The sequence below is a fragment of the Steroidobacter cummioxidans genome (genome assembly GCF_003104955.1).
The window spans coordinates 1-42731 of sequence record NZ_LSRW01000027.1 but is presented as its reverse complement, the minus strand read 5'-3'; the positions used below and the strand labels follow the sequence as shown (position 1 = coordinate 42731).

Here is a 42731-nt window from a genome sequence, read left to right as displayed (position 1 = left end):
GGCTCGGAGATGTGTATAAGAGACAGGTGCTCAAGTGCTTTCGCCTGACGAAGAAGGATCGCCCGGCCCCGGATCCATTCTCGATTCAAGAGGCCGAAGCGCTGATCGCCGCGATCCACCGTGATTGGGGCGAGGCGCAGGGCAACTACGATGAGTTTCGTTTCTTCACGGGCCTGCGTCCCTCGGAGCAATTCGCACTGCTGGTCCAGGATTGTGATCTCCAGCAGGGCAAGCTCAAGGTCACCAAGGCTCGCGTGATGAACCGCGACAAGGACCGCACCAAGACCGGCGTCGATCGAATCGTCGAGCTATGCCCGCGAGCGATCGAAGTGCTCAATCGGCAACTCGCGCTGAGGGAGCGCATGAAGCAGGCAGGTCGAATCAGACACGATCATCTGTTCTTCCGCGCGAATGGCAAACCCTTCGGACTGATCAGGCATCCCTACGACCGCTGGCGCTGGTCGCTGAGCATGACGGTCAAGGGCCGCTACCGCGAGCCGTACAACGCCCGCCACTCGTTCGTGAGCTGGAACCTGATGCTCGGCAAGAATCTGCTGTGGGTCGCCAAGCAGCACGGGCACAGCGTGCAGACGATGCTCGATACGTACGCCACCTGGATCGATGGCTCCCAGCCGGAGGACATCGAGGCGATCCGCCGAGCGATGGAGGCGAGGCCGTCAGTGCTGACGGGGCCGTCCGAGCCAGGATTGGAATTCGATCCCCCGGCATCCCTTCCGCCCTCCCAGCGTTTTGGCACTGGATTGGCACTGGAACCACGCTACGAATGCGTAACTCGCGGAATGCTAAGGGAAATGTATGGTGGAAAGGGAGGGACTCGAACCCTCGACCCCGGCATTATGAGTGCCGTGCTCTAACCGGCTGAGCTACCTTTCCAAGCCGTTTTCCGACAGTGGGACCGCGCGAATTGGCGGTTCCCTAGAAGCGGGGGCGGCGATTCTCCAGGGGGGCGTCCGGGGTGTCAAGACGAGCGCTCGGGAATTGCACGTTCCGGGGCGAAAATGCGGGCTTTGGCTGATAAATCACCGCGAACCGGCCGACGAATGGCCGCGGTCGGCACGGCGCGCTCGTCAATCGAGATGGCTTTTCCGCAAAGCCCGGTTTGCTAAAGTCGCGCGTCCAAAGGGAGGGGCCATGACCAGCAGTCAGCGATTTTCAGTACGGGGCAAAGTTGTCTTGATCACCGGCGCGTCGAGCGGCTTCGGCGCTCACTTCGCGCAGGTGCTTGCGAGTGAGGGGGCTAAGGTCGGGTTGGCCGCGCGTCGGGTTGAGGTGTTGGAGTCGATTGCGGCGGAGATTCGCAAATCGGGCGGCGTGGCTGCCACGACCAAGCTCGATGTGGCGAACAGCGAATCGGTGCGACAGGCGGTGCAGGCGATCGAGCAGGAGTTGGGGCCCATCGATGTGCTCGTCAACAACTCCGGCGTGTCGATCAGCAAGCCGTTGCTGGAGCAGACCGAGGAGGATTTCGATGCTGTGCTGAACGTGAATCTGCGCGGCGCATTCCTCGTCGCCACCGAAGCTGCGCGTCGCATGAAGGCCAGCGGCAAGGGCGGCAGCATCATCAACATCGAATCCATTTTGAGTTTCAGGCAGGCGGGCCAGATTGCGCCGTACGCGGCATCCAAGGCGGGGCTCACGCAGCTCACCCGATCGATGGCGTTGGAGCTCGCGCGGTACAAGATTCGCGTGAACGGCATCGCGCCTGGTTATTTCGCGACGGAAATCAACAAAGAGTTTTTCGACACCGAAGGCGGCTTGACGATGATCAAGCGCATGCCGATGCGCCGGCTCGGCGAGCTCGAAGAATTGACAGGGCCGCTGCTGCTGCTGGCGTCGGATGCGTCGAGCTATATGAATGGCGCGACCATCGTGGTCGACGGCGGCCATCTCACCACCCAGCTCTGAGAATGTTGCTGCGGGAAGTGGCGAGCCACAATTCGCCACATTCCTTCGCCGCATCGCCATAGCGCACCACGGATTGCGTCCGCATCCGGGCTTTGAATAGCACTCACGGGCAAACGTCACCCGCCTCCCACGAGGGGAGCAACGACGGGGGTTCGATGAGGAGTGCGACTATGTTCAAGAAGGTATTGGTGACTGCGGTGGCTGTGGCGTTGACTGCGGGTGCGGCGCACGCCGGCGAAAAGAACAAATTCACGAAGGAAGAAGGCGTCGGCATGTTCAGCGGCGCGGCGGCGGGTGCCATCGTCGGTGGCCCGATCGGCGCGGCGGTGGGCTTCATGTTCGGCGGCATTCTTGGCGATAGCGTCGGCACGACGAATCGGGCGCAGCTGCACGCCAAACAGATGGAAGAGCAATCCCGGAAGCTCGAGCAGGAGCTGGTCGATACGCGCATTGCGCTGGCGAAAGCGAGCGAGCGGACCGGTGGTGACCAAATGCTCGATGCGCTGGCCGAGCGTCTGCATGCCGATGTGTTGTTCCGTACGAATGACGCGAACATGGAAGTGGATGTGGTGAGCAAGCTGGAGGAGCTCGGCAAGTTGCTGGCGCTGCATGGTCAGCTGGAGGTGCAGCTGCATGGTTTCGCCGATCCGCGCGGCTCGTCCAAGAAAAATCTTGAACTGTCGCTGGAGCGCGCGAATGCGGTGCGCGAGGCGCTAATTCGCGGTGGTGCAGCGCCAGAGCAGATTCGGTTGTCTGCTCATGGCTCGGATCTCACCACGGCGCCGAAAGGAGATCTGGAGGCCTATGCGTGGGAGCGTCGGGTGAGTCTGTCCATCCGGCCCACGGCCACCCCAGCGGTGGCGCGTAACGAGTGAGTTCGCTCGTACAAACGGCCGGCGGATGGCCGCCGGCCGTTTCTTAACGGCTTCTGCAGTAGCCATGACCTCCGTCACCTTCTACAGTCCGGATACCTCAAATGTGCTTAGCGAGCATCGTGATGTCCGAAATAGCCAGTTCGTTGATCGTGGATTTCGGCGCGACCGCTCCGGAGACCACGCACTCCAAGCCGCCGCCCGATCGCTTGCTCGCGGGCAATCCCGAGCAGGTCGCCCGTAATTATTTCAGCGATAGCACCGGCCGTTTTTTCGCCGGTGTCTGGGAGAGCACGCCCGGCAAGTGGCGCGTGCGTTATTCGGAAAACGAGTTTTGTTACATCACTCGCGGCCGCGTGCGAATCGAGCATGAATCGGGCCGCGGCTGGACGTTTTCTGCCGGCGCTTCCTTCGTCATTCCTGCGGGTTTCAGCGGTGTTTGGGAAGTGCTCGAACCGACTGCGAAGCTCTATGTGATTTACGAGCCGGCGTAGTGCAGGGTCGGGTCTGATTGCGCCAATGTAGGGCGGTCTGCCCCATCGGTGAGCAGCGCATCTAACTCTCAAAATTGATCCCTTCGTATACAGGCCCGCGCCATTGCTGGGTGAGCGGCGCGGCAGGGGCTGTCGCGTGCCTGTAGAAATGCCCTGGCATGCTTGGTGCATTATGACTTTGTGTACATGACTGTGGTGTTTTTGCCGCAGAAAAACGGGAAATCTGGCCGATCTCAGTAAACTCATACTACATGCCGGACTCGGCATGTTTCTTTCTCACCACAAAGGGGAGACCCATGCGACACTTCAGGATTCTGGCGGCACTCGGAATGCTGGGAGCAGCGACGGCGGCCAACGCCGGTGTGTCATCGACCTGGACATTGGCGAGCGATTACGACTTCCGCGGCATCACCCAATCCGCTCAGGATCCCGCGATCCAGGGCAGCATCGACTATGCCGCGAATAGCGGCTGGTACGTCGGCGCTTGGGGCAGCAACGTGGATTTCGGCCCCGGTGTGGGTGTGGATCTTGAAGTCGACGTCTACACGGGCTTTTCTGGCCAGAGTGAAGGCGGCTTGGGCTACGACGTGGGCCTGGTGTACTACACGTATCCCGACGAGAGCGATTACAACTATTTCGAAGCCTACGGCAGCATCAGCAAGGACTGGTTCAAGGGCAAGCTGTGGTACTCGAATGATTTCGGCGGTAAAAGCACCAGCGGGTCTACGCCGGCGTTCTACGCCGAGGCCAACGGTGCGTTCCCTCTGCCGAAGAACTTCACCCTGCAGGCGCACGCCGGTTATAGCTTCGGCGACTATTGGAGCAACTCGAATAGCGAATATTTCGATTACTCGCTCGGCGTCGGTTACACCGCCGGCAATTTCAGCCTGGGGCTGAAGTGGGTCGATGGCAGCGATCTGAAATCGTCCGATGGGACGCCGGGCGATGTGTTCAGCTCCGAGTCGCGCGTGGTCTTCACGGTCGCCACTACGTTCCCGTGGAGCAACAACTAAGCGGCAGCGAACGGCTGGCCTTGGGTTGAATGAAGAGAGCCCCGCAGCGAACCTGCGGGGCTTTTTTATGCGCTCACTGAGCGGCTGGGCGCTGCGGGCAATTGTTTGATGACGGTCGCAACCGCGTTCGGTGTCGAGAGCAGCACCAGTTCCTGCGCTCGCTGATCGGCGCTGGCCATGGCTGCAAACACCTGATCCATCGCCACTGGTCGCGACAGCAGATAGCCCTGCAGAGAAAGATTCTTGCAGCCGAGGAAGCGCTCGAACTGCTCGGCTCGTTCCAGGCCTTCGGCGGTGACCTGCAGGCCAAGGCCGTTACACATGTCGATCATGGCGCGCACGATGGAGCGTGAGCGAGTGTTCGTGTCGATACTTTCGATGAGGCTGCGATCGAGCTTGACGCGGGTCAGCGGCAGGCGCTCGAGCGAGGACAGAGACGAGTAGCCCGTGCCAAAGTCGTCGAGGGCGATGGCGACGCCGAGCGCGCGCAAGCGGTGCAGTTGTTCGATCGTGGCGGGGCCGGTTTGCAGCACCGACTCGGTCAGTTCGATTTCGATACAACGAGGCGGCACATCGAATTCAGTGAGCAGTTCGCGCACACGATCGACGAATCGATAATCCAGCAGCTGCCGCGGCGAAACGTTGATCGCCACGCGCGCTTGGGGCCACGGGCCGCGATACCACTCGGCCGCCGCGCGAATCGCGGTACGTAACACCCAATCGCTGATTTCCATGATCAGCCCGGACTCTTCGGCGACGCTCAAGAATTCGCCTGGCGGCACATAACGACCGTCGGGCGTGCGCCAGCGGATCAGTGCTTCGACCAGCTGCGTTTGAAGGTCTTCGATGCTCACTTCGGGCTGGAAGAACAGCTCGAACTCGTTGCGCTCGATCGCGCGGCGCAGGTCCTGCTCGATGCGGAATTTGTTGGAGGCGCCGGCCAGCAACTCCGGTGTGAACATGCTGGCTCGGCCACGGCCCAGAGCTTTCGTATGAAACAGTGCCGTGTCCGCTGCGATCAACAAGGATTCGGCGTCCTGCTCGTGATCTGGATAGATGCTGGCGCCGACGCTCACGCCGATGATCAGCTCCCGCCCGTCCACATCGAGGGGCGTATGGAACGCGCGAATGATCTGCTCGCTCGCGTCGCGGATCTGCTCGAGGTCCTTGGCGTCTTCACAGATGACGGTGAACTCGTCACCGCCCAGGCGGGCCGCAAATCCCAGCGGCTGTGAGGCGGACTGCAGTCGTTGTGCGATTCCGCGCAACACGCGATCGCCGAACGAGTGGCCGATGCTGTCGTTGATGTTCTTGAAGTTGTCCACGTCGAGGAACAGCACGCCGACGCGACGATTGGTCTGCGAGGCGCGTTCGAGGCTCGCGTTCAACAGCTTGAACAGATGACGCCGATTCGGCAGGCCGGTCAGCGGATCGACTTCCGCCAGTTCCTGCAGCTGACGCGTACGCTCGGCCACTTTCTCTTCGAGCTGATGATGCGCGTCGAGCGCGGCGGCCTGCGCTTTGCTCAATCGCTCGGCCATGTTGTTGAAAGCAACGGCGAGCGAGTCGAGCTCCTTGATGCCACCTCGCGGCACGCGGGCGCACGGCTCGCCGGCGGCGAGCTTCACTGAGGCCCGGATCATGCGGCGGACCGGTAGCACGACGCTGCGCACGGTGGCGATTGAAATCCACAACAACAACGCCAGCACGGCGACGCTGATCCACGCGACGACGCTGCGATCTGTTTCTTGCTGTTGTTGCTCGACCTGCCATGCGGGCGCTGGCGCCTCGGTAGGGAGGTTTGCGGCCGATGGCTGAGTGGGCTGCAGCGTGTCGGACTGCGCAATACTCGTTTCCTGGCTCGGCGGCTGCGCGTTGCTGGCTGTCGGCTTAGGAGCGGGCTTCACGGCGACGTCTTTTGGCATCCGCGCCACCAGCTGCACCGTTTGCGCGACGAAACCATTGCCGGTCGTCACCAGGTCCTCGTGCGTCTTCAGCAGCGCGCCGCGCAGCTTGGTCAGCTTCGCGAAATCTTGCTCCATGGCCGCGAGCCACTCGTTGCTTTCGGCGCGACTCAGGCTCTTTGCATTTTCCTGCAGAGACTGTCCGAAGTCGGCTTCCGCTTTGCTGACGGGATCGAGGATTTCGGAGGTCACGCTGAAGGAGCGAACGGCGGCTGCGAAACTGTCGCGAAGCCCGCTCAGGCTGCTATTGAGTTGCAGCAGCGACTGGCGTGCGACGACGCGACCGAAGATCTTGAATGCGCCGTCGAGCGATGCGTTCAAGCGTCCATTCATGTGCTCCAGGGTCTCTGAATATTCGCGCATCAGCCGGCGCCGGTCCTGCGACAGCTGAATCCAACGGTCTGCGTTGCGCTTGTGCTGTTGAATCGCGGCAGGGATGGACTTGTAAGAGCGATCGCCGAGTGCTTCAGCGCGTGCCATGAAGCGCGTCGTCACGCGGTCCAGTTCTTTGCCGAGCTGCTGATAGCGTGCGCGAGCCTCGACCGAGCTGGATTGCACGGCCGAGTAGACGGATTCGTCGAAGCGCTCCAGGGCGTGGATCAGATCGTCGCCGGAGAGGGTCTCGACCGGGTCTGCTGCTTCGACAACGGGCGCCGCAGGCGTTACGACGACTTTGATGAGAGGCGCTGGCGGCGGTGCTGCCTCGACCGTCGGGCCGGTGATGATCGAAGTACTGCGCTCCACGATGAAGTTCGCAGCGGCGGCAAGGACTGCGACGCTGACGAACGCGACCATCAGCCGCGTCGAAATGCTCCATGACGAGAATACGCCGGACGCAGCGGCTCTCGTGCGCGCAGTGGCGAGCCACTGGCGCCCTTCACGGATCAATCGACTGTAACCCACGTTAACTTTTTAGCGGCGGAGCTGATTTACTTCGGCAGAACCGTAGTCTGCGAAGCACTGCCCCGACTATCTATGGGGCATTTTCCAAACTGAGGGATGCATCTCATCCTTGAGAGACCGCTGCATCCAGCAGTCGCGCCGCTTCGAAGTGCGCGTAGGGCCGAGCCTACGCGATCGTCTTCAACACTTCCCCGAGGCGCGTCACGAGTTCGTCGATCTGTGTCGTTGAGATGATCAACGGTGGCGACAGTGCGATCGTGTCGCCCGTAGTGCGGATCAGGATGCCTTTCTCGAAGCACTTCACCAGCGCTTCGTAGCCACGCGCACCGGCTGCTCCGGCGCGAGGCTGCAGGTCGATGCCTGCGACCAGGCCGAGATTGCGGATGTCGATGACATTCGGCGATGAGCGCAGCGAGTGAATCGCGTCTTCCCACGCCTTCGCCAATTCAGCGCCGCGAGTGAGCAGGCCTTCGCGCTCGTAGATTTCCTGAGTGGCCAGGCCCGCTGCGCAGGCGGCCGGATGCGCCGAATAGGTGTAGCCGTGGAACAGCTCGATGCCGTCCGGGCCCTGCATGAACGCATCGTAGATCTGCTTGCGCACGAACACCGCGCCCATCGGAATCGCGCCGTTCGTCAGTCCTTTGGCGGTCGTCATTATGTCGGGCATCACATCGAAGTACTGCGCGCCGAACGCAGTGCCCAGTCGACCGAAGCCGGTGATGACCTCGTCGAAGATCAGCAGAATGCCGTGCTTGTCGCAGATGGCCCGAAGCTTTTGCAGATAGCCCTTGGGCGGCAGGATGACGCCTGCAGAGCCCGCCATCGGTTCGACGATCACGGCGGCGATCGTCGACGCATCGTGCAGCGATACCAGTCGCTCCAAGTCATCCGCCAGATGTGCGCCCCACTCAGGCAAGCCGCGCGTGAACGCGTTGTGCTCGATGTCGAGCGTGTGGCGCAGATGGTCGACGCCGGGCAGCAGCGCGCCGAAGTACTTGCGATTGTTCGACAAGCCGCCGACCGAGATGCCGCCGAAGCCGACGCCGTGATAACCCTTTTCGCGACCGATCAGTCGCTGCCGTGACGCCTCGCCTTTGACGCGGTGATACGCGATCGCGATCTTCAGCGCAGTGTCTACCGACTCCGAGCCGGAGTTGGTGAAGAACACATGATTCAGATCGCCCGGCGTGAGCTGGATCAGTCGATTCGCCAGCTCGAAGCCGGCGGGGTGGCCCATCTGAAAGGTGGGCGCATAGTCCAGCGTCGCGAGCTGCTCGGCGACCGCGGCGGTGATCTCTTTGCGACCGTGTCCCGCATTTACGCACCACAGGCCTGCGCAGCCGTCGAGTATTTTGCGGCCGTCGGGCGTCCAGTAGTGCATGCCTTCCGCGCGAGCCAGCAGGCGCGGTTGATCCTTGAACTGCCGGTTGGCGGTGAAGGGCATCCAGAAGGCTTCGAGAGCTTCGCGCGTGAGGGCCGGGGACATGGGCACCGCCTGAATCGGGTGGGAGGACAGAGCGGGGAGATGATAAGAAAAATCAACACGCTGCTCAAATCGGCCTGATGGAACGCCCGAAAAAAGCTGGCAGCCGGCCAGATTCGTCTATTATTCTAAACAGATTCCCATAGGCGAGGCCGGCAATGAGCATCGATGTAGGCGGTCATCTGAAGGCGGTCCGCATGATGTACGGGCTCTCCCAGCGCGAGCTGGCCAAGCGCGCCGGCGTCACCAACGGCACGATTTCGCTGATCGAGCAGAATCGGGTCAGTCCTTCGGTGAGCTCGTTGAAGAAAGTGCTGGACGGCGTGCCGATGTCGCTGGCCGACTTCTTCACCTTGGATTTGCAGGAATCTCCCCAAGTTTTCTACGCCCGCGACGAGCTCGCCGACATCGGCGACCGCGACGTGTCGCTGCGGCTGGTGGGAGCGAAGCGAGCCAATCGCGCAATGACTATCATGCACGAGCGTTATCGGCCGAACGCGGACACCGGCGCGGACATGCTCAGCCACAAGGGCGAGGAGGGCGGCATCATCCTGACGGGCCAGATTGAATTGACCGTAGGCGGTCAAAGCAGAGTGCTCGGCCCCGGAGACGCGTACTATTTCGCCAGCGCGGTCCCCCACCGGTTCCGCAACGTTGGCGACGAGCCGTGCGAAATCATCAGTGCCAGCACGCCGCCGACTTTCTAACTTTTACCCAACCCTGACCCAGGAGCGCTCGAACGCGTCATGAAGACTACGGTTGCCGCCACTCAATTCGCCAGCACGCCGGATCGCACGGCCAACCTCGCCACTGCCGAGCGGCTGGTGCGCGAGTCGGCCAAGCAGGGCGCGAACATCATCCTGATCCAGGAGCTGTTCGAGACGCCTTACTTTTGTAAGGAGCACGATCCGAAGTGTTTCGCGGTGGCGCTGCCGATCCAGGAGAACCCGGCCGTGCGTCGCTTTCAGGATCTGGCGCGCGAGCTGAACGTCGTGCTCCCGTGCAGCGTGTACGAGCGTGCCGGCAACGCCTTCTACAACTCGGTTGCGATCATCGATGCCGACGGCTCGCTGCTCGGCACCTACCGCAAGGCGCACATTCCCGAGAGCCCCGGCTATCACGAGAAGTTCTATTTCTCGCCCGGCGACACGGGCTTCAAAGTGTGGCCGACGCGCTTCGGCACCATCGGCGTGGCGATCTGCTGGGACCAGTGGTTCCCCGAGTCGGCGCGTGCCATGGCCGTGCAGGGCGCGGAGATTCTGTTCTACCCGACGGCGATTGGCTCGGAGCCGCAGGATCTGAGCATCGATTCGCGCGATCATTGGCAGCGCGCGATGCAAGGCCACGCCGCGTCCAACATCATGCCGCTGATCGCGTCGAATCGCGTCGGCACCGAGAAAGGTCAGAACTGGACGGTGACGTATTACGGTTCGTCGTTCATCGCCGATCACACGGGTGCGATCGTGAAGCAGGCGCCGCGCGAGGGCGAGGCGGTGCTCACCGCGACCTTCGACCTCGATGCGATCCGTAACTATCGCAATTCCTGGGGCGTGTTCCGCGATCGGCGGCCCGAATTGTACGGCCCCATCCTTACGCTCGACGGCCAACAGCGCACGCGCTGATCGACTTTATTCATGCAAATTTTCGTCTCGTGTCCGCCGGGCGTCGCGGATCTCACTGCCGCGGAGCTGCGCAATTGCGGCGCGACTCAAACTCGCGAGTTCAAACTCGGCGTGCAGGCTGAAGGCTCGCTCGAGGTCGCTTATCGCGCATGTTTGTGGTCGCGCACGGCGAGTCGTGTGTTGCTGCCACTCGGCACGTTTCCGGCGGCGACTCAGGATCAGCTGTATGAAGGTGTCGGCAGCATCGATTGGCAGCAACACATCAGCCCGAAGGGCACGCTTGCCATCGACTTCGGCGGCTCGTCGAGCGGCATCACGCATACGCATTTCGGCGCGTTGAAGACCAAGGACGCCATCGTCGATCAGTTTCGTGATCGCACCGGCGAGCGGCCTTCGGTGCAGTTGGAGCAGCCCGATGTGCGAATCGATGTGCGGCTCGATCGCGACCGCGCGACGGTCAGCCTCGATCTTTCCGGCGACAGCCTGCATCGTCGCGCCTATCGCGCTCGCGGTGTGGCCGCGCCGCTGAAGGAAAACCTCGCCGCCGCGGTACTGCTTCGCTGTGGCTGGCCGGCCATCGCGGAGGAGGGCGGCGAGCTGATCGATCCCATGTGTGGTTCGGGCACGCTGCCCATCGAAGCGGCGTTGATGGCGCTCGATATTGCGCCCGGACTACTGCGCAGCTACTTCGGCTTCATCCGCTGGCGCGGGCACGATCGCGCTTTGTGGGAACGGCTGATCCAAGAAGCTCGCGATCGTCGCGAGGCTGCGGCGACGAGGAAGGTGACATTGCGTGGCTACGATGCCGATCCGACGGCAGTGCGTGCCGCGATCGAGAACGTCGAGCGCGCAAAGCTGCGCGGTGTTGTCCACATCGAGCGGCGCGATCTGGAGCAGTTGACGCGTCAGAGCGAAGCAACGACAGGCCTGGTCGTTACCAATCCCCCGTATGGCGAGCGTATCGGCGAGCAAGAGCGATTGCAGGCGCTGTATCAAACATTGGGCGCGAGGCTGCGCGAGCATTTTGAAGGCTGGAAAGCAGCGGTGCTGACCGGCAATCCGCCGCTCGCGAAAGCGGTGGGGATCAACGCGCGTCGCACGCACACTCTATTCAATGGCCGCATCGAATGCCGGTTGTTGCGTTTTGACGTAACGCCCGGCGACTACGTCGGTGAGCGCAAGCCGCCGCCGGATGCCGCCGAGCTTCGCGAGCGGCCTGGCGCACAAATGTTCGCCAATCGTCTACGCAAGAATCTGAAGTTGATGCAGGACTGGGCGCGTCGCGAGAACGTCGATTGCTACCGGATCTACGATGCCGACATGCCCGAGTACGCATTCGCCATCGATCAGTACAGCAATGGCGATGGCGAGCGCTGGGTTGTCGTGCAGGAGTACGCCCCGCCGAAGACGATCGAGCCCAAGGCTGCGCGTCAGCGGCGCAATGAAGCGCTCGCAGTGATTCCTCACGAGCTGAGTCTGGCCGAGGATCGCTTGTTCATTCGCGAGCGGCGCCAGCAAAAAGATGGCACGCAATACGAGAAGCTGGATAACGAGCGCGAATATCACATCGTGCGCGAGCAGCCGTATCGGTTCGCGGTGAACTTCACCGACTATCTGGATACCGGGTTGTTCCTCGATCACCGGCTGACGCGTCGTTACGTCGGTGAGCTGGCTCGTGGCAAACGTTTCCTGAATTTGTTTGCGTACACGGGCACGGCAACTGTGTTCGCCGCGGGAGGCGGCGCCGCGTCGTCGACGACGGTCGACATGTCGCGCACTTATCTCGACTGGGCCAAGCGCAACCTGGCGTTGAACAACCTCGCAGGGCCCGAGCACGGCTTCGTGCAAGCCGACTGCCTGGCCTGGTTGCAAGAACAGCGCGATAAATCGCGGCGTTGGGAGTTGATGTTCATCGATCCGCCCACTCATTCGCGCTCCAAACGAATGGAGCAGGATTTCGATGTGCAGCGGGACCACGTCCAACTATTGACTCTTGCTGCGCAGCTGCTGACCCCCGACGGCATCATCGTGTTCTCCAACAATTACACGCGGTTTCGCCTGGATCGCGACGGGCTGGCGGCATTCGAGATCGAAGACATCGGCCGCCGCACGCTGCCGAAGGACTTCGAGCGCAATCCGCGCATTCATGCTTGTTATGTCTTACGGCGTCGCTCGTCTGCCGAGGTGCTTGCAGGAGTTACTGAAAATCCTGCCGCGTCGGCGCCGGTGCGCTGAGCGAAAGTCCCCCACCGCCAGTGGGCCGAAGTCCACTGGCGGGTGTCGACGCGGGAAAATGCTGCGCCAGAAGGGTGAAGCAGGCGCTTTTCCCCGCAAGAAAAGCGTCAAATACGGGCGGCAGCTGATTGCTATGACGGGGCTGTTGCAGCACAATTGCGCCCGCGTTACAGAGCCCACCCCCCTGCCATCCCGTCGATTGTGAAGTGATTGTTATGAGCGGCGATCCGTTCCAGGTTCATTTTCATCCCAAGCTGGGCGTGGTGATCTACGACCCCGTCGCGCAGATGGGCTTGGCCCGCGAGCAGATGCGCCTGTTCAAGGTCGGCTCCATGACCTCCAGCACTTTCATGCGTGGGATCGTGAGCAAGGACCTGAGCGCTTGCACGGGTGAACCGGCCGACCAGAGCGCGGCCGCAGTGGATTCTTATCGCACCGCTCGTACTGGCCGCCGCAAGCCGTACTGCGAACAGTGCCGCCGTCATTACGGCTCGGTGGACTTCGGCGTGTGCAGCGATTGCAATGGCATCCGTTGCACTTGTGGTACTTGCAGCTGCGTGTCCAGCTCGCGTCGTCGCAAAGCTGCGTAAATTTTCGGCAGCTGAGATAATCGAAAGGCGCCGCTTGCGGCGCCTTTTTCACATATGAATATTTTTCGTGTCTTCACCATCGAGGCTGCGCATCGCCTGCCGAACGTTCCGGCGGGCCACAAGTGCGCGCGCCTGCACGGCCACTCGTTCCGCATCGAGCTGCATGTCAGCGGCGAGGTCGATCCGGTCACCGGCTGGGTGATGGATTTCGCCGATGTGAAGCGCGCGTTCCAGCCCATCTACGACCGGCTCGATCATCATTACTTGAATGAGATCGAGGGGCTGGAGAATCCCACCAGCGAAAATCTCGCTCGTTGGGTGTGGCAGCAGGCCAAGCCGGTGCTGCCGTTGCTGAGCAAGGTCGTGATTCACGAAACCTGCACCAGCGGCTGCGAGTACCGCGGCGAGTAATCGATCAGCTGGTGAGCGTGGTGAAGGCCGTCTGGATGTCGGTGAGATTCACCGGCTTCACCAGATGCGCAGCGAATCCCGAGTCGGCCGAGCGTTGTTTGTCGCCGGCGAGACCATAGCCCGTCACCGCGATCAGGCGTGCACGTGGGCAGATTGCCTTCAAGCGACGCGCCACTTCATACCCATCCATTTCCGGCAGACCGATATCCAGCAGCACGAACTGCGGGTCGAACCCTTCGGCCTGGTCGAGTGCGGTCGCGCCGGAGTACGCGGTGAGCGTGGCATGCGCTTCGAGCTGAAGTAACAAAGCGAGTGAATCGGCCGCGTCGCGATTGTCGTCAATGATCATGACGCGTGCCGGGCCGCCGTTGTCTGCGCTCACTTCAGTTGAGGCATCGTGTGCCTGTATCGCGAGCGGCAGGCGCAGGGTGAAGGTCGAGCCCTGGTCGATGCCGGGGCTGCTGGCCGCCGCAGTCCCGCCCTGCATCTCTATGAGCATGCGACAAACGGCGAGTCCGATGCCGAGCCCGCCCTGTGAGCGATCCAGGGCGCGCTCGCCCTGTACGAATAGCTCGAAGACGCGGGAAATCAGCTCGGCGGGCATGCCGATGCCGTTGTCGATGATCGCCACCACCGCCGCGTCGTCTTCGATCATTGCCCGCACCTGAATCTCGCCGCCGGGCTTGGTGTACCTGGCGGCGTTGGTCAGCAGGTTCGCGATGCATTGAGCGAGTCGCACTTTGTCGGCGTACACCCACAGGGGCTCGGGGCACACGATCGAGGTGAGTCGATGTTTCTTTTCCTGCATCAGCGGTTGCGCAGTCTCGATCGCGCTGTCGATGCACGACTGCAAGGTGAGGCGCTCGCGATTGATCTCGATACGCCCCTGAGTAATGCGCGACACCTCCAGCAAATCGTCGAGCAGATGGCCCAGATGGCCGATCTGTCGTTTCACGATGCCGATCAGCGCTTGTTCTTGGTCGCGATTCACGGTGAGGCGTGACAGCGCCTGCGCGGCGTTGCCGATTGCGGCGGCGGGGTTGCGCAACTCGTGGCTCAGCATCGCGAGGAACTCATCCTTGCGTGTGTTGGCTTCTCGCCAGCGAGCCTCGCTTTCACGCAGCAGGCGCTGTGAATCGATCTGTTCGGTAATGTCGATGACGATCGCGACGCCCTGCACCGGGCGCCCAGCGTCGTCCGCCACGAAATTGCCGAACAGATTCACCCACACGATGCTGCCGTCCTTGCGGACATAGCGCTTCTGGATGGTGTAGTCGGTAAGTTTGCCGGTGATGACTTGATTCGCCAGCTCCTGATCCTGCGCAACGTCCTGCGGATGGGTGAGGTCTTGCCAGCGCTTGTTATGTAGCTCCTCGGGGCTATAACCGACGAGCTTGCAGAACGCGTGGTTGACGTATTCAAACCTGCCATCCAGCGAGTTGTGAGCGACGCCGACGGGCGCATGATCCAGCAGTGCGCGATGGCGAGCTTCACTATGGCGGAGTGCTGCCTCCGCCCGCTTGCGCTCCGTAATGTTGGTGCCGGAGCTGACGACGCACTCGGGCCCCATGGGAAACAGCGTGATGAAGAAATCCTTGTCGCGATGCTGCGCTTCGTAACGCACGATCTGCCGGGTCTGCAGCACTTGTGCGGATTGGGCAATCATCCGGCTGGCGGCTTCAGGATCGAACAATTCCGTGAGGCGGCAACCCCGCAGCTGGTCGCGGCCATAGCCCAGCAGTTCCAGCGAGTTTGTATTCGCGTCCCGATATTGAAAGTCGACGATGGTTCCGCAGGGGCCACGCACGGCCTGCAGGACGACGAACAGTTCCGTGGGATGCTCGAAGATGGCGTGCAGTTGCGCATCGCGCTCGGCGAGCGCGCTCGCGTGACGGATTTCCAGGTCGCTGCGCGCCTGGGTCAGGGATGTATTGAGCGCCTCGAGATAGCGTCGCCGCTGGTGCAGTTCCACCAGCACCGTGACCTTGGAGCGCAGGATCTCTGGTACCACCGGCACGGGGATGTAATCGATAGCGCCGACTTCGTAACCCTTGAGCTGATCCAGCTCAGAGACATTCATGCCGGTGACGAAAATGATGGGAGTGCGCTCCCAGCGTGGATGTTCGCGGATCAGACGGGCGGTCTCGAACCCGTCCATGTCGGGCATGTTCACATCGAGCAGGATGAGCGCGAAGTCGCGGGTCAGCAGCTGTTTGAGTGCGTCTCTGCCCGACAAAGCGCGTACACAGTCGACATCGATGCCGGAAAGCACTGCTTCATATGTCAGCAGGCGAGCGGGCTGGTCGTCGACGAGCAGGATACTGGTGCGGGGCCTTGCCTCGGCCGCTGCAACGGGCGCGACACTGGAAGAAGTGTCGCGCGTCGAGTCGGTGTCGATCCCCTGGTTCATTCGCGCACCGCGTAGACTCGGCAGACCAGCCGAGTGCAAATGCTGAATATGTTTCAAAGCGTCGGAAGTTCCAGTAGCGCGGCTACAGCAGGTCGCGGGCGCGGTACCAGAGCATGGCCAGCACCAGCGCCGGCATCCGTAGCAGCTCGCCGCCCGGGAAATTTCGATGTTTCAGGTGGGTGAACAGGTCGAAACGTTCCGCCTGCCCGGCAATGGCCTCGGCAGCCAGCCGGCCGGCGATCCCGGTCAGGGCGATGCCATGGCCGGAAAAGCCTTGTAAATAATAGATGTGCGGAGCGAGACGGCCGAAATCCGGGGCGCGGCTCATGGTGATGTCGACATAACCTCCCCAGGCATATTCGACGCGGACGTCGGCCAGCTGGGGAAATACCTTGAGCATACGTTTGCGCGTGGCGTCGGCAGTGTTGAATGGGTCCAGCCCCGAATAACTGACTCGACCGCCAAACAACAAACGAAAGTCCGCCGAACGCCGGAAGTAGTCGAGCACGAAATTGATGTCCGTGACGGCAATGTTGTCCCGCATGAGGCGTTTCATGCGGATTTCGCCGAGGGGCTCGGTCGCGATGATGTATGTGCCCACTGGCATGATGCGTGAGCGCAGCGACGGCACGAGTGTATTCAAGTAGGCGTTACAACAGAGCACGACGTAGCTCGCTCGTACCCTGCCGGTGCCTGTGCTCACGATCGCGGGCTGGTCGTAGCTGATGTTTGTAACGAGCGAGTGCTCGTGAATGGAAACACCGGCGGCGCTGGCGGCGGCGGCGAGGCCCAGCGTGTAATTCAGCGGATGCAGATGCCCGCTGCCCCGGTCATACAGCCCGGCGATGTAGCGCTTGGTTGCCAGTAGCGATTCGACCTTATCGCGCTCGAGGAATTCGAGCTGACGATAGCCGTACGTGTCTTCGGCCTCGCGCTGCTCGTGCAACAGCGTTTCGCGTTGACGCTGCTTGATAGCGACGTGCATCTGTCCCCAGTGCAGGTCGCAGTCGATGTGGTACTTCGCCACCCGATCGCGGATCAGTTGCAGGCCTTCCAGCGAGATGTCCCACATCCGTCGGGCGTTCTCGGCGCCAACCTGCTGGACCAGCTTGCTCTGACCGCTGGCAAATCCGCTGATGGCTTGACCGCCGCTGCGGCCGGACGCGCCCCAGCCGATGCGCTGACCTTCGAGCAGCACGACTTTATAGCCGCGTTCGGCGAGATCGAGCGCGGTCGAGCAGCCGGCGATGCCGCCGCCAATCACGCAAACGTCCGCGGTCACATCGCCCTGAAGCTGCGGATGTTCGGGCGCGGGATTTGCCGAGGCCGCGTAGTAGGAGATCGCAGTGTTGGGATCCGTGGTCAAATGATGCTCCAGTGGGGGCTCGTATTTTACTGGTTCGCGGGTAACGAGCACGCGCGACCGAGCGCACGACTTCCCACAGTACTCAGCAAGTCCGCGCGTACCACGCGTACTCCAGCGGGCTGATGTGTGACTCGAATGCCTGCAACTCGCCGCGGCGGGTTGTCACGAACAGGCGGTGGAATTTTTCGCCGAGGTAATCTCGCATTACGCTGCTGGATTCGAACTTCAGCGCGGCCTCGGGCCAGGTGATGGGCAGCGTGGTAGCGGCATCGCGGTATGCGTTTCCGGCCACCGGGGCACCTGGGTCGAGGTCGCGCTGCAAGCCGTAGTGAATGCCGGCGAGTACGGCGGCGGTCAGCAAATAGGGATTGGCGTCTGCGCCGGCGACGCGATGCTCGATGCGTCGATTCTCGGGCGTGCTCGCGGGGATGCGTAACGCCACGCCGCGATTGTTCACGGCCCAGTTCGGGTTGAGCGGCACATACGATTCGGATCGATAGCGTCGATAGGAATTGGCGGTCGGGGCGAAGATCAGCATGGCGTCCGCCATCGTCGTCGCCAGGCCACCGATCGCATGTTTCAACGAAGCACTGCCGGTGGGGTCGTCCGAAGCAAAGATGTTGCGACCGTCTCGATCGAGCATGCTCACGTGAATGTGAGCGCCGCTGCCGGCGTGATCCATGTACGGCTTGGGCATGAACGTCGCTTCCATGCCGTGACGAGCAGCAACGCCTCGTACCAGTCGCTTGAAACGAATCGCTTGATCGCAGGCGAGCAGGGCGTCGGCAGAGTGTTGTAAGTTCACTTCGAACTGACCGGGGCCATATTCCGCGAGCGCGGTGCCGGACGGAATCTGCTGAGCTCCACAGGCCGCCGAAATCTCGGCGAGCACCGCCGAGTATTCATTCAAGTCGACCATCGAGTTGATCTGCGTCAGATACTCGCGCCGACCGGTTTGCGGCAGGCGCGGCGGTTGCGCGCGGCCGTCGGCAGTTCGCTCCGGGTCGAGCAGATAGAACTCCAGCTCGATCGCCACCACCGGCGTGAGACCCAATGCACTGAAGCGGTTCAACACGTCGGCCAGCACATGACGCGGATCGCCATAGAAAGGTGAGCCGTCGTGATCGACCATCGAGACCTGCACCTGAGCAATGCCTTCGCCCTCGCGCCAGGGCACCGGCACCAGCGTGCCGTCGATCGGCAGGCAGCGGCGGTCGGCATCGCCTTCGTCGAAGCCGAGTCCCGTTTCTTGGATCGTGCCGCCGAGCACGTCGAGCGCGAACATCGAGCCGGGCAACAGGAAGCTACCGTGATAGATCCCTGGCAGCTCGTTGAGAGTCACGCGCTTGCCGCGCGGGATTCCGCACAAATCTGCCAGCAGCACATCGACAAAGCGCGTATGAGGGTATTGCTGCCGAAAGGTGGTCAGCTGCACAGACGGGTCACTGACCGCCATAAGGGGTTACCTGTTTAAGATCTGGGTGCGATGAGCGAATTACCGGCGCGCTGCCGCGCCAGCGAGGATAGCCACTGCCAACGGCTGGCGGCAAGAGGATGGTCGGCGAGGGCGGTCTTATAACCAATTGAAAAGATTGTTGTTTATCCCCCTCATCCATTGCCGGACGGGCGACCGGGCCCGGATTGTGGTTAAATGATGCCTCGCGACCACGCCACCGATGTGGCGGGTTGTTAAAGATCTTAAACGTGTCAACTCGCAGGCCCCTCATCGGTATTCCGGCGGACAGGCGTCTGTTGGGCCACCATTACTTCCACTGCGTCGGCGAGAAATACATCGCGGCAGTGGCGGAAGGCGCTCAAGCAGTCCCGGTCCTGATCCCTTCGCTCGGCGACGGCTTGGAAGCGCGTGAGCTGCTCGCCGACTTCGATGGCATCCTGCTGACCGGCAGCCCATCGAACATCGAGCCGCATCGATATCAGGGTCCGATCAGCGATCCTGGCACGCTGCACGATGCGTATCGAGACGCGACGACTTTGCCGATGATCCCGCGAGTGATCGAAGCCGGCTTGCCGCTGCTGGCGATCTGCCGCGGTTTCCAGGAGATGAATGTCGCGTTCGGCGGCACGCTCTGGCAGAAGCTGCACGAAGTGCAGGGCTATCAGAATCATCGCGAGGACACCGCCGCGCCGCTCGATGAGCAGTACGGCCCGGCGCACGACATCGAGCTGACCCCGGATGGATTGCTCGCGCGACTGTCCGGCGAGCGGCGAGTGAAAGTGAACTCATTGCACTCTCAGGGAGTGCAGACCCTGGGACGCGGCCTCGTCGTCGAGGCGCGTGCGCCGGATGGAGTGATCGAAGCTTTTCGAGTGGCGGACGCACCGTCGCTCGCGCTCGGGCTGCAGTGGCACCCCGAGTGGAAGTTCAAGGACAACCCTTTTTCGCGCGCGCTGTTCACTGCTTTTGGTGAAGCCGCGCGCGAGCGTGCCCACCAGCGAGCGGCAAGGTGATTCGTATGAGCGCCATTCAACAATTTTTCAAAGAACACGGCATTTCAGAGTGTGAGGCCATCATTCCCGACATGGCCGGCGTGCCGCGTGGGAAGCTGATGCCGGCGGCGAAGTTCGCCGAGGAAGAGGGCATGCGTCTGCCCGAGAGCATCTTCTTGCAGACGGTCACTGGCGACTATCCGGATGACGAGCGAGCCATCAACCCGTCGGAAATCGACGTGGTGATGAAGGCCGATCCCGCCTCTGTTCGCGTCGTGCCGTGGGCAGCCGAGCCGACCGCGCAGGTGATTCACGACAGCTTCTACTCCGACGGTCGCCCGGTGACGATGGCGCCGCGCTATGTGCTTCAGCACGTGCTCGAGCTCTACGCGCAGCACGGTTGGGATCCGGTGGTCGCGCCCGAGCTCGAGTTCTATCTGATCGAGCCGAACACCGACTCCGATTATCCGTTGAAGCCGCCGATCGGTCGCTCGGGCCGCCCTGAAGTGGGGCGTCAGTCGTATTCGATCGCCGCGGTCAACGAGTTCGATCCGTTGTTCGACGACATGTATGCGTTCTGCGAGGCGCAGGACATCGAGATCGATACGCTGATTCACGAAGACGGCGCGGCGCAGATGGAAATCAATCTGCTGCACGGGAACGCGTTGTCGCTCGCCGACCAGGTATTCCTCTTCAAGCGCACGGCGCGTGAAGCGGCGCTTCGTCACAAGATGTATGCGACGTTCATGGCGAAGCCAATGGCTCGCGAGCCGGGCAGTGCCATGCACATCCACCAGAGCATCGTCGATCGCCGCACAGGTAACAATGTGTTCAGCGATGCCGAGGGCCGTCCGTCGCCGCTGTTCTTCTCGCACATCGCCGGTCTGCAGAAGTATTTGCCGGCCGCCATGTCGTTGTTCGCGCCGAACGTGAATTCCTATCGGCGCATCACGCGGCACTATTCCGCACCGATCAATACACAATGGGGTTATGACAACCGGACCGCGGGACTACGCGTGCCGGTGTCGAATCCCAAAAACCGTCGTGTCGAAAACCGCATCGCCGGCGCCGACGCGAATCCCTATCTGGCCATCGCAGCTTCGCTGGCGTGCGGCTATCTCGGCATGGTCGAAGGACTCAAGCCGAGCGAGCCGATCTCCGGCAGCGCGTATGACTTGCCGTTCTCTCTTCCCCGCAACATCGAAGATTCGCTGCGGCTGCTGCGTGACTGCCGGCCGTTGATCGAGATCCTCGGCGAGCGTTTCGTCATCGCCTACGCGGCCGTGAAAGAGAACGAATACGAAACCTTTTTACAGGTCATCAGCTCGTGGGAACGCGAGCACCTGTTATTGAACGTGTAACCACCCATGACTTATTTCCGTCGTTTCCGTTAATCCCAGCGCAGCATCATGGCGTCCTCCATTCCCGAACGCAGCACCCGCGAGTGGCAGGCGCTCGATGCCGCTCATTACATCCATCCGTTCACGGATCATGCGGCGCTGAGCAAGAAAGGCACGCGGGTCATCACCCGTGCCGAGGGCGTGTACTTATATGAGTCGGACGGCCGTCGCATTCTCGACGGCATGTCCGGCTTGTGGTGCGTGAGCCTGGGCTACGGCCGGCGCGAGCTGGCCGACGCCGCTTATCGGCAGATGCAGGAGCTGCCGTACTACAACAGTTTCTTCCAGGTGGCCCATCCACCCGCAATCGAGCTGGCGCGCCTGCTGTCCGAAGTGACGCCGCCGCAGTTCAAGCACGTGTTCTTCACCGGTTCAGGTTCGGAGGCGAACGACACCGTCGTGCGCACCGTGCGTCACTACTGGAATGTGCTCGGTCAGCCCGAGCGCACGGTCATCATCAGTCGTCACAACGCCTATCACGGCAGCACCATGGCCGGCGCCAGCCTGGGCGGCATGAAGCCCATGCACGAGCAGGGCGGCTTGCCGATTCCTGGCATCGTGCACATTCGCCAGCCGTACTGGTTCGGTGAAGGCGGCGAGCTGTCGCCCGAAGAGTTCGGTCTGGTCGCAGCGCAGGCGCTCGAAGAAAAGATTTTGCAGATTGGTCCGGAGAAAGTGGCCGCATTCATCGGCGAGCCCATTCAGGGCGCGGGCGGCGTGATCGTCCCGCCATCGACTTATTGGCCCGAGATTCAGCGCATCGTCGACAAGTACGGCATCCTGCTGATCGCCGACGAGGTGATCTGCGGCTTCGGCCGCACCGGCCACTGGTTCGGCTCGGAATATTTCGGCATCCGCCCCGATTTGATGCCGATCGCGAAGGGCCTGTCCTCGGGGTATCTGCCGATCGGTGGCGTCATGGTCGGCGACCGGGTCGCTGCGGTCATGACCGACAAGGCCGGCGAGTTTCATCACGGCTTCACTTATTCCGGCCACCCTGTGGCGTGCGCCGTTGCGTGTGCCGCCATCAACATTCTGCGTGAAGAGCGTGTCGTCGAGCGCGTTCACGACGACGTGGGTCCGTACATGCAACGACGCTGGCAGGAGCTGGCGAGCCACCCACTGGTCGGTGAAGCGCGCATCGTTGGTTTGATCGGCGCGCTCGAATTGGTGAAGGACAAGGCCAGGCGCCAGGCCTTCCCCGACCCCGGCGAAGTGGGCCTGATGTGCCGCGACCTGTGCATCGCCAACGGTCTGGTGATGAGAGCGGTGCGTGACACCATGATCATTGCACCGCCTTTGGTCATTACGCGGGCGCAGATCGACGAGCTGGTCGAAAAAGCACGCCTCGCTTTGGATCAAACCCAGCAGGAATTAGTGCGTCAGGGCCGAATTTAACGCCGCCGCCGCGAGCTGCTCCGCCCGGTAGATCCAAGCGCCGCAGGTTATAGCCCACGCCCCTGTTCTGCGATACCCTCCCGCGCAGCACCGAGCCCGTGCGGTGGCACTCATGGGCTTGGAACAACCAACGTTGCGGGGAGAAATCCTGATGAGTAGGGCGTTCAACAGTTCACTGCGCGCCGGCCTGGCCGTTACCACGATCGCACTGGCGGTCGCTGCTTGCGGCAAGAAGGAAGAAGCCAACCTGGCCGAGGCGCCAGGTGCCGCGCGTGCTGAAGAAAAGGTCCTGCACGTCTACAACTGGTCGGACTACATCGCCGAAGACACCATCAAGAACTTCGAGCAGAAGACCGGCATCAAGGTCACCTACGACGTCTTCGATTCCAACGACATGCTGGAGACGCGCCTGCTGGCCGGCAACTCCGGCTTCGACGTGGTGGTGCCGTCGGCCTCGTTCCTGGAGCGCCAGATCAAAGCCGGCGTGTTCCAGAAGCTCGACAAGTCGCAGCTGCCGAATCTGGCCAATATGGATCCGGACATTCAGCAGCGCGTCGCGCTCCACGATCCGGGCAATGAACATTCCGTGACCTACATGTGGGGCACCACGGGCATCGGCTACAACGTCGACAAGGTCAAGAAAGCCCTCGGCGACCAGCCGCTGGATTCCTGGAGCCAGATTTTCGATCCCACGCAGATCGCCAAGCTCAAGGACTGCGGCGTCTCCATGCTGGACGCGCCGGATGAGATCCTCAAAGTCGTGCTGCAGTGGATGGGCCGCGATCCCAACAGCCAGAAGGAAGAAGACCTGAACGCTGCCGCCGAGAAGCTGCAGCTGATCCGTCCCTACGTCCGCAAGATCCACTCGTCGCAGTACATCGACGATCTCGCCAACGGTGAGCTGTGCGTAGCCATCGGCTGGAGCGGTGACATCCTGCAGGCGCGCGATCGTGCCGCCGAAGCTGGCCAGGGCGTGAAGATTGCGTACTCGATCCCGAAGGAAGGCACCGTCGTGTGGTTCGACATGCTGGCCATCCCGGCCGATGCCAAGCACCCGAAGAACGCGCACGCCTTCATCAATTACCTGATGGATCCGCAGGTCGCGGCCAACAACTCCAACTTCAAGTTCTACGCCAACGGCAATGCCGAGTCCTTCGCGCTGGTGAAGGACGAAGTGAAGAACGACCCGGGCATCTACCCGACGCCGGAAGTGCGGGCCAAGCTGTTCCCGTCGCTGGCCTACGGCGAGCAGGCCACTGCCACCATGGCGCGCCTGTGGCAGAAGTTCACCACCGGCCGATAAAGAGCGACGACCGATATTAAATGGCCACGAACCCGCGGCCCCAGCAACAGCTTGCGGTCTGGAACGATCCGCAAGCTGTTCCTTACGTACACATCGACCGCGTCACCAAGAAGTTCGGTGACTTCGTCGCGGTCAACGACGTATCGCTGAAGATCTATAAGAAGGAGCTGTTCTGCCTGCTCGGCGGCTCGGGCTGTGGCAAGACCACGCTGCTGCGCATGCTGGCGGGCTTCGAGGAGCCCACCAGCGGCAAGCTGTTCATCGATGGCGTCGACATGACCGGCATCCCGCCGTACGAGCGCCCGGTGAACATGATGTTCCAGTCGTACGCGTTGTTTCCGCACATGACGGTGGAGCAGAACGTTGCGTTCGGCCTGAAGCAGGACGGCCTGCCGAAGGACGAGATCGCCGCGCGCGTCGACGACATGCTCAAGCTCGTGCGGCTGCAGCAGTTCGCCAAGCGCAAGCCGCATCAGCTGTCGGGCGGTCAACGTCAGCGCGTTGCGTTGGCGCGCTCGCTGGCGAAGCGTCCCAAGCTGCTGCTGCTCGATGAGCCGCTCGGTGCGCTCGACAAGAAACTTCGCGAGCACACCCAGTTCGAGCTGGTGAACATTCAGGAACAGCTCGGCGTCACGTTCGTGGTCGTCACGCACGACCAGGAAGAGGCGATGACGCTGTCGACGCGCATCGGCGTCATGAACTCGGGCGAGATCGTCCAGATCGGCACGCCCAAGGACATCTACGAATATCCGAACAGCAAGTTCGTCGCCGAGTTCATCGGCAACGTGAACATGTTCGAGGGCCGGCTGATCGAGGACGAGCCGGACCACGTGCGCATCGATTCGCCCGAGCTGGGCGGCACTATCTATGTCGATCACGGCGTGAGCTCCGCACCCGATGCGGTGGTGTTCGCCGCGATTCGTCCGGAGAAGATCAACATCTCCGTCGAGCGGCCCAATCAGACCGACAACGTCGCGCAGGGCACGGTCAAGGAGATCGCGTACATGGGCGACATGTCCGTGTACCTCGTGCGACTGCCTTCCAACAAGATCGTGCGAGTCACGCAGCCGAATACCTACCGGCACGCCGACGATTCCATCACCTGGGAACAGACGGTGTACTTGAGCTGGCATGCCTCCAGTCCTGTGGTATTGAGCGAATGAACACGCGCGCTGCGGCGCCCTCCCGCCATCGTCACTCCGCGGGGGTTCAGCTCATCCTCGATTTCCTGAGCAGGCTGCCGCCGTATCGCTGGACGCAGGCGCGCCTGGTGCGCTGGGGTATTACCGGGCGCACGCTGGCCACAGCCGTTCCGTATTTCTGGCTGCTGCTGTTCTTCCTGGTGCCGTTCATCATCGTTCTGAAGATCTCGTTCTCGGAAGCGCGCATCGGCATTCCGCCGTACCAGCCGCTGCTGAGCTGGCTCGACGGCAACATTGCGCAGATCAATGTGCAGCTGAAGAACTTCGCGAACCTGATCCAGGACGGCCTGTATTGGCGGGCCTACCTCAACTCGATCAAGGTCGCGGCGATCTCGACAGCGTTGTGTTTGCTGATCGGCTATCCAATGGCATATGCGATCGCCCGCGCCCAGTCGACGTGGCGTCACCTCCTGCTGATGATGGTGATCCTGCCGTTCTGGACCTCGTTCCTGCTGCGCGTGTATGCCTGGATCGGCATCCTGAAGAACAACGGCCTCATCAACAACTTCCTGATGTGGACCGGCCTCATCGATGAGCCCATCGTGATGTTGCAGACCAACTTCGCGATCTATGTCGGCATCGTGTACTCGTATCTGCCGTTCATGATCCTGCCGCTGTACTCCAACCTGGAGAAGATGGATCTGACCTTGCTGGAAGCGGCGGCCGATCTGGGCGCGCGGCCCTTCAAGACCTTCATGACCGTCACGCTGCCGTTGTCCCTGCCGGGCATCATCGCCGGCTCGATGCTGGTGTTCATTCCGGCGGTCGGCGAGTTCGTGATTCCGGAGCTGCTGGGGCCGTCCGATTCGTTGATGATCGGTAAGGTGCTCTGGCAGGTGTTCTTTACCAAGCGCGATTGGCCCGCGGCATGCGCAGTGGCGATTGCGTTGCTGCTGTTGCTGGTGATCCCGATCGTGCTACTGCAACGGGCGCAGGCAGCCGAGGCTCGCGGAGCGCATCGATGAAGCAATCATCGACGTTCCGCCTTTCCGTGCTCGTCTTCGGCTTCGCGTTCCTCTACATCCCGATCCTGTCGTTGATCGTCTACTCGTTCAACAAATCGCGGCTGGTCACGGTGTGGGGCGGCTTCTCGACTCAGTGGTACGGGCGGCTGCTCGAGAATCGTCAGATCCTGGACGCGGCGTGGCTGTCAGTGAAGATCGCCGCGACCAACGCCACGGGGGCAGTCATTCTCGGCACGTTGGCGGGGCTCGCGCTGGCGCGATTCGGCAAGTTTCGTGGTCGCACGCTGCTGTCGGGCATGACGACTGCGCCGCTGGTGATGCCGGAAGTCATCACGGGCCTGTCGTTGTTGATGCTGTTCGTCGTGATGGAAAGCGCGTTCGGCTGGCCCGCCGGGCGCGGCTTCACGACGATTACCATCGCGCACACCACGCTGACGCTGGCGTACGTCACCATCATCGTGCAGTCGCGGCTGTCGTCGCTCGATGACTCATTGGAAGAGGCAGCGATGGATCTCGGCGCGCGGCCAGCGAAGATTTTCTTCGTCATCACCCTGCCCATCATCGCGCCGGCGCTGGTGTCCGGCTGGTTGCTGGCGTTCACCATTTCGCTGGACGACCTGGTGATTGCCAGCTTCGTGTCCGGACCGGGTGCGAGCACGCTGCCCATGGTGATCTTTTCCAAAGTGCGTCTGGGCGTGAGCCCGGACATCAACGCGCTCGCGACCATCATCGTGCTGCTCGTGACTCTCGGTGTAATCGCGGCCGGCTTCTTTCTGGCGCGCCAGGAAAAACGCCGACAGCGCGACATGCAGATGGCCGCAGCGTCCAAATAAACCGATGGTTCTCGCCGACGCTCGCAGCATCGGCGAGAATGGTCGCTTGATGTATCCGTGGGGGCGGAGATGAATATCCGTTCGAAATTGCCGCACGTCGGCACGACGATTTTTACTGTAATGACCAATCGTGCCCGCGAGCTGGGCGCGATCAACCTGGCGCAGGGCTTTCCTGACTACGACGCGCCGCCGCGGCTGAAGGAGCTGCTCGCGCACTACGTCGCGGCCGGCTACAACCAGTACGCACCGATGATCGGCGTCGCGGAGCTGCGCGAGCAGATCGCGCTGAAGCTGGGGGCGAGCTACGGGCGCGTTCCCAACGTCGATAGCGAGATCACTGTGACGCTCGGCGCGACCGAGGCGATTTTCTCCGCCGTCGTGTCGCTCGTGCATCCCGGCGAGGAAGTGATCCTGTTCGATCCTTCCTACGACTCCTATGCACCGGCGGTGATTTCCGCGGGTGGCCGGCCGATCCACATTCCGCTCGACCCGCCGAAATTCCAGATCGATTGGGATCGCGTGCGTGCTGCGATTACACCGCGCACTCGGTTGGTGATGATCAATACGCCGCACAATCCCATCACGACGGTGATTCCACGCAAAGAGTTGGACATCCTCGCGGAGATCCTGCGGCCCACCGATGCGCTGGTGATTTCAGATGAAGTGTACGAGCACATGATTTACGACGGTGCTCGTCACGCCAGCATCGTCGAGCACCCCGAGTTGTATGAGCGCGGCGTCGCCGTGTTCTCGTTTGGCAAGACGATGCATGCGACGGGCTGGCGAGTCGGCTACGCCGTCGCGCCGCCCGACATCACTCGCGAGATCCGGCGAGTGCATCAGTTCAACACCTTCTGTATCGCGCATCCGCTGCAGCTGGCGATTGCGGACTTTCTCAAGGAAGTGCCCGAGCACAACGCGGAATTGAGCGCGTTCTATCAGGCCAAGCGCGATCGCTTCCTGGAGCTGCTGCGCAACTCCAGATTCAGCTGGACTCCAGCCGCCGGCAGCTATTTCCAGCTGCTGGATTTCAGTGCCATCAGCCAGCAAAGCGACGTCGAGTTCGCCGACCTGGTGTTGCGCCAGGCCGGCGTGGCCTCGATCCCGGTTTCGCCGTTCTACGTGGCGCCGCCGAAGCTCAGCGTGCTGCGCTTCTGCTTTGCCAAGAACGACTCGACCCTGGCAGAGGCGGCCGAGCGGCTCTGCAAGCTTTAGCAGAGCCTCTTGCGGCCGGTCTTCCCGGCAGCTCGATACACGTCCGCTACCGATACGCCTCGTACGCCCGGTGGAAACAAGCTGCTCAGCAGCTCGTTACACCGGGTCCGATCCTCGACGAGGCGGCTCATCAGAGCCAATGCCTCGGCACGAATCAGCAAGCGAGTACGCACGGCCGCAAAGCAGCGGCCCGGTCGCAGCAAGCCCTCGTCGACGTCGGAGACGTTCGGCAAGTTGGTCGTAAAAATGATCTTACGACCCTGCGCCCGCACCACGCCGTCGGCGATCGCCAGGAAGCGATGCAGATCGTGATTGCCGCTGCTCCGTGCCAACAGCAAATGATCGGCGTCCTCGATGACGAACGCATCATGCTGGCCGGTGATGAAGTCGACGAAGATCTCGTCGCTCTCCAGCGCCTTCTTGTCACCCGTGTACATCACTTCCGCGCTGTCTCCCTTGCGCTCGGAGAGTGCGCCGAGGATGGCCCGCACGAGCTTGGTCTTACCGGTGCCCGGCGGCCCGAGTAACAACAGCACGGTCTCGTCCGCTTCCAGATAGTCGCGGATGAAATCACGCACCGGGCGCTCGAATGCCGGATAGGCCTCATCATGGAGGTCATCGCTGGCCAGCTCGTCGAACGTCGTGAAGTTCAAGCCGGAACGACTGTCCATGAAGTTCCAGGACAGCGTGAATATGCGATGACGCGGAAACGCTTCGCCAATGATACGAAGCAACTTCTCGCGCGTTTCCTCGATGCGAGCGGCGCTATCGGTCCAGATGTTGAAGCCACAGGAAACGAACGCACCGGTCCGCCAGCCTTCGGCGCTGATGAAGATCCCGGGGCCCTCCAGCAACAGGCTGCCGGCGCCCAGGCGACAGGCGCTCAGCCCGGCATGCAGGGCGAGATCGTCGAACAGCTCTTCCAGCTTGCGTTGCGACGCGTAGCGTACGTGGCGATACACCGGATACTTCGCCGCGATGTTCTCGAGGGCACGGATGGCCCGCGCCTTGAGGATGGTCTCGGGAAACCGGTGAATCTCGTGATGAAAATTCAACCCGACTGCCAACGCGCCGTGATCGGACGCGCCGCGCTCGGGATTCAGCTTGTGAATGCTCATGAAATAGTTGCGAATTCAGAAACGAACGCCAGAAAAACAAAACCNAAAAAAACCCCTGGCAAGGTTTCCCGGCCAGGGGTTCGTCGGAGCCAAAGGCTACGCACCTGTATTACCACTGACTTTGGGGAGCAAGCGTGCTCCGCAAGTCATCTCGCGAAACTAACGCTCGTGTTTGTTGATATCGAGGTTGAGACTGGGCGGTGCGAACATTGCTCGGCTCCTACAGGCCGTTGTGAACTCGGGGCGCGCATCCTACTCGCGGCTGCGCCGCTGTCAATGATTTTTCTATGAACACTGGCGACGACGCGGATTGCGCCGTATCTTCGCAGTCATGAGCACGCTTAATGTCACATTGGTCCAGACCGATCTGGTCTGGCACGACCCCGAGGCCAATCGTCGCCGACTGCAGGAGCGCTGCGGCGGCCTGGCGGGTCAGACCGATCTGATCGTGTTGCCGGAAATGTTTACGACCGGCTTCACCATGGAAGCGGAGTCGGTCGCCGAGCCCGCCAATGGGCCGACCGTGAGCTGGATGCGGGAGCAGGCCGCGAAGCTCGGTGCGGTGATTACCGGCAGCATCGCGACGCGAGACGGGGCGGGTTATTACAACCGACTCGTGTGGATGCGGCCGGACGGCACGCACGAGACGTACGACAAGCGCCACCTGTTTCGGATGGCACATGAGCAGGACCATTACTCGGCGGGAACACGCCGCTTGGTGGTCGAGCTGAAGGGCTGGAAAGTTCTGCCGCTGGTTTGTTACGACCTGCGCTTCCCGGTCTGGAGCCGGAACACGATCGGGGCTGACGGCGGTTATGACGTGTTGCTGTACGTCGCGAACTGGCCGGAGCGACGGCGTTATCCCTGGCAGACGCTGATCAAAGCGCGCGCCATCGAGAATCTGAGCTACTGCATTGGCGTCAATCGCGTCGGCAAGGATGGCACGGGCGTCGATTACACTGGCGACAGCGCGGCGATCGATTATCTCGGCCAGCCGATGACGCCGTCGTCGGAGCAGGAGTTCGTCACGACCGTGACGCTCGATAAAACGGCGCTCGACGGATTCCGCGCCAAATTCCCCGCCCATCTGGATGCGGACGAGTTCCAGCTGATCGAGCCATCGCCATGAAAATCCCCACTCGCCTGAATCATCCCCCGAGCGTGAGTGTGCCCGCGGACAATCGGCCGCTGGTGGCACCGATCTATCAATCGGTGAAATTCACGTTCGACAGTGTGGCTGAATCGGAGCGCCAGTCGCGTGGGCAGCGCGAGGGCTTTCAGTATTCGCGCGTGTCCAATCCGACGTTGGAGCAGTTGAGTCTCACGCTTGCGGAGCTGCAGGGGCGAGAGGAGTGTTTGCTAACGGCGTCCGGCGTGGCCGCGGTGAATATGGCGCTGCTGGCACTGTGCAAACAAGGCGATCATGTTGTGCTGTTTGCGGAGATGTATCAGCCGACGCGTTACATGATTCGTCGTTTGCTGGCGCGGTACGGTGTCACGCACACGATGCTGTCGATTGAAGACACGGCGGGCATCGAGCAGACGTTAGCGAGCAAGCCAACGAGGCTGGTGATGTTCGAGACGCCGACGAACCCGGTGCTCAAGATCGCCGACATCGAAGGCATTACCGCCGCGGCGCGCCGGCACGGCGCATTGACGGTGCTGGACAACACGTTTGCAGGGTTTCACAACCACGGGCAGTCCGACATCGATGTGTTCGTGCACAGCCTGACGAAGTACGCATCGGGACATGGAGATGTAATGGGCGGGGCGGTGATCGCCAAGCGAGAGATCATCGATAGGATGAGACATGACTTCATCGTCATCGGCGCGACCCTCGATCCGCACGCGGCGTTTCTGATTCAACGTGGGTTGAAAACATACGCGCTCCGATATGAGCGGCAGTGTGCTAACGCGTTGGAAGTGGCGAGGTTTCTAGAGACGCATCCGAATGTGGCGAGTGTCGCGTACCCGGGGCTGAGCTCTCACCCGCAGTATCAATTGGCGCAGCGACAGATGCAGGATAGCGGCACGATCATTTCGGTCGAGTTGAAAGAGCAGGGCGTGGCGCCGGCTGATTTTGCCAATGCGCTGAAGTTGTTTGCTATTTCGGCAAGCGTGGGATCGACGGAGTCGCTGGTGCAGCCGGGGCAGTTGATGAAGCCGCGCGATCTGAATGAAGCGGAGCAGAAATGGGCGGCGGTTTCGGATCGAACCATGCGGTTGTCGATTGGGATTGAGGATGCGCAGGATTTGATCGCGGATTTGGGGCAGGCGTTGGCGGTTTCTTAAGAGGCGTTGGTGGTCCGCGTCGTCGGGAGTGACCTAGCTCCTTTCGCTCGGAGAAGAGGCGTTGGTGGTCTGCGGCGACGGGAGTGACCTACCTCCGCCCGGCACCGGGCACGGCCGGAGCGCTAGCGCTCCTACACCGCACGTCCATGATGAGCCCTGCTGTTTCGGTCCCGTCCCTGTACCGAAAAGCTGCCGGGCGGAGGTAGGTCACTCCCGTCGCCGCCGAAACGTCACGGCGGCGTCGCGCGTGACTCTCTTCCCACCGCCGAGCCGCCAACGTTCTTATTGCCGGCCGATACCCTGAATTCCGCACACGGGCTCATTCATTTGCACGAACTTCAGTCGTGCCGACATGGCTTGAATCTTTCGCTCGTGGCTCCAGTATTCTGCCGCCATGGCTACTCTATCCGTACTCGACCTGTCTCCCATTCCGGTGGGCAGTGATGCCGCGCAATCCTTACGCAATTCGCTCGACCTGGCTCAGCATGCCGAGCGGTGGGGATATCGGAGGTTCTGGCTCGCCGAGCATCACAGCATGCCTGGCATTGCCAGTGCCGCTACCGCGGTGGTGATTGGTCATGTCGCGGCGGGAACGTCGACCATACGGGTCGGGGCGGGCGGCATCATGCTGCCGAATCATGCGCCGCTGACGGTGGCCGAACAGTTCGGCACGTTGGAGTCCTTGTTCCCGGGGCGCATCGATCTGGGGCTGGGGCGTGCGCCGGGTTCCGATCAGGTCACAGCTCGCGCGCTGCGTCGGACGCTCAATTCGGATCCCGATGCGTTCCCGCAGGATGTGCTGGAGCTGATGGCGTACTTCGGGCCGTTACAGGAAGGGCAGCGGGTGCAGGCGGTGCCGGGGCAGGGGCTGAATGTTCCTATTTGGATTCTCGGCTCCAGCTTGTTTGGTGCGCAGGTGGCGGCGGCGTTGGGCTTGCCATTCGCGTTCGCGTCGCACTTCGCGCCCGCGCAGATGATGCATGCGCTGGAGATTTATAAGGCGCGCTTCAAGCCGTCTCAGTATCTGGACAAGCCGTACGCCATGGTGGGCTTCAATGTGTTCGGTGCGGATACAGATGAAGAGGCGAGGCTGCTCGTCACATCGATGCAGCAGGCGTTCGTGAACCTGCGCTCGGGGAAGGCGACGAAACTGCAGCCGCCGGTGCCGGGCTATTACGAGAATCTGCATCCGCACGATCGGGCGATTCTCGAAGATGTTTTATCCTGCACAGCCATCGGCACGCCGGACACGGTGCGTCGGGAGCTGCAGGCGTTTGCGGAGCGGACCGGCGCGGAGGAGATCATCGTTGCGTCGATGATCTACGATCATGCAGCGCGATTGCGTTCGTATCAGATCGCGGCGGAGGCCAACGCGGGCTGACTTAGCGCTGGCCTGGATATTTCATCGCGCCGAGGCGCGCGAGCATTTTCGAGAGCTCTTCGGGGCTGATGTAGAAGTACTCACAAACGCGGCCCCACAGCATGGGCGTCGGCACGTTGTGGTCGCCGCGTTCCTGTTGGGTCTGGTGCAGCACGTACAGAACGATGCGTTCCTTGCGAGTCAGGCCATCGCGAACGTCGGGGATATCGTCGTAGCTCATTGCTGTTTGTCGCGGGGTGGCGCAAGGTATGCGGTAAATCGATCGAGGGGGAAGCCGCATGGACACCAAGCCCGCTGCCGTCGACCCGAAGTCATTCCAGACCTTCGAGGAATTTTATCCCTTCTACCTCGCTGAGCACAGCAATCGCGCCTGTCGTCTGTTGCACTTCATCGGCTCGACCCTGGCGCTCGGCTGCCTGGTGTTGTTGCTCGCCACGGGCGACGGGTATTGGCTGCTGGTCGGCCTGCTATGCGGCTACGGATTCGCCTGGATCGGCCATTTCGCGTTCGAAAAGAACCAGCCCGCGAGCTTCAGTCGCCCGCTCTACAGCTTTCGCGGCGACTGGGTGATGTATCGGGACATCTGGCTGGGCAAGATCAAGATCTGAGCGCGAGGGCGCTATTCCATCGGGCGGTAGCGCTGCAGTGCCTGCTTGTGTTTTTTGCTCATGGGCAAAGCCTGGCCGCCACGCAGGTGCACGGTGCCGTTGCCCGAGGGTTGGCTCTTGATGCGCTCGATCTCGTCCCGCCGGACCAGATGGCTGCGATGGATGCGGATGAAATCGCTGGCGGGCAGCAGATCCTCGACTTGCTTCAGCGTGGCGCGTAGCAGATAGCGCTGACCTCGCTCGACGATCTCGACATAGTTACCCGCCGCGCTGACGCACTCGATGCGGCCGATCTGAATCAAACATTGGTCGGCGCCCTTGCTGACCAGCAAAGTGGCGGGCCGCTCGGGCTCTTCGGCGCAAGCGGTCGGTTCGATCACCGGCGGCGGCAAGACCTCGACCGTCTCCGTCATGACGCGTCGTTCTCTCAGGAAGACGTGCCAGATGAGATAAACCACGCCGACGACTGCGACATAACGGGGCAGAAAAATCATCAGACTGGAGGCCGCGTTGCGCGCGTTTGTCAGCAGATCGACGGCGACCGGCACGGCCGCCGAAATGAACACCACCAATGCCACCAGGGCGGCGAACTCGACCGCCCGGTCGTGCCATTTGGTCGAATATTTGCGGAGCGCCGCGAAGATTACCGGCGTGCTCACCAGCCACACGCCCCAGTTCTTGAATACATGGCTGAACGAGGCCGCGAAGTCCGCCGGCACATTGTCGACGACGACCTGATACACCATGCAATAGCAGGACAGCAGGGCGATGAACGCACCCCAGCCGATCGCAGAGGTCTTGAAGTCACTGCGCAGCGGCCAGGCCACGTCGCGCGGTAGAAGGATGATGCGAGCCGACACGGTGCGTCTCCCGACCGATCGCAGATCAGATCGGAAATTAGCATAGCAGGCCGGGGGATCGAGGGGCCGCCGTTGCCATTTACAGGGCAAAAAAAGACGGCGGCAAGCACAGGATGCGCTGGCCGCCGTATCGCAGAAGTTACAGCAGGGTCAGGAGCCGATCAGAGCTGCTCCGGGAACGCCTGGCGCTTGCCGTCGAGTTTGTGCACGACGCCGCGGCGCATGACGAAGTCGACGCTCTCCAGACGGGTCACGTCTTCGAGCGGGCTGGCGCTGACAGCGATGATGTCGGCGTCTTTGCCGGCGGCGAGCGAGCCGATGCGAGCTTCCTGGCCGAGCAGCGTGGCTGCATCGAGCGTCGCGGAGCGGATCGCAGCGGCGGGTGTCATGCCTGCCTGCACCAGGAGCGCGAACTCCTTGGCGTTCTTGGCGTGATCGCCGACACCCGAGTCGGTGCCGAACGCAATCTTCACGCCGTCTTTGATGGCTGCCGCGGTGTTCTTCGCGTGACTCGCCACTGCTTCCTGGGCTTTCAGCAGCGTGTTCGGGTTGCGAGCGCCGGCCTGAGCCTGCGACAGCGCGGCGAGCGGAGCGACCATGGTCGGCACGAACCAGGCGCCGCGCTTCTTGAACAGCGCGTTCGTGGTCGCGTCGGTGTAGGTGCCGTGCTCGATCGAATCAACGCCCGCTTCGAGTGCGGCCTTGATGCCGTTGTTGCCGTGGGCATGCGCGGCCACCTTGCGGCCGAACATGTGCGCGGTCTCGACGATGGCCTTCATCTCATCAGCAAACATTTGCTGATTCAGGCCGCCGGCGATGTTGCTGTTNCACGCCGCCGGTCGCGGCGAAATTTTTTTTGATTTCACGTTCCGCGCCTTGAGAGATCTGCGCACGGACGGCGCGGCGACAGTCATCTGCGCCATTGCAGGTGTTGTTGGCGTGCTCGTGGATCATCTCGGCGATGTCACGGTTGGTGTTGTTGGACGAATCGCCGTGGCCGCTGGTGATGGAGATGCTGCGGCCGGCGACGTACAGCGTCGGGCCGACCAGCATGCCGTTGTTGATGCCATCGCGCAGCGCAGTGACGCTGTGGACGTCCGAGCCGAGGTCGCGCAGCGTGGTGAAACCGGCTTCGAGCGTGCGGCGTGCGTTATCGATGCCGATGACGAAGTTGTCTTCCACGTCGCGATTGTTCGCTTCGATGCGGGCGCGCAGCTTGTTGTCGTCGTTGAAGATGTGGACGTGCATGTCGATCAGGCCGGGCAGCACGAACTGCTTGCTCAGATCGACCAGCTTGGCGCCGCCTTCTGGGGCAACGAAACCATCGCGGATCGCTTCGATCTTGCCATCGCGCACGATCAGCGTGGAGTTGCCGCGGGGCGCGGCGTCCGGGCGATCGAGCAGCGTGCCGGCATGGATAAAGACGACTTTGCTGGCAGGCGCGGGCGCCTGCGCTGTGCTCGACACTGAGCTCAGCAAGGCGAGCACGCCAGTCATGACCAGCGATGAACGCGACAGAACCGATCGTTGCATGTGTTGATTTCCTCGAGGGGACCGCAAAGCGACCGATCTTAGGGAAGCATTGCGCGAGCATCCAGCCCGACGCGACTCCGATGCAGGGCTTGCATATCTCATGCACGAAACCTCCCAATCTCGGTGATTTGTGACGCGCGCACAGTGCGAAGGAGGCAATAACACGCACTGTTCGGGTGCGTACAACTGATCAGTCTGAAAGGAGTTTCGATGCGGAATTTGTGTGTCGTGGCCGGCCTGGCGTTGCTGGCCTCCAATGCGCTGGCGGCGGATTTTGGCGTTGGCATTTCGGTGCGCTCGGACGATGGCTGGCTGTACGTGCCCGTCAACGTTGCCAAATCGTTGCGGATCGAGCCCAGCGTGCGCTACTCCTCCGCCGAGACGACGCTCACGCAGAGTGGGACCGATAACCGTCAGAAGAACGACATTCTGGAGCTGGGCGTCGGTGTGTTCGGGCTGAAGCAGGTCACCGAGGCGGCGCATATCTATTACGGCGGTCGGCTCTCGTACGTCGACATGACGAGCAGCGGTACCGATGTGACTTCGTTGGGCACGGTCATTCGCAGCCAGAGCGATCAGGACGGCTACCGCATCGGCCCGACGCTCGGCTTCGAGTATCTGTTCGGCGGGCAATTCTCGGTGGGCGGGGAAGCGAGCTATACCTTCCTGGAGCTGGAAGGCAAGGCCAGGTCGCGAGTCGGCAACTTATCCTCGTCGACGGCGGACTTCGATCAGAGCAGTCAGGGTACGCAGACCCGGCTGATCTTCCGATACATGTTCTAGCAGTTGGCCGGCGCAGCCTGCGAGGGCTGCGCCGGATTCGTCGTAAATATCAGAGGCTGCTGAACACGCGCACGCGGTGGCGGTGGTACGGCAGCACTTCGAGCACTTCGCCATCCCGCAGGCGCTGCTGGATACCGCGCCACCAGTCGGCGGTCATGACTTCGCCATGGACCTTCATGAAGACTTCCTTGAGGTGTGCGTCGAAGCCCAGGAACTGCATGAAGGTCTCCGGGAACACGTCGTTGTCGTTGACGTGGAACCAGGCCTCGGCGCGCAGGTCGTCCTCATCGAACTTCGATTGCGGGACGTCGCGGAAGCGGCAGTCGGTGACGGCGCACAATTCGTCGTAGTCGTAGAAGATCACGCGAGCGTGGCGCGTGACGCCGAAGTTCTTCAGCAATAAATCGCCGGCAAAGATGTTGGTGACCGCGAGGTCGCGGATGCACTGGCCGTAGTCGAGCACGGCCTTCTCGGCGTCTTCGCGTGAAGCATTGCGGATGTACAGATTGAGCGGCGTCATGCGGCGCTCGATGTACACGTGATCCATGATCACATAGCCGTCTTCGAAGTGGACGGTGTTGGCGGCTTCATCCTGCAGCTCGGCCACCAGCTCCTTCGAGAAGCGGGCCGCGGGGAATTTCAACCGTTTGAATTCCTGCGCATCGACCAGCCGTCCGGCGCGGTCGTGCTTGAACACCATTTCGTATTTCTTCTGCACTTCCTCGCGCAGGATGTTTTTCGGGTACGCGAAGCGGTCGCGGATGATCTTGAACACGACGTCGAACGACGGCAGCGTGAAACAGATCATCACCAGGCCCTTGTCGCCCGGCGCGTGCACGAACTGGTCTTCGCTGGTTTGCAGATGTTTGAAGAGCTCGCGATAGCGCTCGGTCTTGCCCTGTTTGGCGCGGCCGAGCACGGTGTACAGCTCGCTCACCGGCTTGCGCGGCAGGATGCTCTTCAGGAATACGATCGCCTGGCCGACGTGTGCCAGATCGGCATGGAAATAGGAGCGCGTGAAGCTGAACAGAATGCTGACGGTGCTCTCGTCCATCATCACTGCGTCGATGCGCACACCGCTTTCGGTGTTCTGCAGCGCCAGCACGAACGGCAGGCGCCAGCCCGGGCCGGAGATGCGGCCGACCAGGTACGCGCGGGTCATCTGATAGAACACGGTGCGGATGAATTCGATCTGGTCCACCTGCAGCGGCGGCTTGGACGCGTCCGCGTCCACTTCGCATTGCGCGCGCACTTCGTTGCTGATCGTGCGGATGCTGCGATCGAAGTCGACGTACGGGGTGCGGAAGCGGAAGTCGGCGAGCACTTCTTCGAACAGCAGCTCGAGCGAGCCGCGGTTCACATAAACATTTGTTTCGATCGGCGATTTGACGGCCGCGATCGGATCGAGGTCCAGCGCGACGAACTCCACCGCGGCATCGACACCGATGGTGCCGAACGTGCGGCGCGTGACGGAGTTGAAAAACGTCTTGTCGAATTCGAGGTCGGGCAGGGCATCGATCAGTTCGGTGAAGCGACGTTTGATACTGCTCCACAACGCGCGCTCGGTGACATCTTCGCCGAGGCGTGCCTGCATCTGATGCACGGCGCGATTGACGCACTTCTCGTAGAGCTCGATACGCTCGACTGCATCACGCAGGCTGCCGCGCCAGTCGCGCTCTTCAAAGCGCTGAGGCGCACGGCGAGTAATGGAACGAAATTCCGCGTTGTAATCGGCGAACGACTGGACCAGTGCGCCGGCGCAGGTATCCACCAATGCGTCGCGAGAAAGAACCGTGGCTGCTGATGCTGACATGTTCAATGGGTCCTTGAAGATGTCTGAGATATTACCCGCGCTGCCAGGCAGACGCGACACCGGCTCGGGGTGAGTCCGGCGGGAATGCCCTCTACCGCGGCAGAGGGCACCCCTGAAGCAAATCATGAGCATTCCCCTGCGAGAGGAAGCTCATATCTACGTCACAGATTACGGATCAAGGCGTCGCCGAATTCCGAGCACTTCACTTCCTTGGCGCCTTCCATCAGACGCGCAAAGTCGTAAGTGACCGTCTTCTGGCCGATGGTCTTGTCCATCGCGCTGATGATGGCGTCGGCTGCTTCGGTCCAGCCCATGTAACGCAGCATCATTTCGCCCGAGAGAATCACCGAGCCCGGATTCACTTTGTCCAGGTTGGCGTACTTCGGCGCCGTGCCATGAGTTGCTTCGAACACCGCATGGCCGGTCACATAGTTGATGTTGCCGCCCGGCGCGATGCCGATGCCGCCGACCTGCGCGGCCAACGCATCGGACAGGTAGTCGCCGTTCAAGTTCATGGTGGCGATCACGTCGAACTCTTCGGGGCGCGTCAGCACCTGCTGCAGCGTGATGTCGGCAATCGCATCCTTGATGATGATCTTGCCGGCCTTCTTGGCTGCGTCCTGCTCTTCGTTCGCAGCCTTCTCGCCCTTGGCAGCCTTGGTGCGCTCCCACTGATCCCAGGTGTAGGTCTGTTCGGCGAACTCTTTCTCCGCCAGCGCATACGCCCAGTTACGGAACGCGCCTTCCGTGAACTTCATGATGTTGCCCTTGTGCACGATCGTCACGCTCTTGCGCTTGTTGACGATGGCGTACTCGATGGCCGAGCGGAACAGGCGCTCAGTGCCTTCCTGCGACACCGGCTTGATGCCGATGCCCGAAGTTTCGGGGAAGCGGATCTTCGCGAACTGCTTGGGGAACGCGGTCTTGAAGGCTTCCAGGAACTTCTTCAGATCCGGCGAGCCGGCTTCGAATTCGATGCCCGCATAAATGTCTTCGGTGTTCTCGCGGAAGATGGTCATATCGACGCGGTCCGGAGTGCGCACGGGCGAAGGCACGCCCTTGAAGTAGCGCACCGGGCGCAAGCACACGTACAGATCCAGCATCTGACGGAGCGCGACGTTCAACGAGCGGATGCCGCCGCCGATCGGCGTGGTCAGCGGGCCCTTGATGGACACCAGGTAATCACGGCAGGCCTGCACGGTCTCGTCCGGCAGCCAGGTGTTGAACAGGTCGTTCGACTTCTGACCGGCGTACACCTCCATCCAATGGATTTTGCGCTTGCCGCCATAAGCTTTTTGCACGGCTGCATCGAGCACGCGCACCGAGGCGCGCCAAATGTCTGGACCCGTGCCGTCGCCTTCGATGAAGGGGATGATGGGTTGGTCGGGAACGGTGAGCTTGCCGTTCTGGATGGTGATTTTTTGCCCCTGCGGGGGCACGTTAAGTTTTACTGCGGTCGACATCGACGAACTCCATGGAGCTGGTTCGTAAGAGGATAGTTGCCGGTATTTTGGGGGCCGGCATGCTAGCACAATCGCGCTGCGACGACCGGCCCGGGACCGGCGTGGGCGTGCGCTGACGCTCAGAAATTCACGGTCGCGGTCACGCCGCCACCGGCATTTTCCAGCTGGATCGCCCAGCCGTAGCGCTCGCAGATGCGCCGGACCAGGTACAGGCCCATGCCGTGGCCGCCAGGATGCGATGTAAAGCGCGGTGGGATGTTTTCCAGCTGACCGGCCGGTAAGGCGCCCGCGTTGCTGACCACCAGTTCGCGGCCCTTGGAGCGGCACAGGATCTTGCTGCCGGTCCCATGCTGGACGGCGTTGCGCACCAGGTTGCCCAGCGTCATGGCCACCATGCTTTCCGGCGCAGCGACCCGAAGCGGCCCACCGTGGAGCTCGACCACGATGTGCTTTTCTGGTGCAACACTGCGCTGATCCTCGACCACGCGTGCCAGCACCGCGTAGACATCGCAAGTCGTTTCCGCCGGCGCGACGAGTTGCGGCTCTCGCGACAAGGCGAGCAGCGCGTCGGTGAATTCAGTCATCTCGCGGACCGCGCGTTGAATGCGGACGAGCGCCTTGGTTGCGCCGGCCTGCCCCGCGGTCTGAGTCTCGAGCAGCTCGACCGCTCCGCGCATGACCGCGAGCGGCGTGCGCAATTCATGGCTGGCGGTGGCGGTGAACGATTGCTCGCGCTCGACGAAGCCGTCGAGCCGTTCCATGAACGTGTCGATGGAGCGGGCGATGGGCTCCAGCTCGTTGCCCGCGAACTGTGCGCCGATGCGTACGTGTCGCTGGCCTGGATCGATCTGGGTGAGTCGATCGGCGAGCACGGTCACGGGCTCGACCAGTCGACGAGAGATCGTCGTGGCCGCGGCACCGGCGATGATGACGACGCCGACCACGCCCAGCCCCAGCACCAGCAGCGCGATCTTTTCCTGCACCACATAGTTGGTGACGTCGTAAGTGATGTAGAGCCGGCCGAAATCGCCGTCACGCACCAGCACATCGAGCAAGCGTTTGCCCGAGCGCACGCGATGCATTTCGCCGGGCTTGAGCATCGCGATGTGTCGCGGCAGCTCGGCGAGATCGCTGGATCGATAAATGCTCAGACGGGCGGAGCGCAGGGGTTCAGCGCCACGATCTGCGTGCAGCCGTTGTTCGAAGTGGGTGAGCTCTTCGGAGAGCAGATCGAGCGTGATGTTTCGTTTCAGGCGCTCGTCGGCGAGATAGGCCCAGGCGCTCAGGATCAGCCCCGCGCCGGCGAGCAACGCGATCATCGTACCGGCGATACGCGCTCGCAGGCTCAGATGCGCGAAGCGCTCGCCTGCTTTACGGACGAGGCGGTTCCGCCGAAAGTCGATAGCCAGTGCCATGGACGGTGTGTAACAACTTGGTCGTAAAGTTCTTGTCGATGGCTGTGCGCAACGCATGCATGTGCGCGCGCAGGAAATCGCCCTGCGGCGGCTGATCGCCCCACAGCTCTTTCTCCAGCTCCTGGCGCGTGACCACGCGATGCGAATTTTGTAACAGCACGATCAACAACCGGCGCGTGGTCGGATTCAGCTTGATGCGATCGCCGCCGCGCTCCGCTTCCAGCGTGTCCAGATCGAATGTGAGATCGCCGACGTTGAGCAGGCGTTGTGCCGGCGGCACATTGGCCCGACGCAGCAACGCCTTCAGGCGCACGTCGAGTTCGGCCAGCGAGAAAGGTTTCACCAGATAGTCGTCGGCGCCGGCCTCGAAGCCTTCAATCTTGTCCTGGAGCAGGTCCTTCGCGGTCAGCATCAGCACCGGCACGCGCGTGTGGCCAGCCTGCCGCAGCTGGCGGCACAGCGACAAGCCATCGAGGCCGGGCAGCATCAGGTCGAGCACGATGGCATCGTACGGCTGGCTCAGCGCCAATTGCAGCCCGCGCTCGCCATCGAGCACATGCTCGACAGTGTCGCCAGTCGCCTCGAAGAACTCGGCGATATTGGCGGCGATGTCACGGTGGTCTTCGATCAGCAGCAGGCGCATGGGTGGAAATAGCGGCGGTCGCAACGACACATAGCTGTCACATTGTACGGGAAGGCGGTCGGCCGCCGGGAAATACCTAGGAAACGTGATGGATTTGGGCAATTTCCCGGGTGAGATCACACAACTGTCACGCCTGCGTCAAGGCTCCGCAGCATCCGAAGCGCAAATTGACAGTGCGCGAAGGTATCGCGGGGGCATGTGTCATGACTACGGCACGAGTGGACGGAATATTTCGCAGGGTCGATGCGTACGAATACGCGTGGTGCCTGCGTCTGAACCGGGGCTGCCAGCAGCGGCGCGTCGTGCGCGACCTGTTCGCCGCCGTCAGCAAGCTCGGCGACGGCGTGTTCTGGTACGTCCTGATCTTCCTGCTGCCGGCGATTTACGGCGAAGCGGCGATCATGCCGTCGGTGCGCATGGCGGTGGTCGGTATCGTCGGAGTGCTGCTCTACAAGTACCTGAAGTCTCGGTTGGTGCGTGAGCGTCCGTATATTTCGCTCGCGGGCATCGTGCCCGGCACGCCGGCCCTGGACCGCTACAGCTTTCCCTCGGGCCACACGCTGCATGCGGTGAGCTTCACGATCCTGGCCATCTCCAGCTTTCCGGAGCTGGCCTGGTTGTTGGTGCCGTTCGCCACGTTGGTGGCGGCGTCACGCGTAGTGCTGGGCCTGCACTACCCGACCGATGTGGCCGCTGGTGCCATCATCGGCGCGACGTTGGCCATGGTCAGCATGGTGGTGTTCCTGTCTCTTATACACATCTCCGAGCC

General features: G+C 61.9%; 37 protein-coding genes, 1 tRNA gene and 1 pseudogene. 24 read left to right on the top strand and 15 right to left on the bottom strand.

Annotated elements, in window-relative coordinates:
- Positions 1-11 precede the first annotated feature (11 nt).
- Positions 12-599, top strand: a pseudogene (locus tag D0550_RS37150) (site-specific integrase); the annotation flags it as partial.
- A gap of 218 nt (positions 600-817) precedes the next feature.
- On the opposite strand, the gene D0550_RS15325 reads toward D0550_RS37150, so the two are convergent.
- Positions 818-894, bottom strand: a tRNA-Met gene (locus tag D0550_RS15325).
- Positions 895-1152: 258 nt separating this feature from the next.
- On the opposite strand from D0550_RS15325, the gene D0550_RS15320 reads away from it, so the two are divergent.
- The 4 genes from D0550_RS15320 to D0550_RS15305 all read left to right on the top strand — a co-directional run bounded on the left by D0550_RS15320 (position 1153) and on the right by D0550_RS15305 (position 4305).
- Positions 1153-1926, top strand: a complete 774-nt coding sequence (locus D0550_RS15320; protein ID WP_116810067.1) for an SDR family NAD(P)-dependent oxidoreductase — start codon at positions 1153-1155, stop codon at positions 1924-1926.
- Positions 1927-2096: 170 nt separating this feature from the next.
- Entirely contained in the window at positions 2097-2801 is a 705-nt protein-coding gene (locus D0550_RS15315; RefSeq protein WP_161965844.1) for an OmpA family protein, read from the top strand.
- Between the two features lie 122 nt (positions 2802-2923).
- Positions 2924-3292, top strand: coding sequence for a cupin domain-containing protein (locus tag D0550_RS15310; RefSeq protein WP_116810069.1), 369 nt, complete (start codon positions 2924-2926; stop codon positions 3290-3292).
- Between the two features lie 296 nt (positions 3293-3588).
- Positions 3589-4305, top strand: coding sequence for a TorF family putative porin (locus D0550_RS15305; RefSeq protein ID WP_161965843.1), 717 nt, complete (start codon positions 3589-3591; stop codon positions 4303-4305).
- Positions 4306-4370: 65 nt separating this feature from the next.
- Here the strand turns inward: D0550_RS15305 and D0550_RS15300 are convergent, their stop codons facing one another.
- Positions 4371-7172 carry an EAL domain-containing protein gene (locus tag D0550_RS15300; RefSeq protein ID WP_153067185.1) on the bottom strand — a complete coding sequence of 934 codons (2802 nt, stop codon included), beginning with the start codon at positions 7170-7172 and terminating at the stop codon, positions 4371-4373.
- 166 nt (positions 7173-7338) lie between these two features.
- Positions 7339-8658: an omega-aminotransferase AptA gene (aptA, locus tag D0550_RS15295; protein WP_116810063.1), complete on the bottom strand. Its 1320-nt coding sequence runs from the start codon at positions 8656-8658 to the stop codon at positions 7339-7341.
- A gap of 155 nt (positions 8659-8813) precedes the next feature.
- Here aptA and D0550_RS15290 point away from each other — a divergent pair, with 155 nt between their 5' ends.
- From D0550_RS15290 to queD, 5 genes are all read left to right on the top strand, one after another.
- Positions 8814-9362: a cupin domain-containing protein gene (locus D0550_RS15290; protein ID WP_116810062.1), complete on the top strand. Its 549-nt coding sequence runs from the start codon at positions 8814-8816 to the stop codon at positions 9360-9362.
- A gap of 39 nt (positions 9363-9401) precedes the next feature.
- A complete protein-coding gene (gene aguB, locus D0550_RS15285) occupies positions 9402-10277 on the top strand; it encodes an N-carbamoylputrescine amidase (protein ID WP_116810061.1) in 876 nt (291 codons plus the stop codon).
- 12 nt (positions 10278-10289) lie between these two features.
- Complete coding sequence (gene rlmKL / locus D0550_RS15280) at positions 10290-12512, top strand: bifunctional 23S rRNA (guanine(2069)-N(7))-methyltransferase RlmK/23S rRNA (guanine(2445)-N(2))-methyltransferase RlmL (protein ID WP_116810060.1); 2223 nt, start codon at positions 10290-10292, stop codon at positions 12510-12512.
- A 215-nt stretch (positions 12513-12727) separates the two neighbouring features.
- Positions 12728-13102 carry a hypothetical protein gene (locus tag D0550_RS15275; RefSeq protein WP_116810059.1) on the top strand — a complete coding sequence of 125 codons (375 nt, stop codon included), beginning with the start codon at positions 12728-12730 and terminating at the stop codon, positions 13100-13102.
- A 54-nt stretch (positions 13103-13156) separates the two neighbouring features.
- Positions 13157-13513 carry a 6-carboxytetrahydropterin synthase QueD gene (queD, locus tag D0550_RS15270; RefSeq protein WP_116810058.1) on the top strand — a complete coding sequence of 119 codons (357 nt, stop codon included), beginning with the start codon at positions 13157-13159 and terminating at the stop codon, positions 13511-13513.
- A 4-nt stretch (positions 13514-13517) separates the two neighbouring features.
- On the opposite strand, the gene D0550_RS15265 is transcribed toward queD, so the two are convergent.
- The 3 genes from D0550_RS15265 to D0550_RS15255 all read right to left on the bottom strand — a co-directional run bounded on the left by D0550_RS15265 (position 13518) and on the right by D0550_RS15255 (position 18745).
- Positions 13518-15923, bottom strand: coding sequence for a hybrid sensor histidine kinase/response regulator (locus D0550_RS15265; RefSeq protein WP_116810057.1), 2406 nt, complete (start codon positions 15921-15923; stop codon positions 13518-13520).
- 82 nt (positions 15924-16005) lie between these two features.
- Positions 16006-17289 carry an NAD(P)/FAD-dependent oxidoreductase gene (locus D0550_RS15260; RefSeq protein ID WP_116810056.1) on the bottom strand — a complete coding sequence of 428 codons (1284 nt, stop codon included), beginning with the start codon at positions 17287-17289 and terminating at the stop codon, positions 16006-16008.
- An 82-nt stretch (positions 17290-17371) separates the two neighbouring features.
- A complete protein-coding gene (locus D0550_RS15255; RefSeq protein WP_116810055.1) occupies positions 17372-18745 on the bottom strand; it encodes a glutamine synthetase family protein in 1374 nt (457 codons plus the stop codon).
- 248 nt (positions 18746-18993) lie between these two features.
- Between D0550_RS15255 and D0550_RS15250 the strand changes: the two genes are divergently transcribed.
- From D0550_RS15250 to D0550_RS15215, 8 genes are all read left to right on the top strand, one after another.
- Positions 18994-19758, top strand: a complete 765-nt coding sequence (locus D0550_RS15250; protein ID WP_206606307.1) for a gamma-glutamyl-gamma-aminobutyrate hydrolase family protein — start codon at positions 18994-18996, stop codon at positions 19756-19758.
- A 5-nt stretch (positions 19759-19763) separates the two neighbouring features.
- Positions 19764-21098, top strand: a complete 1335-nt coding sequence (locus tag D0550_RS15245; protein WP_116810054.1) for a glutamine synthetase family protein — start codon at positions 19764-19766, stop codon at positions 21096-21098.
- Between the two features lie 48 nt (positions 21099-21146).
- Positions 21147-22535, top strand: coding sequence for an aspartate aminotransferase family protein (locus D0550_RS15240; RefSeq protein ID WP_116810053.1), 1389 nt, complete (start codon positions 21147-21149; stop codon positions 22533-22535).
- A gap of 151 nt (positions 22536-22686) precedes the next feature.
- Entirely contained in the window at positions 22687-23838 is a 1152-nt protein-coding gene (locus D0550_RS15235; protein ID WP_116810052.1) for a polyamine ABC transporter substrate-binding protein, read from the top strand.
- A 20-nt stretch (positions 23839-23858) separates the two neighbouring features.
- The gene (locus D0550_RS15230; RefSeq protein ID WP_116810051.1) at positions 23859-25001 is read left to right on the top strand and encodes an ABC transporter ATP-binding protein; all 1143 of its coding nucleotides are present in this window, start codon (positions 23859-23861) and stop codon (positions 24999-25001) included.
- The gene (locus D0550_RS15225) at positions 24998-26005 is read left to right on the top strand and encodes an ABC transporter permease subunit (protein WP_116810050.1); all 1008 of its coding nucleotides are present in this window, start codon (positions 24998-25000) and stop codon (positions 26003-26005) included. Before D0550_RS15230 ends, D0550_RS15225 begins: the two co-directional genes overlap by 4 nt.
- A complete protein-coding gene (locus D0550_RS15220; protein WP_116810049.1) occupies positions 26002-26838 on the top strand; it encodes an ABC transporter permease subunit in 837 nt (278 codons plus the stop codon). The genes D0550_RS15225 and D0550_RS15220 overlap by 4 nt, the downstream gene beginning before the upstream one ends.
- A 69-nt stretch (positions 26839-26907) precedes the next feature.
- Complete coding sequence (locus tag D0550_RS15215; RefSeq protein ID WP_116810048.1) at positions 26908-28053, top strand: methionine aminotransferase; 1146 nt, start codon at positions 26908-26910, stop codon at positions 28051-28053.
- On the opposite strand, the gene D0550_RS15210 is transcribed toward D0550_RS15215, so the two are convergent.
- Complete coding sequence (locus D0550_RS15210; RefSeq protein ID WP_116810047.1) at positions 28050-29171, bottom strand: AAA family ATPase; 1122 nt, start codon at positions 29169-29171, stop codon at positions 28050-28052. The two genes, D0550_RS15215 and D0550_RS15210, sit on opposite strands and share 4 nt — an antisense overlap.
- Positions 29172-29502: 331 nt before the next feature.
- On the opposite strand from D0550_RS15210, the gene D0550_RS15205 reads away from it, so the two are divergent.
- The 3 genes from D0550_RS15205 to D0550_RS15195 all read left to right on the top strand — a co-directional run bounded on the left by D0550_RS15205 (position 29503) and on the right by D0550_RS15195 (position 32844).
- Entirely contained in the window at positions 29503-30300 is a 798-nt protein-coding gene (locus tag D0550_RS15205; RefSeq protein WP_116810046.1) for an amidohydrolase, read from the top strand.
- Positions 30297-31463 (top strand): trans-sulfuration enzyme family protein, encoded by a 1167-nt coding sequence (locus tag D0550_RS15200; protein WP_116810045.1) that lies wholly within the window; start codon positions 30297-30299, stop codon positions 31461-31463. Before D0550_RS15205 ends, D0550_RS15200 begins: the two co-directional genes overlap by 4 nt.
- A gap of 394 nt (positions 31464-31857) precedes the next feature.
- Positions 31858-32844, top strand: coding sequence for an LLM class flavin-dependent oxidoreductase (locus D0550_RS15195; RefSeq protein ID WP_116810044.1), 987 nt, complete (start codon positions 31858-31860; stop codon positions 32842-32844).
- A 1-nt stretch (position 32845) separates the two neighbouring features.
- Here D0550_RS15195 and D0550_RS15190 read toward each other — a convergent pair whose 3' ends face one another.
- Positions 32846-33064 carry a hypothetical protein gene (locus tag D0550_RS15190; RefSeq protein ID WP_116810043.1) on the bottom strand — a complete coding sequence of 73 codons (219 nt, stop codon included), beginning with the start codon at positions 33062-33064 and terminating at the stop codon, positions 32846-32848.
- A gap of 58 nt (positions 33065-33122) precedes the next feature.
- Between D0550_RS15190 and D0550_RS15185 the strand changes: the two genes are divergently transcribed.
- Positions 33123-33452 carry an Mpo1-like protein gene (locus D0550_RS15185; RefSeq protein WP_116810042.1) on the top strand — a complete coding sequence of 110 codons (330 nt, stop codon included), beginning with the start codon at positions 33123-33125 and terminating at the stop codon, positions 33450-33452.
- 11 nt (positions 33453-33463) lie between these two features.
- On the opposite strand, the gene D0550_RS15180 is transcribed toward D0550_RS15185, so the two are convergent.
- The 3 genes from D0550_RS15180 to D0550_RS37335 all read right to left on the bottom strand — a co-directional run bounded on the left by D0550_RS15180 (position 33464) and on the right by D0550_RS37335 (position 35560).
- On the bottom strand, positions 33464-34312 hold the full coding sequence (locus D0550_RS15180; RefSeq protein ID WP_116810041.1) for a LytR/AlgR family response regulator transcription factor: 849 nt from the start codon (positions 34310-34312) through the stop codon (positions 33464-33466).
- Positions 34313-34473: 161 nt separating this feature from the next.
- Complete coding sequence (locus tag D0550_RS36390; protein ID WP_206606306.1) at positions 34474-35106, bottom strand: amidohydrolase family protein; 633 nt, start codon at positions 35104-35106, stop codon at positions 34474-34476.
- Positions 35096-35560, bottom strand: a complete 465-nt coding sequence (locus D0550_RS37335; RefSeq protein ID WP_422664259.1) for an amidohydrolase family protein — start codon at positions 35558-35560, stop codon at positions 35096-35098. The genes D0550_RS36390 and D0550_RS37335 overlap by 11 nt, the downstream gene beginning before the upstream one ends.
- Before the next feature lie 495 nt (positions 35561-36055).
- On the opposite strand from D0550_RS37335, the gene D0550_RS15170 reads away from it, so the two are divergent.
- Positions 36056-36628, top strand: a complete 573-nt coding sequence (locus tag D0550_RS15170) for a hypothetical protein (protein WP_153067184.1) — start codon at positions 36056-36058, stop codon at positions 36626-36628.
- A 49-nt stretch (positions 36629-36677) separates the two neighbouring features.
- On the opposite strand, the gene aceK is transcribed toward D0550_RS15170, so the two are convergent.
- From aceK to D0550_RS15150, 4 genes are all read right to left on the bottom strand, one after another.
- Entirely contained in the window at positions 36678-38441 is a 1764-nt protein-coding gene (aceK, locus tag D0550_RS15165) for a bifunctional isocitrate dehydrogenase kinase/phosphatase (RefSeq protein WP_161965842.1), read from the bottom strand.
- A gap of 161 nt (positions 38442-38602) precedes the next feature.
- A complete protein-coding gene (gene icd / locus D0550_RS15160; RefSeq protein WP_116810038.1) occupies positions 38603-39904 on the bottom strand; it encodes an NADP-dependent isocitrate dehydrogenase in 1302 nt (433 codons plus the stop codon).
- Positions 39905-40023: 119 nt separating this feature from the next.
- Entirely contained in the window at positions 40024-41319 is a 1296-nt protein-coding gene (locus tag D0550_RS15155) for a sensor histidine kinase (protein WP_161965841.1), read from the bottom strand.
- Positions 41276-41962 (bottom strand): response regulator transcription factor, encoded by a 687-nt coding sequence (locus tag D0550_RS15150; protein WP_116810036.1) that lies wholly within the window; start codon positions 41960-41962, stop codon positions 41276-41278. The genes D0550_RS15155 and D0550_RS15150 overlap by 44 nt, the downstream gene beginning before the upstream one ends.
- Before the next feature lie 203 nt (positions 41963-42165).
- On the opposite strand from D0550_RS15150, the gene D0550_RS15145 reads away from it, so the two are divergent.
- Positions 42166-42731: phosphatase PAP2 family protein (locus tag D0550_RS15145; RefSeq protein WP_153067183.1), on the top strand; the 566-nt coding region annotated here is incomplete at its 3' end.

Excerpts from the sequence above, each read along its gene's own strand:
- D0550_RS15320 (WP_116810067.1), top strand. The coding sequence starts at position 1,153 with ATGACCAGCAGTCAGCGATTTTCAGTACGGGGCAAAGTTGTCTTGATC.
- D0550_RS15315 (WP_161965844.1), top strand. The coding sequence starts at position 2,097 with ATGTTCAAGAAGGTATTGGTGACTGCGGTGGCTGTGGCGTTGACTGCG.
- D0550_RS15310 (WP_116810069.1), top strand. The coding sequence starts at position 2,924 with ATGTCCGAAATAGCCAGTTCGTTGATCGTGGATTTCGGCGCGACCGCT.
- D0550_RS15305 (WP_161965843.1), top strand. The coding sequence starts at position 3,589 with ATGCGACACTTCAGGATTCTGGCGGCACTCGGAATGCTGGGAGCAGCG.
- aptA (WP_116810063.1), bottom strand. The coding sequence starts at position 8,658 with ATGTCCCCGGCCCTCACGCGCGAAGCTCTCGAAGCCTTCTGGATGCCC.
- D0550_RS15290 (WP_116810062.1), top strand. The coding sequence starts at position 8,814 with ATGAGCATCGATGTAGGCGGTCATCTGAAGGCGGTCCGCATGATGTAC.
- aguB (WP_116810061.1), top strand. The coding sequence starts at position 9,402 with ATGAAGACTACGGTTGCCGCCACTCAATTCGCCAGCACGCCGGATCGC.
- rlmKL (WP_116810060.1), top strand. The coding sequence starts at position 10,290 with ATGCAAATTTTCGTCTCGTGTCCGCCGGGCGTCGCGGATCTCACTGCC.
- D0550_RS15275 (WP_116810059.1), top strand. The coding sequence starts at position 12,728 with ATGAGCGGCGATCCGTTCCAGGTTCATTTTCATCCCAAGCTGGGCGTG.
- queD (WP_116810058.1), top strand. The coding sequence starts at position 13,157 with ATGAATATTTTTCGTGTCTTCACCATCGAGGCTGCGCATCGCCTGCCG.
- D0550_RS15265 (WP_116810057.1), bottom strand. The coding sequence starts at position 15,923 with ATGAACCAGGGGATCGACACCGACTCGACGCGCGACACTTCTTCCAGT.
- D0550_RS15255 (WP_116810055.1), bottom strand. The coding sequence starts at position 18,745 with ATGGCGGTCAGTGACCCGTCTGTGCAGCTGACCACCTTTCGGCAGCAA.
- D0550_RS15245 (WP_116810054.1), top strand. The coding sequence starts at position 19,764 with ATGAGCGCCATTCAACAATTTTTCAAAGAACACGGCATTTCAGAGTGT.
- D0550_RS15240 (WP_116810053.1), top strand. The coding sequence starts at position 21,147 with ATGGCGTCCTCCATTCCCGAACGCAGCACCCGCGAGTGGCAGGCGCTC.
- D0550_RS15235 (WP_116810052.1), top strand. The coding sequence starts at position 22,687 with ATGAGTAGGGCGTTCAACAGTTCACTGCGCGCCGGCCTGGCCGTTACC.
- D0550_RS15230 (WP_116810051.1), top strand. The coding sequence starts at position 23,859 with ATGGCCACGAACCCGCGGCCCCAGCAACAGCTTGCGGTCTGGAACGAT.
- D0550_RS15225 (WP_116810050.1), top strand. The coding sequence starts at position 24,998 with ATGAACACGCGCGCTGCGGCGCCCTCCCGCCATCGTCACTCCGCGGGG.
- D0550_RS15220 (WP_116810049.1), top strand. The coding sequence starts at position 26,002 with ATGAAGCAATCATCGACGTTCCGCCTTTCCGTGCTCGTCTTCGGCTTC.
- D0550_RS15215 (WP_116810048.1), top strand. The coding sequence starts at position 26,908 with ATGAATATCCGTTCGAAATTGCCGCACGTCGGCACGACGATTTTTACT.
- D0550_RS15210 (WP_116810047.1), bottom strand. The coding sequence starts at position 29,171 with ATGAGCATTCACAAGCTGAATCCCGAGCGCGGCGCGTCCGATCACGGC.
- D0550_RS15205 (WP_116810046.1), top strand. The coding sequence starts at position 29,503 with ATGAGCACGCTTAATGTCACATTGGTCCAGACCGATCTGGTCTGGCAC.
- D0550_RS15200 (WP_116810045.1), top strand. The coding sequence starts at position 30,297 with ATGAAAATCCCCACTCGCCTGAATCATCCCCCGAGCGTGAGTGTGCCC.
- D0550_RS15195 (WP_116810044.1), top strand. The coding sequence starts at position 31,858 with ATGGCTACTCTATCCGTACTCGACCTGTCTCCCATTCCGGTGGGCAGT.
- D0550_RS15190 (WP_116810043.1), bottom strand. The coding sequence starts at position 33,064 with ATGAGCTACGACGATATCCCCGACGTTCGCGATGGCCTGACTCGCAAG.
- D0550_RS15185 (WP_116810042.1), top strand. The coding sequence starts at position 33,123 with ATGGACACCAAGCCCGCTGCCGTCGACCCGAAGTCATTCCAGACCTTC.
- D0550_RS36390 (WP_206606306.1), bottom strand. The coding sequence starts at position 35,106 with ATGTTTGCTGATGAGATGAAGGCCATCGTCGAGACCGCGCACATGTTC.
- D0550_RS15170 (WP_153067184.1), top strand. The coding sequence starts at position 36,056 with ATGCGGAATTTGTGTGTCGTGGCCGGCCTGGCGTTGCTGGCCTCCAAT.
- aceK (WP_161965842.1), bottom strand. The coding sequence starts at position 38,441 with ATGTCAGCATCAGCAGCCACGGTTCTTTCTCGCGACGCATTGGTGGAT.
- icd (WP_116810038.1), bottom strand. The coding sequence starts at position 39,904 with ATGTCGACCGCAGTAAAACTTAACGTGCCCCCGCAGGGGCAAAAAATC.
- D0550_RS15155 (WP_161965841.1), bottom strand. The coding sequence starts at position 41,319 with ATGGCACTGGCTATCGACTTTCGGCGGAACCGCCTCGTCCGTAAAGCA.
- D0550_RS15150 (WP_116810036.1), bottom strand. The coding sequence starts at position 41,962 with ATGCGCCTGCTGCTGATCGAAGACCACCGTGACATCGCCGCCAATATC.